Annotated in this window: 56 protein-coding genes and 1 pseudogene (1 of these 57 only partly in view); 41 read left to right on the top strand and 16 right to left on the bottom strand. The window is 69.0% G+C overall.

Features of this window, described 5'->3' with window-relative positions; all coding sequences use genetic code 11:
• Positions 1–672: 672 nt before the first annotated feature.
• Together AC07DS_RS16295 and AC07DS_RS16300 are read right to left on the bottom strand one after the other, a co-directional pair.
• Positions 673–1,584 (bottom strand): SUMF1/EgtB/PvdO family nonheme iron enzyme, encoded by a 912-nt coding sequence (locus AC07DS_RS16295; protein WP_479145839.1) that lies wholly within the window; start codon positions 1,582–1,584, stop codon positions 673–675.
• Positions 1,585–1,593: 9 nt separating this feature from the next.
• Positions 1,594–2,373, bottom strand: a complete 780-nt coding sequence (locus AC07DS_RS16300; RefSeq protein ID WP_479145840.1) for an aminotransferase class IV family protein — start codon at positions 2,371–2,373, stop codon at positions 1,594–1,596.
• A gap of 479 nt (positions 2,374–2,852) precedes the next feature.
• Between AC07DS_RS16300 and AC07DS_RS16305 the strand changes: the two genes are divergently transcribed.
• The 28 genes from AC07DS_RS16305 to AC07DS_RS16440 all read left to right on the top strand — a co-directional run bounded on the left by AC07DS_RS16305 (position 2,853) and on the right by AC07DS_RS16440 (position 27,597).
• A complete protein-coding gene (locus AC07DS_RS16305) occupies positions 2,853–3,365 on the top strand; it encodes an ATP-binding protein (RefSeq protein WP_479145842.1) in 513 nt (170 codons plus the stop codon).
• Complete coding sequence (locus tag AC07DS_RS16310; protein ID WP_479145843.1) at positions 3,362–3,958, top strand: DUF6302 family protein; 597 nt, start codon at positions 3,362–3,364, stop codon at positions 3,956–3,958. The genes AC07DS_RS16305 and AC07DS_RS16310 overlap by 4 nt, the downstream gene beginning before the upstream one ends.
• Before the next feature lie 111 nt (positions 3,959–4,069).
• Positions 4,070–4,522, top strand: coding sequence for a hypothetical protein (locus AC07DS_RS16315; RefSeq protein WP_479145844.1), 453 nt, complete (start codon positions 4,070–4,072; stop codon positions 4,520–4,522).
• Positions 4,523–4,598: 76 nt separating this feature from the next.
• On the top strand, positions 4,599–6,098 hold the full coding sequence (locus AC07DS_RS16320; RefSeq protein WP_479145846.1) for an ATP-binding protein: 1,500 nt from the start codon (positions 4,599–4,601) through the stop codon (positions 6,096–6,098).
• A gap of 7 nt (positions 6,099–6,105) precedes the next feature.
• Entirely contained in the window at positions 6,106–6,564 is a 459-nt protein-coding gene (locus AC07DS_RS16325) for a roadblock/LC7 domain-containing protein (protein WP_479145848.1), read from the top strand.
• Between the two features lie 10 nt (positions 6,565–6,574).
• Positions 6,575–6,937 (top strand): DUF742 domain-containing protein, encoded by a 363-nt coding sequence (locus tag AC07DS_RS16330; protein WP_479145849.1) that lies wholly within the window; start codon positions 6,575–6,577, stop codon positions 6,935–6,937.
• Complete coding sequence (locus tag AC07DS_RS16335) at positions 6,915–7,535, top strand: GTP-binding protein (protein WP_479145851.1); 621 nt, start codon at positions 6,915–6,917, stop codon at positions 7,533–7,535. Before AC07DS_RS16330 ends, AC07DS_RS16335 begins: the two co-directional genes overlap by 23 nt.
• On the top strand, positions 7,532–8,074 hold the full coding sequence (locus AC07DS_RS16340) for a GAF domain-containing protein (protein WP_479145852.1): 543 nt from the start codon (positions 7,532–7,534) through the stop codon (positions 8,072–8,074). Before AC07DS_RS16335 ends, AC07DS_RS16340 begins: the two co-directional genes overlap by 4 nt.
• Positions 8,075–8,132: 58 nt before the next feature.
• Entirely contained in the window at positions 8,133–9,341 is a 1,209-nt protein-coding gene (locus tag AC07DS_RS16345) for an acyl-CoA dehydrogenase family protein (protein WP_479145853.1), read from the top strand.
• Between the two features lie 79 nt (positions 9,342–9,420).
• Positions 9,421–9,654: a hypothetical protein gene (locus tag AC07DS_RS16350; RefSeq protein WP_479145855.1), complete on the top strand. Its 234-nt coding sequence runs from the start codon at positions 9,421–9,423 to the stop codon at positions 9,652–9,654.
• Between the two features lie 25 nt (positions 9,655–9,679).
• Positions 9,680–10,576 (top strand): endonuclease/exonuclease/phosphatase family protein, encoded by an 897-nt coding sequence (locus tag AC07DS_RS16355; RefSeq protein WP_479145857.1) that lies wholly within the window; start codon positions 9,680–9,682, stop codon positions 10,574–10,576.
• Positions 10,577–10,608: 32 nt separating this feature from the next.
• Entirely contained in the window at positions 10,609–11,400 is a 792-nt protein-coding gene (locus AC07DS_RS16360; RefSeq protein WP_479145859.1) for a DUF6302 family protein, read from the top strand.
• 260 nt (positions 11,401–11,660) lie between these two features.
• Positions 11,661–12,275, top strand: coding sequence for a 2-keto-4-pentenoate hydratase (locus AC07DS_RS16365; protein ID WP_479145860.1), 615 nt, complete (start codon positions 11,661–11,663; stop codon positions 12,273–12,275).
• Positions 12,265–13,191 (top strand): acetaldehyde dehydrogenase, encoded by a 927-nt coding sequence (locus tag AC07DS_RS16370; protein WP_479145862.1) that lies wholly within the window; start codon positions 12,265–12,267, stop codon positions 13,189–13,191. The genes AC07DS_RS16365 and AC07DS_RS16370 overlap by 11 nt, the downstream gene beginning before the upstream one ends.
• 7 nt (positions 13,192–13,198) lie before the next feature.
• Positions 13,199–14,206, top strand: coding sequence for a 4-hydroxy-2-oxovalerate aldolase (gene dmpG, locus AC07DS_RS16375; protein WP_479146264.1), 1,008 nt, complete (start codon positions 13,199–13,201; stop codon positions 14,204–14,206).
• Positions 14,203–15,231, top strand: a complete 1,029-nt coding sequence (locus tag AC07DS_RS16380; RefSeq protein ID WP_479145864.1) for a beta-ketoacyl-ACP synthase 3 — start codon at positions 14,203–14,205, stop codon at positions 15,229–15,231. The genes dmpG and AC07DS_RS16380 overlap by 4 nt, the downstream gene beginning before the upstream one ends.
• Positions 15,228–15,464: a phosphopantetheine-binding protein gene (locus tag AC07DS_RS16385; RefSeq protein ID WP_479145865.1), complete on the top strand. Its 237-nt coding sequence runs from the start codon at positions 15,228–15,230 to the stop codon at positions 15,462–15,464. The genes AC07DS_RS16380 and AC07DS_RS16385 overlap by 4 nt, the downstream gene beginning before the upstream one ends.
• On the top strand, positions 15,461–16,336 hold the full coding sequence (locus tag AC07DS_RS16390) for an HpcH/HpaI aldolase/citrate lyase family protein (RefSeq protein WP_479145867.1): 876 nt from the start codon (positions 15,461–15,463) through the stop codon (positions 16,334–16,336). Before AC07DS_RS16385 ends, AC07DS_RS16390 begins: the two co-directional genes overlap by 4 nt.
• Positions 16,333–16,872: a MaoC family dehydratase gene (locus tag AC07DS_RS16395; protein ID WP_479145869.1), complete on the top strand. Its 540-nt coding sequence runs from the start codon at positions 16,333–16,335 to the stop codon at positions 16,870–16,872. Before AC07DS_RS16390 ends, AC07DS_RS16395 begins: the two co-directional genes overlap by 4 nt.
• Positions 16,873–16,886: 14 nt before the next feature.
• The gene (locus tag AC07DS_RS16400) at positions 16,887–18,071 is read left to right on the top strand and encodes a GNAT family N-acetyltransferase (RefSeq protein ID WP_479145870.1); all 1,185 of its coding nucleotides are present in this window, start codon (positions 16,887–16,889) and stop codon (positions 18,069–18,071) included.
• A 116-nt stretch (positions 18,072–18,187) separates the two neighbouring features.
• Positions 18,188–19,582: a sporulation associated protein gene (locus AC07DS_RS16405; protein WP_479145871.1), complete on the top strand. Its 1,395-nt coding sequence runs from the start codon at positions 18,188–18,190 to the stop codon at positions 19,580–19,582.
• A 223-nt stretch (positions 19,583–19,805) separates the two neighbouring features.
• Positions 19,806–20,702: an aminoglycoside phosphotransferase family protein gene (locus tag AC07DS_RS16410; RefSeq protein ID WP_479145872.1), complete on the top strand. Its 897-nt coding sequence runs from the start codon at positions 19,806–19,808 to the stop codon at positions 20,700–20,702.
• A 74-nt stretch (positions 20,703–20,776) separates the two neighbouring features.
• Entirely contained in the window at positions 20,777–21,880 is a 1,104-nt protein-coding gene (locus tag AC07DS_RS16415; RefSeq protein ID WP_479145874.1) for an Ldh family oxidoreductase, read from the top strand.
• Positions 21,881–21,916: 36 nt separating this feature from the next.
• Positions 21,917–23,062, top strand: coding sequence for an LLM class flavin-dependent oxidoreductase (locus AC07DS_RS16420; RefSeq protein WP_479145875.1), 1,146 nt, complete (start codon positions 21,917–21,919; stop codon positions 23,060–23,062).
• A gap of 46 nt (positions 23,063–23,108) precedes the next feature.
• Positions 23,109–24,620 carry a Gfo/Idh/MocA family oxidoreductase gene (locus AC07DS_RS16425; RefSeq protein ID WP_479145877.1) on the top strand — a complete coding sequence of 504 codons (1,512 nt, stop codon included), beginning with the start codon at positions 23,109–23,111 and terminating at the stop codon, positions 24,618–24,620.
• A complete protein-coding gene (locus AC07DS_RS16430) occupies positions 24,617–25,624 on the top strand; it encodes a phosphotransferase (RefSeq protein ID WP_479145878.1) in 1,008 nt (335 codons plus the stop codon). The genes AC07DS_RS16425 and AC07DS_RS16430 overlap by 4 nt, the downstream gene beginning before the upstream one ends.
• Positions 25,621–26,910, top strand: coding sequence for a phosphodiester glycosidase family protein (locus tag AC07DS_RS16435; RefSeq protein WP_479145879.1), 1,290 nt, complete (start codon positions 25,621–25,623; stop codon positions 26,908–26,910). Before AC07DS_RS16430 ends, AC07DS_RS16435 begins: the two co-directional genes overlap by 4 nt.
• 15 nt (positions 26,911–26,925) lie before the next feature.
• Positions 26,926–27,597 carry a PIG-L deacetylase family protein gene (locus AC07DS_RS16440; protein ID WP_479145880.1) on the top strand — a complete coding sequence of 224 codons (672 nt, stop codon included), beginning with the start codon at positions 26,926–26,928 and terminating at the stop codon, positions 27,595–27,597.
• Positions 27,598–27,826: 229 nt separating this feature from the next.
• On the opposite strand, the gene AC07DS_RS16445 is transcribed toward AC07DS_RS16440, so the two are convergent.
• The 3 genes from AC07DS_RS16445 to AC07DS_RS16455 form a co-directional block, all read right to left on the bottom strand.
• The gene (locus AC07DS_RS16445) at positions 27,827–28,267 is read right to left on the bottom strand and encodes a GFA family protein (RefSeq protein WP_479145882.1); all 441 of its coding nucleotides are present in this window, start codon (positions 28,265–28,267) and stop codon (positions 27,827–27,829) included.
• A 74-nt stretch (positions 28,268–28,341) separates the two neighbouring features.
• A complete protein-coding gene (locus AC07DS_RS16450; protein ID WP_479145883.1) occupies positions 28,342–28,800 on the bottom strand; it encodes a GntR family transcriptional regulator in 459 nt (152 codons plus the stop codon).
• A complete protein-coding gene (locus AC07DS_RS16455; RefSeq protein ID WP_479145885.1) occupies positions 28,797–29,207 on the bottom strand; it encodes a hypothetical protein in 411 nt (136 codons plus the stop codon). The genes AC07DS_RS16450 and AC07DS_RS16455 overlap by 4 nt, the downstream gene beginning before the upstream one ends.
• 25 nt (positions 29,208–29,232) lie before the next feature.
• Between AC07DS_RS16455 and AC07DS_RS16460 the strand changes: the two genes are divergently transcribed.
• Complete coding sequence (locus AC07DS_RS16460; protein ID WP_479145886.1) at positions 29,233–29,382, top strand: hypothetical protein; 150 nt, start codon at positions 29,233–29,235, stop codon at positions 29,380–29,382.
• A gap of 650 nt (positions 29,383–30,032) precedes the next feature.
• Here the strand turns inward: AC07DS_RS16460 and AC07DS_RS16465 are convergent.
• Positions 30,033–30,401 carry a nuclear transport factor 2 family protein gene (locus tag AC07DS_RS16465; protein WP_479145888.1) on the bottom strand — a complete coding sequence of 123 codons (369 nt, stop codon included), beginning with the start codon at positions 30,399–30,401 and terminating at the stop codon, positions 30,033–30,035.
• A 287-nt stretch (positions 30,402–30,688) separates the two neighbouring features.
• Here AC07DS_RS16465 and AC07DS_RS16470 point away from each other — a divergent pair, with 287 nt between their 5' ends.
• Genes AC07DS_RS16470 through AC07DS_RS16480 form a run of 3 tightly spaced genes read left to right on the top strand, consistent with a single transcriptional unit; the run spans position 30,689 to position 33,370 of the window.
• Positions 30,689–32,413, top strand: coding sequence for a hypothetical protein (locus tag AC07DS_RS16470; protein WP_479145889.1), 1,725 nt, complete (start codon positions 30,689–30,691; stop codon positions 32,411–32,413).
• A gap of 35 nt (positions 32,414–32,448) precedes the next feature.
• Positions 32,449–32,652 carry a hypothetical protein gene (locus AC07DS_RS16475; RefSeq protein WP_479145891.1) on the top strand — a complete coding sequence of 68 codons (204 nt, stop codon included), beginning with the start codon at positions 32,449–32,451 and terminating at the stop codon, positions 32,650–32,652.
• Between the two features lie 40 nt (positions 32,653–32,692).
• On the top strand, positions 32,693–33,370 hold the full coding sequence (locus AC07DS_RS16480) for a hypothetical protein (RefSeq protein ID WP_479145893.1): 678 nt from the start codon (positions 32,693–32,695) through the stop codon (positions 33,368–33,370).
• Between the two features lie 127 nt (positions 33,371–33,497).
• Here AC07DS_RS16480 and AC07DS_RS16485 read toward each other — a convergent pair whose 3' ends face one another.
• The 3 genes from AC07DS_RS16485 to AC07DS_RS16495 form a co-directional block, all read right to left on the bottom strand.
• Positions 33,498–33,725, bottom strand: coding sequence for a hypothetical protein (locus AC07DS_RS16485; protein WP_479145894.1), 228 nt, complete (start codon positions 33,723–33,725; stop codon positions 33,498–33,500).
• Positions 33,726–34,032: 307 nt separating this feature from the next.
• Positions 34,033–35,535, bottom strand: a complete 1,503-nt coding sequence (locus AC07DS_RS16490; RefSeq protein ID WP_479145896.1) for a DnaB-like helicase N-terminal domain-containing protein — start codon at positions 35,533–35,535, stop codon at positions 34,033–34,035.
• A gap of 152 nt (positions 35,536–35,687) precedes the next feature.
• Positions 35,688–35,966 carry a hypothetical protein gene (locus AC07DS_RS16495; RefSeq protein ID WP_479145898.1) on the bottom strand — a complete coding sequence of 93 codons (279 nt, stop codon included), beginning with the start codon at positions 35,964–35,966 and terminating at the stop codon, positions 35,688–35,690.
• A gap of 451 nt (positions 35,967–36,417) precedes the next feature.
• Between AC07DS_RS16495 and AC07DS_RS16500 the strand changes: the two genes are divergently transcribed.
• Positions 36,418–39,777: a hypothetical protein gene (locus AC07DS_RS16500; RefSeq protein ID WP_479145899.1), complete on the top strand. Its 3,360-nt coding sequence runs from the start codon at positions 36,418–36,420 to the stop codon at positions 39,775–39,777.
• A gap of 1,120 nt (positions 39,778–40,897) precedes the next feature.
• On the opposite strand, the gene AC07DS_RS16505 is transcribed toward AC07DS_RS16500, so the two are convergent.
• Positions 40,898–41,608: a hypothetical protein gene (locus AC07DS_RS16505; RefSeq protein WP_479145900.1), complete on the bottom strand. Its 711-nt coding sequence runs from the start codon at positions 41,606–41,608 to the stop codon at positions 40,898–40,900.
• 342 nt (positions 41,609–41,950) lie between these two features.
• On the opposite strand from AC07DS_RS16505, the gene AC07DS_RS16510 reads away from it, so the two are divergent.
• On the top strand, positions 41,951–42,232 hold the full coding sequence (locus AC07DS_RS16510; protein ID WP_479145902.1) for an HU family DNA-binding protein: 282 nt from the start codon (positions 41,951–41,953) through the stop codon (positions 42,230–42,232).
• A 152-nt stretch (positions 42,233–42,384) separates the two neighbouring features.
• Here AC07DS_RS16510 and AC07DS_RS16515 read toward each other — a convergent pair whose 3' ends face one another.
• Complete coding sequence (locus tag AC07DS_RS16515) at positions 42,385–42,606, bottom strand: hypothetical protein (RefSeq protein ID WP_479145903.1); 222 nt, start codon at positions 42,604–42,606, stop codon at positions 42,385–42,387.
• Positions 42,607–43,452: 846 nt separating this feature from the next.
• On the opposite strand from AC07DS_RS16515, the gene AC07DS_RS16520 reads away from it, so the two are divergent.
• Positions 43,453–44,721, top strand: coding sequence for a hypothetical protein (locus AC07DS_RS16520; protein WP_479145904.1), 1,269 nt, complete (start codon positions 43,453–43,455; stop codon positions 44,719–44,721).
• A gap of 107 nt (positions 44,722–44,828) precedes the next feature.
• Here AC07DS_RS16520 and AC07DS_RS16525 read toward each other — a convergent pair whose 3' ends face one another.
• A complete protein-coding gene (locus tag AC07DS_RS16525; RefSeq protein WP_479145906.1) occupies positions 44,829–45,317 on the bottom strand; it encodes a hypothetical protein in 489 nt (162 codons plus the stop codon).
• Positions 45,318–45,948: 631 nt separating this feature from the next.
• Here AC07DS_RS16525 and AC07DS_RS16530 point away from each other — a divergent pair.
• The 3 genes from AC07DS_RS16530 (at position 45,949) to AC07DS_RS16540 (ending at position 49,616) form a co-directional block, all read left to right on the top strand.
• Positions 45,949–48,069, top strand: coding sequence for a hypothetical protein (locus AC07DS_RS16530; RefSeq protein WP_479145908.1), 2,121 nt, complete (start codon positions 45,949–45,951; stop codon positions 48,067–48,069).
• A 119-nt stretch (positions 48,070–48,188) separates the two neighbouring features.
• The gene (locus AC07DS_RS16535; protein ID WP_479145909.1) at positions 48,189–48,635 is read left to right on the top strand and encodes a hypothetical protein; all 447 of its coding nucleotides are present in this window, start codon (positions 48,189–48,191) and stop codon (positions 48,633–48,635) included.
• Between the two features lie 6 nt (positions 48,636–48,641).
• Positions 48,642–49,616 carry a hypothetical protein gene (locus tag AC07DS_RS16540; protein ID WP_479145910.1) on the top strand — a complete coding sequence of 325 codons (975 nt, stop codon included), beginning with the start codon at positions 48,642–48,644 and terminating at the stop codon, positions 49,614–49,616.
• Positions 49,617–50,227: 611 nt separating this feature from the next.
• On the opposite strand, the pseudogene AC07DS_RS16545 reads toward AC07DS_RS16540, so the two are convergent.
• A pseudogene (locus tag AC07DS_RS16545) lies at positions 50,228–50,671 on the bottom strand (winged helix-turn-helix domain-containing protein); the annotation flags it as partial.
• 248 nt (positions 50,672–50,919) lie between these two features.
• Positions 50,920–52,023 carry a cutinase family protein gene (locus AC07DS_RS16550; RefSeq protein WP_479145911.1) on the bottom strand — a complete coding sequence of 368 codons (1,104 nt, stop codon included), beginning with the start codon at positions 52,021–52,023 and terminating at the stop codon, positions 50,920–50,922.
• 598 nt (positions 52,024–52,621) lie between these two features.
• On the opposite strand from AC07DS_RS16550, the gene AC07DS_RS16555 reads away from it, so the two are divergent.
• Positions 52,622–53,149 carry a hypothetical protein gene (locus tag AC07DS_RS16555; RefSeq protein ID WP_479145913.1) on the top strand — a complete coding sequence of 176 codons (528 nt, stop codon included), beginning with the start codon at positions 52,622–52,624 and terminating at the stop codon, positions 53,147–53,149.
• A 3-nt stretch (positions 53,150–53,152) separates the two neighbouring features.
• On the opposite strand, the gene AC07DS_RS16560 is transcribed toward AC07DS_RS16555, so the two are convergent.
• Complete coding sequence (locus tag AC07DS_RS16560) at positions 53,153–54,034, bottom strand: Kelch repeat-containing protein (protein WP_479145914.1); 882 nt, start codon at positions 54,032–54,034, stop codon at positions 53,153–53,155.
• Between the two features lie 250 nt (positions 54,035–54,284).
• The gene (locus AC07DS_RS16565) at positions 54,285–54,869 is read right to left on the bottom strand and encodes an NPCBM/NEW2 domain-containing protein (protein ID WP_479145916.1); all 585 of its coding nucleotides are present in this window, start codon (positions 54,867–54,869) and stop codon (positions 54,285–54,287) included.
• Positions 54,870–55,051: 182 nt separating this feature from the next.
• Between AC07DS_RS16565 and AC07DS_RS16570 the strand changes: the two genes are divergently transcribed.
• Together AC07DS_RS16570 and AC07DS_RS16575 are read left to right on the top strand one after the other, a co-directional pair.
• Positions 55,052–55,717, top strand: coding sequence for a hypothetical protein (locus AC07DS_RS16570; protein ID WP_479145918.1), 666 nt, complete (start codon positions 55,052–55,054; stop codon positions 55,715–55,717).
• A gap of 723 nt (positions 55,718–56,440) precedes the next feature.
• On the top strand, positions 56,441–56,482 hold the 5' end (the start) of the coding sequence (locus AC07DS_RS16575; protein ID WP_479145920.1) for a hypothetical protein. Its footprint extends 663 nt past the window's final position; 42 of the gene's 705 nt are visible here — the first part of the coding sequence; its start codon is at positions 56,441–56,443; its stop codon lies off the right edge, out of view.

Consider the following 56,482-nt stretch of genomic DNA (forward strand, 5'->3'; position numbering starts at 1 on the left):
CTCCTTTCCCCCCCTTGTGCCCCCTCTGGTCAACAGGTCCCCCCCCCCCTTCCTTTTTTTCCTCCCCCCCCCCCCCCCCCTCCCCCCCCCCCCCTCGCCCCCGCCGACGAAGCCGAGGCCAGCAATGCGCCAGAGCACCACCCGCAGGATCCCGTCCTGGACGGACCGGGAGCGTGCCCTCGAGGCGCGATTACACACTGATCAGGTACGAGTTGAGCCGGACCCATTTGGGCCGCTCGCTGCCCAGCGGCGTGGGCACCTTGAGCGAGTCGTCGCCCAGATCCACGCCAGAGGGCGGATGCCGAAGGTGTGTCTGTACGCGCTCTCCGTCGGAGGGCAGGAACCGCGTCACTCGCTGGAGGCGGCAGCCTCCTTCGCAGCACGTGAGTCCTGGCGGGTGGGGGCGGGTCAGTCCTTCACTGACAACCAGGCGGCAGCCGCCCCACCAACACGCCCAGGTTGGCGCCGTGTCCGACAGCAGATCCGATCCGGGTACGCGGACGGGGTCGTCGTGGTCACCGCCTCCGTCATCAGCTTCCGAATCGACGAATACCGGCAGGAAGTCGACTGGTTCGGGCATCACTCCGGGTTCGTCGCAGTGGTCGTTCCCGAGATTCAGACGGGACCGACATGAGGCCGTCGATCTTCAGCCCAGGACGCATCGGTGCTGCTCTAGGAGGCAGCGACGCAGCGGAATCCCGTGTCGTTGTCCTTCATGGTCGCGTTGGCCGCGTTCTGCAGGGACGGTGCGGCGCGTTCGAATGGGGAGGTGAACGCGCTCCCCTTCAAGTGGTATCGGCCGGGCTCCTCTTCAGTGGAGCACCACTCCCAGGTGTTGCCGCACAGGTCGAAGACGCCGTACGGGCTGACGCCGGACTGATACCGGGAGACGGGGGTCGTGGCGTCGATGCCGGCTTGGGACGTGTTCGCTTTCGCGGCGGTGGGCTCGTTACCCCAGGGGTAGATGCGCCCGCGCGGGCCGCGGGCCGCCTTCTCCCACTGCCGTGTGCTGGGCAGGGTCTTGCCGGTCCAGCGGGCGTACGCGGTCGCTTCGTGCCATGTCACCCACACCACGGGGTGGTTGGCCAGGGTGACGGGGCAATGTCCTCCGGGCCAGTGCTGCGGTGGCCGGTGGCCGGTGGCCAGCACGAAGCGTTCGTAGTCCTCGTTGGTTGTCGGGTAGACGTCGATGAGGAACGACTCAAGCCACACAGAACGGTTGTCGGGGCCGGACAGGTAGATGCCCTCTTCGACGAGAGTCATCACCTTCCTGTCGACTGGGTGCCGGCGGGTGCTCGGGTCCTTGCGCAGCAGCTCTTCTGCGCGCTCGTCATGCTCGACGGCGGCCCGCTCGGTCAACAGAGCGGCGAACAGCTGCTGCACCTCTGGTTTGGCCTGGGCGAGGAGCGTGTCGAGGGCGGCCTGGTTCTCGAGTTCAAGCGTGATGGTCTCGCTGCGCCGCTTCCACCGTGGGATCTGGCGAGGGTTCACGCCGACCAGTTCGGCGAACTCCTTCTGCTTCTTCCGCATGGCCTGGCGCAGCAGCTCTGCCTCACGGCCGGTCCACTTGGTTACCCCCGCCATGGTGTTGTCCTACAGGCTCTCGCCGGGGATGGACAGGTATGCCTCCTGGAGCTGCCTCAGGACAGGGTGCTCCACCGGGAACTCGGCGTCGTCGATCGCAGCCAAGGGACGAACACCAATCGAGGTGTTCGTGGCGAAGGCCGCGGCCATGCCCTTGGCCTGATCCAGGGTGACGGTCGCGACTCGATGTTCGGAGTGCTGTTGGAGCAGTGCCATGGTGACGCCCGGCAGTACAGGCGCCTGCGGCCACACAACCGTGCCCTCCTGGTCGACGAATGCAACGTTCCAGGTGCCGCCTTCGGACACGAGCCCATCCCGACCGACGAACAGGGCGTCGTCGAAGTCGGTCCGCTGGGCCACTCCGCGAGCATGCAGAGCACCGAACAGGCCGATGTGCTTCACCTCAGGCAGGTCCCGTTCGTACACCGTGCTCTTGGCGCGCAGGGGTTGCGGGGGCAGAGCGCCGGCCTTGCGTACCGATACGAGGATGTGCGGGTCGTGGGCCTCCGCGGGGTGCCCCATGTCGACCTTCGGGTCGAAGATCGTGACACGGACGACGCAGGGTGTCTGCTGCCCTTCCAGGGCCTGCCGGACGTAGGAGCGGACACGGTCGGTGTCCAGGTCCGCATTCCAGACGATTTTGCAGTCCCGCGCGAGGCGTTCCATGTGCAGCGTCAGGCCGCGGATGCGGCCGTCCTCCACGCGCATGGACGTGAAGTGACCGACGTTCGTCAGGGCCAGAACGAGCAAGTCGTCTGCAGATACGGGCTTTCCATCAAGAGTTGCCATGCGGTCCAGCATGTCAGGAGCCTTCGTATTGGCGGCACCCCGAACCGGGTTACTGACGAGGCAACGTCATCTAAAAGTCATTCCCAAGTCCTTACCGTCAGGTGTTCGCTGGTCACCGTGCGGACACGCACGGTGACCAGCGGCGCAAGGCGTGTCCACCGAAGCAACACCGTTGCTAGCCAGACGATCCCCCACACCCCCGACCTGGGAGGCCCCCAGATGAGCTCCGCTACCGCCCTCGCATCGGCCGCCGCAAACTCGCTGCTGCCTGCGACGGCGCGTGCCCTGGCCCCCAACCCGGTGTACACCAGCCGACGGCTCCAGAGGGCAGGCGGCGCCATAGGCAGGCACTACCCAGGCGCGATCTGGGTGACTCGTCCCTCTGGCGGCACGGATGCCCACAGCGTCCTCGCAGCGGTTCGGGCAGTGCGGGGGAAGGCAATGCGGGCGGCCCCCGGCCCCGGGGCGGCGGAGCTGTGATGACACTTAACCCTCCTCGTCAGACGGGCAGCTCTACCTCCGCTCTCACGAACGTCGAGACGCTTCCGTCGCGGAGCCCAGGTGTTCGATGCTTCCAATCCGCAGTCGGGTTCCCCGCCGCGCTGGAGGCGATCCCGCCGGCACGGCGCGAACTGCACACCCTGCTGTGCAAGTCGGGTCTGGCTGGTATCGCGGACATCGTTGCCTTGGCCGCTCAGGAATTGATGGCCAACGCTGTGACCCACGGGTGCCATGGTCTCCCGCCGGACACCACCGTCGACATGGCGATTACATGTGACGGCCGGCAGGTGACGGTCAAGGTCGAGGATCCGTCGAGCGACCTGCCGTGCGTGCGGCCGGGAACCAGCGACGAGGAGGGCGGGCGGGGCATGCTCCTCGTCGATGCCTTCGCCGACCGCTGGGGGGTTGAGAAGCCGTACACCGGAGGCGCGGGGAAGGCCGTGTGGATGGAACTGGCATGTTCCCCGGCCGAGGGCGCGGAGGCGTCATGAGCCACTCCAGCCGGGGCCGCCCTGACTCACGCAGCTGCTTGGTGGGCGCGTTATCCACCGAAGACGATGAGGACGAGATCGTCCGACTTCCATCCCCGGGCCCGCAGATTCTGGAAGTTCGGCTTCTCCCTCCGGAGGAAGCACACGACTTCGAACACTGGGCGAGGCGACTCGTTTGCACCGAACTCCTGCGTGGTGCGGTGGCAGTGGTGGTCTACCGAGTCCCCCTTCTTGCCGTTCCAGTTGGTCCAGGCCGTCGTGGTGGGCGCCTCCACATGCTCTATGAAGAGTTCGCCGCAGCCACCGCGCGGGCTCTAGCCAGCCGGCGGGGGTTCGCCCCGCTGTCCATCAGGGGGGCGGTCGTGGAATGGGGCGACCGGCCTCCACCGAAGAGTGACCTAGTCGCCTGCCAGCGGTTCTACGGCCTCCGCCACCCCGCCGAGGAACATGCTGGCGATATGCAGCCTCCTGCCGGACACAGGGGGTACGGCTCGGAATCGGGAGGCTGGCCTCCCGCAGCCGATCAGGCGCCGGGATCGATCTCGCCCGTCCGCGAGACCGTGCCGACCGTCGCAGCGGCAGGGCTCCCCTAGCCGCGCGACGTCACGTCCCCGTCCCGGTGCCGCACCGCCTCCCCTGCGGTGCGGCACCGGGACGGCACCCATAAAGCCCGACGGAACTACACCGTCCTGACCGGAGAGCTGATGACTCCCCTACTGAGCACTCGCCACTCCTGGCGGCTGCACTTCGGCGAGACCCCGCCACCTTCCATCCTGCCGCGCACGATCGACGTCGTCCGCGTCAGCATGGGGCTCGGCATGGCCGCGCTCGACAGGATGATCGACTCGGGATACCAAGTCGGGCCGCTGCTGTGCTGCCTCACTCACCGCATGCTGCTCATCCCAGTCAGGCCCGGCACGGCCGACGTGTGGGCAGCCCCGCATTCCTTCTCCAGCAGCGGCCCGACTCTCCAGTGCGCCGCACAGGGGTACCAGCTGCGCTGCCGAAACCGGTTGTGGATCAACGACCCCGAACCGCTGGCGGCCCCGACCACGGCTCCGGCAGCGCTCCACGACTCGCTCAGCCTCATGCGCACCCGGATCCGGCGCGACTGCGGGCCGCTCGGAACACTCGGGCGCGAGGTCTGCCATGTCTGAACACACCGCGCAGGCTCAAGCCGCCGCTGTCACGAGGGCTCGCCGCCGTCGAGCTCACGCCGACGACAGCCTCCGCATGCCCCCTGCAATCACCACCACCGCGCTGACGGCCGTGACGCTTGGCGGGTCCTGGCTCCTCGACCGCCTCAGCGTGATACCCACCGAAGCCAGCGTCGTCACTGCGGGCACAGCCGCAGGAGGCCTACTGTGGTGGGCCGCTACCCGCTCCCTCAACGCCCGCAGGACTGTTGCACGCGTCGACCAACTCCGCGTCGAGCGCGATGACCTCCACGATGCCCTCACCAGCGTCATCGCCGTCATCGACAAGGGGCGAGAGCACGTGCGCTGGGCGCTCGGTCAGGCCCAGCAAGGATCGGTACGAACTGACTTCCGCGTGTCGGCTGAACCAGCCCGTACCGGGGACGCACGCGCCGATGTCATCCCTGCTCTGGAGCAGGGCATGACCGAAGCGTGGCAGGCCGTAATCACTGCGGCCGCCCACACGCACAACATGCTGAACACCCAGGCAGAGCTGGCGGAGATCTTCAAGTCCGTCGCCCCTCGCCTTCAGAGCCTGGTCAACCGCGGCATCCATGTGATCTCCGAAGTGGAGAACAGCGTGGAGGACCCGGACCTGATGCACGAGATGTTCCGCGTCGACCACCTGCTGACGCAGATTCGGCGCGCCGTGGAAAGCCTGGCGGTCCTGGGCGGAAGCCTGCCGTCCCGCAACAGCGCACCCATCCTCGTTGCGACCGCGATCCGCCGTGCTGTGGCCGAGATCCCGGAGTACGCGCGGGTGCGTGTGACCCTCACTCCAGTGCCAGCAGCGGTCCCGGGGTATGTCAGCCCTAACCTGGTGCACCTTCTGGCGGCGCTTATGGAGAACGCCACGAAGTTCTCCACCGACAAGGTGGAGGTCCACACCCACCAGACCGACAGTGGCGTCGCGATCGAGGTCCTCGACCGCGGCACGGGCATGTCCCCGCAGAAGCGCGATGCCCTGAACCAGCTCCTGGCCAACCCAGAAAGGGAGGACCCGCGTGCTCGCCTGCGCGCCGGTCAGCTTGGCCTCCTGGTGGCCGCACTTCTCGCGAAGCGCCACAAGATCACCATCCGGCTCGGGTCCAACATCGTAGGTGGCACCCAAGCGGTCGTCCTTCTGCCGCACGACCTTCTTGTCGAAGTCAACGACGGGCCCATGCCGTCCACCCGCGCTGCGGAGAAGCCTGCTTCCTCTTCTGCCTCGTCCACTGAGCCTCGCGCCAGCGCCGCGCCTCCAGCCGGGTCCGATGGCAGGCCGGACCCCACTTCGTCCGCGCATGCCGCGACCGCTCAGCCGCACGGTCGGGCGGCCGCTAGCGGCACCAAGCCGCCGCTGCCCAGCCGCGACGTCACCCGGCCGAGGGTGCAGGCCTCCCCGCCACAGCAGCAGGAGCCGACTGGCCGCCCCATCGGCGATTTGATGGCCAAATTCCGGTCTCGTGTGCCCCGTTCGGAGGAGCAGCAGTCACACCCCCGGCCAGCTGATACCCACGGCTTGCCCATCTCCCCCTCCACCACCGACCCGACGTAGGAGTGAAATGATGCAGGCGGAGAACATCCCCACCACCAGCAACACCGCTGCGGTGTCTGCGCGCGCCCAACTGGACGGGCTCCTCACCGACTTCATCAGCCGGATCCCCGGCGCTCAGAAGGCTCTCCTGGCGACCGGTGACGGCCTCAAGCTCGCCTACACCCCACAGGACATGGACGACGCGGACAACACCGCCGCGGTGATCGCCGGGATGTTGGCCCTCGCCCGGCAGCAGTTCAGGAACGCCGAGGGAGGATTGCGCCAGAACGTCTCAGAACACGACGCCGGATTCTTCTTCCTGATGAGCGCCGGCACGACGAGCAAGTCGGCCCTGGGCACCGCTCTGGCCGTAGTGACCACTCGCGAGGCCGATGTGGGCCAGGTCGGTTACGAGATGGGAGTTCTCATCTCGAGCCTCGACGAGCACCTGATCATCGAGGCTCGCCGCAACACGATGTACGGCTAGGGGCTGTGACGTGTCCTCCAGCGGCGGGTGGTCCAACAGCGCGTTAGGGGATGTCCGCCCCTACACGATCACTGGAGGACGCACCCGCCCCACCCACCCGCTGCACCTGACCACCTGCTTGGTCACCAGGCCCGCCACTCGGCCGATGCCGATGACCCTCGAGCACGAGGCACTGCTGATGCACTGCAGCGCCGCCCCGTGCTCCGTCGCCGAGCTCGCCGCCCGGCTCCACCAGCCCGTCCAGGTGGTCAAGGTCTTGCTCGGCGACCTTCTCGACACTGAGGCACTCACGCCGGCCAACCCCAACAGCCCGGCCGACCCCGATGAACACCTGCTGCGGAGACTGCTCGATGCCCTACACACCAACCTCTGACGGTGTCCGGGAGAGACACCCCGGTGCACCCCTGGACGAGCTGAAGATCGTCGTGGCTGGCGGCTTCGGGGTCGGCAAGACCACGATGATCGGGACGGTCAGCGAGATCGAGCCGCTCACCACCGAGGAACACCTCACCGTCGCCAGCGCAGGGATCGACGACCTCGCAGGCATAGCCGACAAGTCCACCACCACTGTGGCCATGGACTTCGGGCGAATCACCTTCGCCGATCACTCCTTGATCCTCTTCCTCTTCGGCACCCCCGGACAGGAGCGGTTCTGGTTCCTGTGGGACGACCTCTCATACGGCGCAGTCGGTGTCGTTGTGCTGGCCGACACACGGCGCTTGGAGGACTCCTTCGCCGCGGTCGACTGGTGCGAGCAGCGGAAGCTGCCCTTCATCGTCGCAGTCAACGAGTTCGACCACGCCTTCCGTTACACCCCCGACGAGGTCCGCCAAGCCCTCAAACTCGGCAGGCACGTCCCCGTCGTGACGTGCGATGTCCGGCAGCACGACTCCGCCATGGACGTGCTGATCAGCTTGGTCGACCGCAGCCTCGAAGTTCGCCGCACCTCAACTCCTGGAGCTCTTGCATGACCTTCCCCACCTCCGACCCCCGTCCGCAGGATCTGGCCACCGGGCAGACAGAGCGCGCCGAAGTACTGCGTTCCCTGGGGCTGGTCGGCCCGGACCCGGAACTCGACGCTTTCGCCTGGCGGCTGGCGCAGGACGCCCGTGTGCCTTACGCCATGATCAACATCTTCGGTGACGAGCAGCAGTTCTTCGGCCTGTGCACGCCCGGTGACGACAGCGAACTGCCCACGGTGGGGCGCAGTATGTCCCTCGGCCACGGCTTCTGCCCCGAGGTCGTGGAAAAGAAGAAGGCTCTGGTGCTGCCGGACGTGTTCGCCCACCCCCGCTTCTCGGGCAACGCGGTGGTGGACCTCATCGGCATCCGTACCTACGCCGGCGCCCCTCTGCTGCATGGCGACACGGTGCTCGGGACCGTCTGCTTCGTCGGCCCTGAGGAAAAGCCCCAGTCCACCGGCCAGGCCTCGCTTGCGCTCATCAAGGAACGCCGCGACGAGGTCATGCACTTCCTCTACCGCCACGTCGGCTACCAGCCGCCGCAGTAGACGACGCCCCTGCTGCCGCGCGTCAACAGCGCTCACACCGGAAGGGGAACCCCCATCGATGTCCGACCCGTATCTCACTGCACAGCACCACCAACTCAGGGAAACGGTACGAGGCTTCGCTGAGTCCCAGGTCGCGCCGCGTGTGGAACAGATGGAGCGGACCGGGGCCGTCGAAGCCGACCTCGCGTATGCGATCGCTCGCCAGGGGTGGATCGGCGTCACCATCGCCGAGACGTATGGCGGTATGGAGGCTGGCCACCTAGCCAAGACGATCCTGATTGAGGAGCTCTCCCGTGTCAGCGCCGCCATGGGCGCCGTGGCGCAGGCCTCACAGCTCGCCGCAGCAAAGATCATCCACTACGGCAACGAATGGCAGAAGCAAACGTGGCTGCCACGGATCGCGGACGGCTCGTGCCTGCCTACCATCGCCGTCACCGAACCCGGTAGCGGCAGTCACGTCCTGGGCATGCAGATGACCGCCCGCCGTGAGGGCCGCCACTACGTCCTCAATGGGCGGAAGGTCTTCATCGGCAACAGCCACATCGGACACCTCCATGGCGTCGTCGCCCGTACCTCAGAAGGGTCAAGGGGGTTGACGGCGTTCCTCGTCGAAGCCGATCGGCCCGGCCTGACCCTGCCACCTCACCCCGAGAAGCTGGGCCTGCACGGTTTCAGCTTCGGTGAACTCCACTTCGACGAGTGCCGCATACCGGTGACCAACCGGCTCGGCGAGGAAGGCGACGGTAGGGACATCGCCTACTCGTCGAGCGTTACGTACGGACGGCCGAACCTGACTGCGGTCGCCCTCGGAATTCACCAGGCGATCCTTGAACAGACCACGGCCTTTGCCAGCGAGCGCGTCCGCTACGGCAGTCCGCTGCACAAGCTGTCCAACATCAAGCTCAAGGTGGGGCAGATTCAGTCGCGTCTGATGACCGCCCGGCTCGCCGCCTATCACGCGGCCCACCTTCTCGACGCCGGTGTTCCATGTGACGCCCAGCTGATGAACGCCAAGCTGATCAACGTAGAGATGGCGCTGGATTCCGCCCGGGCGGCAATGGAGATCCATGCCGCAGCCGGACTGATGGCCGAAGTCCCCATCGGGCGCTACCTGCGCGACGTGCACCACATCTTCGCCCCTGCTGGCACCTCGGACATCCAGCTTCTTCGCCTCGCCGAGGTCGCGCTCGGCCAGAGCAAGGGCGATTGGTCACAACGGCTGTCCACCGTGCTCAACCCCGCCTGCTCCCCCTCCGCCCTCAGCTGATCAACACGTCGGCCCGCCCCGCTACGGCGTGACACCGGCCAGGGACGCCGAACCCCACTTCTTCCCCGGAGACATCGTCATGACCCGACAGCGCGCGATCCAGATCACCCCCCTGACCGCCACGGAGCGTCTGGTTCTCGACCAGACCTCCCCCGGCCACGATCCGGGCACCGGCGCTACCAACCTTTGGAGAAGGGCCTTCGGCTTGGACGTCCTGGCGACCGACGAGGTCCGGAAGGTCTCCGACCATGCCCTGCTCCTCGCGCGCGTCGGCCTTGACGTCCTCCGCCAGGTCCTCACGCCCGCCCGCTGACACATTGACTTCCGGGGAGACCAACGTGTTCATCAACGTAGCGATCTGCAATTTCGAGAACAACGGCAACGGGGACCGCGACTTGTGGCAGCGGATGCACGACCGGCTGGCCTCGCTCGACCTGCATCTGCTGCTGCGGCAGGAGATGTGGGATGCCCAGGACAACGGCCACGCGCTCGCGGACGCGGCCGAGGCCGTACTGGGCATGGCCGGCTTCATCGGCCGCGAGTGCTGCACCGCCGTCTACCACGACCCGGAGCTCTTCACCCCGGCCACCGCGTACCCGAAGACAGGCCCCGTGTGGGCGCTCCCGCCGGCCGTGCTCAGCTTCAAGCTCGCTGGTACAAAACCCGACGCCACCCCGCTGATCGTGGGCTCCTACCACCTCAACTACTTCTCCACCACGTCGCGCCTGGCGGAGGCCGAGTGGCTGACCAAGTGGAACGACAAGTGGGTGAAGAACGGCGACCGGTACGTCCACCACCCCGCGCTGCTCGGCGGCGACAACAACAGCTACCCCGTCGTCGGCACACCCGGGGACCCGGCCCTGCCCGTGCTGGAGGAGATCCGCGACGAACCCCACCGGGCGCACCGCTCCTACATCGGGCCGGACGGCGTGCGCCGGATGGACGACCGGCCGGACGACACCCTGCGCACCGCCGGCCTCCAGGACGTCGCCCGCCACCTCGTCGAGGCCATGGGTGACACCAGCGCGGTCGCGCCCACGGTCGACGCCTGCGACAGCCACGGCTCGGCCTCGCGCATCGACCGGATCTACGCCAGCAAGGAGCTCCTGCCCGCCGTCCGCGAGGTCGAGGTCGTCGACATGAAGGGCCTGTCCGACCATCACACGGTCGTGCTGCGCCTGGACCGGAACACCCTCACCGACATCCTCAACCACCCGCTCACCCGGGCGGCGTGACCGATGCTTACGACGCAAGGCCCGCACCTCCTATGCCCCGCCTCCCCCTCACGGGAATCGCCGCTCCGTTGTGCCGCCCCTCGCCCGAGGAGTGCTCCGAGGACTTCGCCTGGTTCCGGGAACGCCTCGCTGACCCGGACCTCCTCGACCGCGCGGTCGGTGTGAAGGTGGGCAGCGCCGTGCTCCTCGCGGTGCCCGCTGGCAAAAGCCGCAGCGGCGGCTACCTGTCGGTGGGCACCGTGGCCGACGCCGTACGGATCTGGGCGGGCCTGCGGGGCCGGCCTGGATTCCCGCGCGTTCGGCTCGGCCTGTCGATCCACCGCGACACCTACCACACCGTCAACTGGGGGCCACGACAGCCCCAGGACGACGCGGAGCGCGGCAGGTACTTCGGGTACGCGTCGTCCGCCATCGGCACTTTCCTCCGCCGCCTCTCGATCTCTGACCAGCAGGCGGACCTGGCAGAGGACGGACCGGACCCTGCTGTCGGGCGGACCTGGCAGCAGGACCCGCTGCTTTCGACGCTCCGCGACGTCGGCGGCTGCCTCGCCGTAATCCTCATGGGCGTTCTGGTCACCGTACTGGTGTCGGCGGCCCGGGAAGCGTGGCCGCAGATTGGAGCCGCCGCAGGCCATGCCGAGGTGACCGGAGTGCCCACCGATGACACATCCACCGGCTGGAAACGCGGAGGCCGCAGCTGCCGCGAGCCCCTTCGCGAGCCGCAGGCCCCTTCGCGAGCCCTGCCCACCACTGGAGACACGCGGTGGGATGTGGACCCGTCAGTCGCGCATACCCGAACCAGCTCAGGGAGTTGCACGAAATGAGAACCGATAGCGAACCGGGGCTCCTGGGGGTGCTCCTCGCCCCCGCGGACTCCCCTCCGCACACGGGGTCGACCGGCGCTCAGCCCACGGAAGCCCCCGAGTCACCGTGGCGGGACAGCGAAGCCTGGCGCCTGCGCAGTGCGGAGACAACGCGACGGCCGACGTCCTTGCTGAGTCACCGGCGTCCCGATGCCTCGCTGGATGACGCCTACCGGATCCAGTGGCACGGGACTGCGCTTCGCGTTGCCGATGGTGCGCGCGTGGTCGGTCACAAGGTGGGTCTCACCTCGGCGGCCATGCAGGAGCAGTTCGGCATCGACCAGCCCGACTCCGGGCTGCTGCTCGACTCCATGGCGGTCGACGAGGACGGCGAGTTGCACCTCGGCGACCTGGTCGCGCCGCGCGTCGAGGGCGAGCTCGCCTTCCGGATGGGAAGCGACTTGGCCGGCGCCGACGTGAGCGAGGAGGCGATCCGAGACGCGATCGCGTCGACGTTCCTCGCCCTGGAGGTCATCGACAGCCGGTACGGGTTCGAGGGGTTGACGCTCGTCGACAGCGTGGCGGACAACGCGGCCTGCGGGCGGTTCGTCCTCGGCGCACCCGTAGCGGGACTCGTGCCCGAGCTGGAGGGAGAGCATCTGACCTGCACGGTGAACGGTGCTGTGGCGGCCGCCGGATTCGGCCGGGCGATCCTGGGTGACCCGATCCGTTCCGTGGCCTGGCTGGTGCGACAGCTGGCGGCTTTCGGTACGGGACTGCGGGCCGGTGACATCGTGCTGGCCGGGGCCGTGCACGCCAGCCTCCCGCTGAGTGCCGGGCAGACCGTGACGGTCAGCTCTCCCCGCCTTCCGCAGGCGGTGCTCCATGTCGCCTAGCGCCATTGCGCCGGTCGAATCCGCCACCGACTGTGCGGAGGCCGCGCCCCGTCTGAAGGCGGCCGTGATCGGTGCCGGAATGCTCGGCCTCGACCTGGCCGAGCGGCTGAACGCCTCTCCACTGCTGAGCTGCACCCTGGTGGCCAGCCAGCAAAGCAGCGCCAGCGCGCTGCGCCGGGCCGCCCAACTGGGCTGCGAGATTTCCACCGAGGGCATCGCGGCGGTGGTCGGTGCGGACGTCGACGTGGTATTCGACGCGAGTTCGGCCGAGGCACACGCCGCCCACTGGGCCGCCCTCGCCTCGGCCGACGTGCTGCTGGTGGATCTCACGCCGAGCAGCGGCGGCAGCATGGTCACCCCGACGGTCAACGGCGTCCGGGCGGAGTCGGACCGTCACCTGAGCCTGGTGAGCTGCGGCGGCCAGGCCGTCCTCCCAGTGCTGGACGCGATCGCCAGGAACAGCGAGCGGGTCGAGGACGTCGAAGTGGTCACCACCGTCGCCTCGGCCGGCGTCGGCCCGGCTACGCGGGACAACCTCGACGAGTACCTCGCCATCACCGGCTACGCGGTGGAGCGGCTGACCGGCTCGCCGGAGGTGAAGGTGCTGGCCACCATCAGCCCGGCCCTGCCCGCGCCGGCCTTCCGCTCGCAGATCACCGCGTGCGCGTACGGCATCCAGCCCGCTGCGCTGTCCGGCGCGGTCGAGGCGGCGTCCGACGCCGTACGGCAGTACGCCCCCGGCTACGAGGTGAGTGCGCTGTCCGTGGCCGACGACCTGGTGCGGGCGACCGTCACGGTCACCGCCCGGACAGGACGGCTGCCGGCCTACGCCGGAAACGTGGAGATCATCAACGCCGCCGCGGTGACGCTGGCCGAGCGCTACGCGCGCTCCCTGGAGGTGGGACACCATGGGTAGCAGCCACATCTCGCAGGTGAGCGTCCACGATGCGACGCTTCGCGACGGACAGCACGCGGTGCAGCACCAGCTCGACGTGCCGCAGTTGCGGGCGTACGCCATGGCCGCGAGCGCGGCCGGTGTGCCGGTGGTCGAGGTCGGGCACGGCAACGGGCTCGGCGCGTCCTCACGGCAGATCGGGTACGCGCGTCTGGACGACACCACGATGCTGGAGACCGTCCGGCTCGCCCTGACGGCGGGCACGAGCCGGATGGGCGTGTTCATGGTCCCCGGCTGGGGAACCGGCACGGACATCCGCCGGGCCGCCGACTGTGGCGCGGACGTGGTGCGGATCGCCGCGCACTGCACCGAGGCCAACGTGACGCGCCGCCACCTGGGCCTCGTGCGCGAGCTGGGCCTGGAAGCGCAGGCCGTCCTCCTGATGAGCCACATGGCCCCTGCCGAGCGGCTCGCCGAGGAGTGCCGGCGGGCCGTGGAGTACGGGGCGCAGGCGGTAGGGATCATGGATTCGGCCGGGCACTACCTGCCCGTCGACGTGAGTGAGCGCATCGGGGCCATCGTCGCCGCGGTGGACGTGCCGGTGATCTTCCACGGGCACAACAACCTGTCCATGGCCGTGGCCAACTCTCTCGCCGCCGTCGACGTCGGGGCCCGCGTCATCGACGCGTGCGCGCGCGGCTTCGGGGCTGGCGCGGGCAACACGTCCCTCGAGGTCCTGGTCGCCGTGCTGCACCGGTCGGGTCACGAGACCGGCATCGACCTGCCGGCGCTGCTGCGCGCGGCGGACGTCGCCCACGGCCGGCTGATGTCCGGTCCGCCGGTCATCGACTCGGTGACGTTGGCCTCGGGGCTGGCCGGGGTGTTCTCCGGGTTCAAGCCGCGCGTCCTGACGGCCGCGCGGGAGGCGGGCGTGGACCCCCTGGAGGTCTTCGCCGAACTCGGGCGGCGCCAGGTCGTCGCCGGGCAGGAGGACCTGATCGACGAGGTCGTCCACAGCCTCAAGGTGGCGTCGTGACGCCGGCCGCTGTCGACGACGGCCGGCGTCCCCCTGCCGCCGTGCTGTGCGGAGTGGCTACCGCGCGGGGCGACATCGTGGTCTCCAACGCGGAGATCGCCGGGCGCCTCGGTGTCGCCGACGACTGGATCTCCACCCGGACCGGGATCGTCGAGAGGCGGCGCGTGGACGCGGGCACCTCGACGGCCGATCTTGCCGTCCGGGCGGCCCAGGCCGCGCTGACGTCCGCCGGAGTTCACTCGGTCGACGTGGTGATCCTGGCGACCGCGACCCCCGACCACCGGATGCCGGGCACCGCGCCGGAAGTGTCCGCGCGCCTGGGCCTGTGCGGCATCCCCGCCTTCGACATCGCTGCCGCGTGCACCGGCCTGCCCTACGCCCTCCAGGTCGCGAAGGGATTCGTCGCCGACGGCGCGGCGCAGCGGGCACTGGTCATCACGGTCGATCGCCTGTCGCACCTGACCGACCCGGACGACCGCACGACGGCCGCGCTGTTCGGGGACGGAGCTGCCGCGATCGTGATACGGCGCGGGGAGACGGGCGAGCCGGGCGCCGTGGGGCCGGTGATTCTGGGCGCCGACGGCCGACACACGGACGCCCTAGTCGTCCCGCACGGGCAGTTCATGCACATGCGCGGCCGGGAGGTGTTCCAGCACGCCGTCATCCGCATGTCTCAAGCCGCCGAAGAGGCTGCGGCGGCGGCCGGATGGAGTCTCGGCGATGTCGACCGGTTCGTGCCCCACCAGGCCAACTCCCGTATCACCGAGGCCGTCGGCCGCCGGCTCCACCTCGACGGCGGGAGCGTGCTGGACGACATCGCCCGCTTGGGCAACACCAGTGCGGCCTCGATCCTTTTCGCCCTCGCACACGCGGCGGCCGACGGTGCACTGCGCCCCGGGCACCGGGTCCTGTTGGCCGCGTTCGGTGCGGGCCTGACCTGGGGCGCCACCACCCTCACCTGGCCGGACGTGCCCTGCGTGGCCGACGTGCCCGACCGCTCATCCCGACCGGAGGCAGCCCGGTGAACCAGATACTGACGACCATTCTGACCGGCCCGCTGCAGGTGGACGAGGAGTCGCTGCGCCCGGAGGCGAGCCTGGAGGACGCCGGGCTCGACTCGCTGGCGATCGCCGAGCTGGACCTGCTGCTGGCCGAGCAGGGCGTCGCCCTCGGCGAGGACCGGATCGCCTCGGGCACGTCCGTCGGCGCCCTCGACCAGCTGGTCGACGAGCACCTCGCCGGACGGTGGCGGCCATGACCACAGCCCGTACCGCACCCGGCGGAACCTGGCTGATTACGCCGCCCTCGGACGGCCGCCTGGAGGCGGCGCTGCGCGCACAGCCCGACGTCGCCCTGCTGGACCTGGAGGACTCCGTCCCGCCGAATGGCAAGGACACCGCCCGTACGGCGGCGCTGGCTCATCTCGGCGCCGCGCCGGTACACGGCGCGACGGTGCTCGGGCTGCGCGTGAATGGGCCGGGCACCGTGCACGGCCTGAAGGACCTGGTGGCGCTCGCCGGCGCCGGTCTGCGCGAGACCGTCGTGCTCGTGCCGAAGGTGGAGTCCGCCCGCGAGCTGGAGCTGGTGGCCCAGGCACTGCAGGAGACGGCGACGGGCGTACGCATCTGCGCCCTGATCGAGACGCCCCGCGCGCTGCTCCGCCTCGACGACATCTTCGCCTCGCCGGTGCTGGGCGGTGTTGTCTTCGGGGCGGCCGACTACGCCGCCGCCACCGGATGCCGCCGCACCAGCAGTTCCCTTCTGTGGGCGCGCTCGGCCATCGTCGCGGCCGCCGCCGCCCACGGCATCCCGTCGATCGACTCGCCCTACTTCGACCTCGGGAACCCGCAGGGCCTGCGGAGCGACGCGCAGGAGGCTCGCGATCTGGGCTTCACCGGCAAAGGCGCCGTACACCCCGACCAACTCCCCATCATCCGCGTCGCGTTCAGACCCACCGAGGAAGAGGTGGCCCAGGCCCACGTCATCGTGAGCGCCGCGGACCGGGCCGGCGGCCAGATGGTGCGGGCCAGCGGCCAGATGGTGGGGCCCCCGCTCGTCGCGGCGGCCCGCGCGGTACTCGACCGGGCCCAGAGCGTCACCGTCCCCAGCGCCCGCGGAGGCACCCAGTGACAGAGACACCCGTGGTGCAGGGCTACCGGACCGTCGGCGAAGGCCGGCTGCGCGAGGTCGTCGGCTGCGGCCTGGAGGAGTTCGGCGCCCTGGTCGGCCTGACCATCGAGCACCGGCCGGCGAGGACCATCACCGACACCGACCACGCCATGACCCTTGCGCTGACCGGCAACGTGGCTCCCGTCCACTCCGACGCGCAGTTCTGCGAACGGATGGGCAGACAGCAGCTCTTGGTGTGCGGAGTCGTCACGCTGGGACTGGTCATCGGCGCGAGCGTCCGCTCCACCAGCGGCTTGACCACCGCCAACCTCGCCCTAAACGACGTGCGCTTCGAGCAGCCCGTGCACGTCGGGGACACCCTGCGGGCCGAGACCGAGATCCTCTCCGCACGCTCGTCGGCCAGCCGCCCCGACCAGGGTGTCGTCACCGTCCGCACCACCGCCTTCAACCAAGCCGACCGGCGCGTCATCACCCTCACCCGCACCTTCCTTGTCCCTGCCGACGCGACCGCGGTCCGTACGGCGACCGCCTACTGAAGAAGGGAGTACCGATGCCGGGCAGCACGCCGATGGTCGTCCTCGAAGCCGACGACGCCCTGTGGCAGGAGTACCAGGACCTGACCGTACGCGCCTACGGGCACCAGGTGGAGGACGTCGCCCGGCTGCGCGCGCACGCCGACGCCCGGGTCGCCGTGCGCGACGGCCGCGTCATCGGCGGCGGCCTGGCCCTCGCGGTCCCCCAGTTCTTCGGCGGCCGGACGGTGCCGGGCGCCTGCCTGGCCGGCGGCTGCATCGCCCCCGAAGCCCGGGGCGCCCGGCTGTGGTCGACGCTGCTCGAAGAGCGGCTGCGGCCCCTGAAGGAGCAGGGCGCCGTTCTGGCGACCGCGTGGACCGCTTCGACCGGGTACGGGCACCGCATGGGCTGGGCCGCGCCGACCCAGGTCTACTCCTGGACGGTGCCCACCGACGAACTGCGCGGCATCGCCGACGGCTCCCGCTTCGACATCGTCCACGGCGCCGACGATCAGGTCCGTAAGCAGCAGCAGGTGCTGGCCGGTGACTGGAACGGGCCGTGGCAGCGGCCCTCCTGGTGGCCGGCTTGGCAGCGGGCCGAACACACCGGCATGACGCACTACCGCTTCGCCCTGCCCGGCCGCACCCCGGACGGCCTGCTCGCGATCGCCTTCGACCGGGACCGCGACGGCGGCCGCCGCCTGGTCGTCCACGACTTTTGGGCGGCGAGTGCCGAGGCGGCCACGGCCATGCTCGGCTTCCTCGGCAGCCACCACAGCCGGATCCCGACCGTCCTGTTCCAGCGCACCGCCCTGCCGCCCGTCTCGCTGCTGCAGAACCATCTGCGCCGCGCCGGCGCCGCCAGCGCCACGTCCTGGCACCCCTGGATGCTGCGCATCCTCGATCCGGCCGGGGCAGTACGCCGCCGCGGCTGGCCCGAGGATCTCGACCTCACTCTCCCCCTCGCTCTGCACGGCGACGACAACAGCCCTCCCACACCCTTCCTCCTGCGGGTCGTCGCCGGCACCGCAGAGCTGACGCCCGATCCCGGCGCACGGCACGAACTTGTCCTCACGTCACGCCAGTTCGCCCACTGGTACGCGGGCGGGTACCGCACGCTTGCCGCAGCCCTCCTCGACGGCGTGCACGGCGAGGCCCGCGCGGTGGCCCAGTTCATCCGCGCCACGGCAGACCGCGAACCGTGGATGCCCGAGTACTTCTGACCCGCGCACTACCCCGACCTGACCGCCCCGCCGCACCGAGGGGCCGGAGCCGGCCTTGCCGACCCGGCCCCGGAGCAGTCGCGGCACCCCCCAAGATCTTCGACCCGGGAGGCTCGATGACCGGCCGTCGGCCCAGAACGCCGAACGCGGCGCTCGCCGTGCTCATCAACGGGCACGGCATGAGTCACAAGGGCCTCGCGTTCCGCGTCAACCAGTTGGCCGAGCGGGACGGAGCCGCCACGAAGTACAAACACACCAGTGTCGCCCGCTGGCTCGCCGGAGCAACGCCCAAGGACCCCGTGCCCCAGTACATCGCCACCGCGTTGAGCGAGCGGATCGGCAGGACGGTCACGGTGGAGGAGATCGGCATGGGCGCAGCTCCCGACGAAGCGCCACGCGGCTGGGACTTCCCGCGCGACCGCGAAGAGGCCATCGAGGGCGCGCGCGCTCACTGGAGCGCCGCCGACGGACCGGGCGGTGCGTTCGCCGCGTCCGGCTATGTCCTGCCCGTCACCCGCTGGCTCGCCGTCCCCGCCGACGCCGCCGACCCGGCGCCCGCGCCTGCTCCTGCGGACTCCGCCGAGTACGCGAGCAGCGGTCCCGGACGGTTGATCGGCGCGGAGGACCTGAAGGAGCTGACGGACGCGGCCGAGCAGGCCCGTGTGTGGGATGCCCAGTTCGGGGGCGCCAACTGGCGGCTGAGCTCGATCCGGCGCTGCCTGAATGAGCGGGCCCTCCCGCTGCTCGACGCCCGGCTCGGCGAGGCCACGGCCCGCGAGTTGTTCTCCATCACCGCGGAACTCTCCCGCGTCGCGGCCTGGGCGGCGTTCGACGCCGGGTACAGCGCGGCCGCCCAGCAGCACTTCGTGCAGGCTCTGCGTCTGGCCCGCGCCGGAGGCGACATCGAGATGGGCACCTACGTCCTGACCACCATGGCCCTGCACACCATCCTGGAGGGCGCGCCGGACCAGGCCCTCGACATGGCCCAGGGCGCATTCCACCGCGGCCGTCGGCACGCGTCCCGCCGGGTCCTGGCCTTCGCCAAACTCGCCGAGGCCCGCGCGCTGGCCCGGATGGGGGACACGACCGGGGCGAGCACTGCCCTGAGCCGGGCGGAATCCTGGCTCGACAAGATCAACCCCGGCGTCCGAGACGCCCCGCGGCTCTCCTACGTCACCCCCGGCCGGCTGGCCGCGGACGCCACCGAGATCTTCCGCGACCTGCGCAAGCCCAAGGCCGCCCTCGGCTGGAGCCGCCAAGCGGGAGACCTGTCCGACGTCCACCAGACGCGCGCCGTGGGCCTTCGTATGGCCGTCGCTGCCACGGCTGCCTGCCAGATGCGCGACCTCGACCAGGCACTTGACCACGGCGACCGGGCACTGGCGCTCCTGCAGCGGGTGGAGTCGGCCCGTGCCCGGACCTATCTCGAGGACCTGGCCACAGCGCTCGAGCCCTGGGCGGCCGAACCTCAAGCGAACGCCTTCCTGCAACGCCTGAAGGAGAACGCCTGAAGGAGCGCGAGTTGACCGCCGAGGCGGGAGCGGCACGATGAACGCAACCCCGCGCACCGAACCGTCCGGCCAGCGCGCGGATACGGCCCGAGGCCCGCCGCCGGCGCCGGACGGGCAGGACGGCCCCCGCGCCGCCCGGCCCATAGATTCGACGTCTGCCCGAAGGAACGCCGCCTTGCGCGGCGTCACGCCCTCCTCGTACCTCGTGAAAGAGCCAGCCCCTATGCCGCACGCCACCTCCCTGCCCCCGGACCTGCGCCAGTGGGTCACCCGTCACGTCGCCGGCATGGACACCGCCGACGTGACGGACGCCTCCTGGCCGCGCGGAGACTCCCGCGTCTGGCGCGTTCGCACGGACGACGGCGAGGTCTTCGTCAAGCTGTACCCCTCCACCGAGAAGTACGTGCGCGAGGTGAAGGGGTGCGAGCACGCGGCGCGGGCGCTCACTGACACCGAGGCGCCGCACCTGCTGGCCAGCGATCCTCAGCGGCCGGCGGTCGTGCTCTCCGCGCTCTCGGGCCGCGTCGTACGCGGACTGCCCCTGGAACAGGCCGAAGAGCAGCGGGTGCACCGCCTCGCCGGGGACCTGCTGCGCCGCTGGCACGACGCCGACGAGCCGATCAGCGACCGCGAGCACCAGCGCATCATGGAGTCGGTGACCGCGCAGGCCGACGAGGCCGCCGTGATCCTGGAACGCCTCGGCGACCAGCTCTCCTTCGCCGAGCAAGACCTCGTCCGCGACACGGCCCGTGACCTGCCCGACCTCGCACGCGCCCTTCCGCTGGCCTACCGGCACGGCGACTACTCCCCCCGCAACTGGCTCTGGGACGAGGCAGCGGGACATCATGGCCTGATCGACTTCGAGGAGTCCGCGCCCGGTCTCGCGATCGAGGACCTGGTCTGGTTGTGCGGCGCCGCATGGCCCACCCGCCCCGACCTGCGTGACGCCTTCCTCACCGGGTACGGCCGGCTGCTCTCACCGACCGAGCAGCGCGCGCTCGTACTGCTCACCGCCCGCCTGGGTGTCTCCTACCTCAGCACCGGCCTGACCAAGACCGACACCGTCCTCATCGACCGCGGCCGCACCGTCCTTGAGCACATGGTCCGCGCCCCCCGCTGACACACCCACCCCGGGCGCCGCACCGCCGCCCGGGCCCGCCGCCTGCCCGCCCACCACCACGTCCGGAGACGCGCGTGATACCTGCCCACGAGACCGGCCCCCATCAGCCCTTACCTGCCGGCGCCAGACCCTCCGAGCAGGACAGCCCTTCCTCGATCGGGCCGGGCCCGGCGACGGCCGTGCGCCTGGACGTCGGGATCGACGACGTCCGCGCGCTCATGACGACCGCCTGCACCCGGGCTGGCGTTCCCGGCCCGGGGATCGACCGCGTCGTCGAGCACTACCTCGACGGCGAACTGCGAGGGAAGCCGTCGCACGGCCTGGCCAAGTTCGCCTTCGAGTCGCAGTTCTTCTCCCACCGCATCGGGCCGCCCCGCATCAAGCACGAGCGCGGCGCCATGGCGGTCGTGGACGGCCGCCGCGAAGTCGGGCCGCTCAGCGCCGACTTCGCCGTCCGTCTCGCCGCCCGCAAGGCGCGCCGGCTCGGCGTGGGCGTCGTCGGCATGGTCAACTGCCAGCGCTACGGCATCCTCGCGTCGTGGAGTGAGCAGATCGCCGAGCGGGGCCTGGTCGGCCTGGTGGCGAACACCTCCCGCCCGGAGGCCACGGTGCACGGCGCCCGAACCCCCTTCCTCGGCGTCAACCCGGTCAGCTTCGCCTTCCCGACCAGCGACGGCACGGCCAGCGCGGACATGTCGACCACGCTGGCCCCCATGGGCGTGCTCTGGGAGGCGCGGCGCACGGGCTCCCCGCTGCCTACGGACTGCTTCGTCGACGAGGACGGCGCGTTCACCGACGACCCCGACGCCGCCCGCGCAGCGATGGTCTTCGGCGAGCATCGCGGCTTCGCCCTCTCCCTGCTCATCCAGATCCTCACCGGCTCGCTCTTCGGCTTCCCCATGGGCGATGGCGTGGACTCCACCTGGTCAACCGGCTATATGTTCATCGCCCTTGACCCGACCTTCGCCGGACAGGGCGACGGTCACCTGGCGGCCAACGACGAGCTCGTCGGAGCGATCCGGCAGGCCGCGACGCGCGAGGGCGGGTCCGTACGCCTGCCCGGCCAGGAGGGAAAAGACCGCGCGGCGCGCGCCCGGAAGACCGGGCGCCTCGCACTCGACGAAGCCCTTTACCAGCGGCTGCAGGCCCGCGCGGCCGGCGACTTCACCTCCGACTGATCATCCCCGCGATCCTCTCGACGTCTGGAGTGCGCGATGCGCTTTCACTGGTTCCTGCCCACCGCCAGCGACGGCCGGTCCCTGACCGTCGGCACCCGCGGTACCCACGGCCCGGAGGCCGCCGGTGACGATGACGCCCTCGTCACTGCGGACCGGTTCCGGGCCCCGACGATCGGCTACCTGACGCAGATCGCCCAGGCCGCCGAGGCGAACGGCTTCGAGGCCGTCCTCACCCCCACCGGAACGTGGTGCGAGGACGCCTGGCTCACCTGCGCCGCGCTCGCGCAGGAGACCGAACGGCTGAAGTTCCTGGTCGCCTTCCGCCCCGGCTTGATCACTCCCACCCTGGCGGCGCAGCAGGCCAGCACCCTCCAGCGCATGTCCGCTGGCAGGCTGCTGCTCAACGTCGTCACCGGGGGCGAACGCGACGAGCAGGCCCGCTTTGGCGACCACCTGGTCAAGGCCGACCGCTACGCGCGCACCGACGAGTTCCTCACCGTGCTGCGCGGCGCTTGGGGCGGCGATCCCTTCACCTTCAAGGGCGAGCACTACGACGTCGTCGGCGCGACGGTCCTCGCCCCGCCCGACCCGCTGCCGCGCCTGTACTTTGGCGGGTCCTCGCCGGAGGCAGGGCCGGTCGCGGCCCGCCACACGGACACCTACCTCACCTGGGGCGAACCGCCCGACCAGGTCTCCCAGAAGCTGTCCTGGGTCCGCGAACTCGCCCGTCAGCAGGGGCGGCAGGTGCGGTTCGGGATCCGCTTCCACGTCGTGACCCGCGATACCAGCGCGGAAGCCTGGGCCACGGCCGAGCGCCTCCTCGTCGGTCTCGACCCCTCCCACGTCGAGCGGGTCCAGAACCTGCTGGCGGCCAGCGAGTCGACCGGCCAGGCACGGATGAGCGCCCTGCACGAACGGTTCCGCCACGGCTCGTGGAGGCCGTCCGACCTGGAGATCTACCCCAACGTCTGGGCCGGGGTGGGGCTGCTGCGCGGCGGCGCCGGAACGGCCTTGGTCGGCAGTCACACCGAGGTCGCCGACCGGATCGCCGAGTACGCGGCCCTGGGCATCGACGAGTTCATCCTGTCCGGCTTCCCGCACCTGGAGGAGGCGTACATGGTCGGCGAAGGCGTCCTGCCCGAGCTGCGCCGCCGCCACCTCGCGCCGGAGATGCGCCGATGAGGCCCGCGCCCCACCACCTCGGTACGCCGACGCGGAAGGAGAGGACATGAAGAACGTGCTGGTGATCGGCGTCGGTCCGCACGCCCGCCGCTCCCATCTGCCCCCCTTGGCCGCCGGACAGCGTGACGGCCTGGTCGGCACGGTCTGCGGGGTAGACGTCCTCGGCGCCGCTAGCGTCCTGACTGTCTTCGACGGCGACGACGGACCGCGCGACCTGCCGGTGACCCCCATCGTGCCGTTCCCCGCCGGGGATCAGACGCTGCCGGACGCCGTGCGCCGGACCCTGGACGGCCTCGTGGCCCGTCGCGGCATCGACGCGGTGGTCGTGGCCACCGAGCCCGCCTTCCACATGGTCTACGCCCGCTGGGCGCTCGAGCGGGGCCTGAGCGTCCTGCTGGACAAGCCGCTGGGCGTGCGCGCCAACGCCTCCACCGACCCGGCGCAGGCCAGCGCGATCCTCACCGACGTCGACGACCTCCTCGCCCGCTACGACCGCGCGCGCCGGCACCACCCGGAGGTCATGGTGAGCGTGCAGTCCCAGCGCCGCTACCACCCGGCGTTCTGGCAGCTGCGCGCCCTCATCACCGAGGTCGCCGAGGCGACCGGCTGCCCGGTCACCTCCGTGCAGTCCTTCCACAGCGACGGCCAGTGGCGCCTGCCCGACGAACTGCTCGACCTCGGCTACCACGGCTACGAGCGTGGCTACGGCAAGTGCGCCCACAGCGGCTACCACTTCTTCGACATCATCCCGTGGCTGCTGGGCGCGGGTGACGCCAGCGGCAAGATTGCCGACGCGGTGCGCGTCCATGCCGAGGTCACCCGGCCCGCCGACCTCCTGGCGCAGCTGAACGTCGACGACTACGAGCGGCTCTTCGACGGCTTCGCCGCCCGCAACCCGTACACCGAGGCCGAGCTGCGCGCCGGCCTTCACGGCTTCGGCGAGGTGGACGCGGGCATCTCGATGGCGTTCACCAGCGCCGGACGCACGCTCACCCTCGCCACCCTCAACCTGTTCCACAACGGGTTCTCCCAGCGGGGGAATCTCGCCCCCGCCGCCTCGCTCTACAAGGGCAACGGTCGCGTACGGCAGGAGACGCACATCATCCAGCAGGGCCCCTTCCAGGCCCTGCACCTGCACTCCCTGCAGACCCTGGAGGACGACTCCGCCGCCGACCGCTACGCGGTCGGCGGGGACCGGCACATCGAGGTGCACGTCTTCCGCAACAACCGCTTCCGGCCCGGCTGGAAGCCGTACACCCGCCTCGGCCACGACGACCTCACCACCACCGCGGACGGCCAACTCGCGGCGCCGACCCAGCAGTCCTCACGACGGCGCAGCATGCACGAGTTCCTCCTCTACCTCAACGGGCGCCGTGTGCGCCACCAGATGCGCTCGGACCTCACCACCCACCGCACGGCTGCCGCCTTGATGGCCGGCACCTACCTGTCGATGGCCCACCGGTTCAGCGGTTCCTCTTCCGAGGCCACGCTGAGTCTGACGCCGACGCTCGCCGCGGTCCCCACGCCGGTGAGGGGCCGGGAGGTGATCGTGCGGTGACCGCCTCCACCACGCTGCCTCTGCCGTCCCCGGCCGACCTGCTCGGCGAGGAGCTGCCCCGTATGCTCGCCGACTGCCGCCCTCACACAGGCGTTCCCTTCGCGATCGAGCGGGTCAGTGGCGGCAACGTCGCCCACGTCTTCTCCGTACGCGGCCCCGACGGCCGCGTGATCATCAAGGTCCGCCGGGAGCAGTTCGCCCGCGTCCCGTCCCTGCGTGCCGACCCGGCGCTCATCGGCGACGAACGCCGGCTGCTGGAGCTCTACCACTCCGCCGCGCCCGACGTCTTCCCTCGTGTTCTCGCCTTCCACGACGACACACACACGATGGTGCTCAGCGACGTGTTCCCCGACGGCCGCACCTACCACCGGCACCTGAGCGAGCGATCCGCCACCGCGGGTGAGATGGCCCGCCTGGGCCGCACGCTGCGCCATGTCCACCAGGCCACCCGCGACGCACGCCCACCCAAGCGGCAGAAACCCGACCCACGATTCCCCGCCTACCAGCGGGACTTCGCCCTGCGCTCCCTGAGGCACCCCGCGCTGGACGCGGCCTGCGCGGAGATGGCTGGCCGCGCCGAGCGCCAGCTCGTCCTGGGGGACTTGGCGCCGAAGAACATCAGCATCACCGACGCGCGGATCGGCCTGTGCGACCTCGACAACGCCCATTACGGCTGGCCGCTCTACGACCTCGGCTACTTTGCCGGACACCTCCTGATCCACCACCTCGCCCGGCCGCACGAACTTCCCGCGCTGGTCACAGCGCTACTCATGGGCTACGAGGGCAAGCAGGCCCTCACAGGGCCGGATGCCGTGCTGACTGCCACGGTGGCTGCCGGCGTCGTCCTCTACCGCCTCGGCGGTGGCATCGTCCCCTACGCGCTCGGTCAACCGGCCGAGCTCGCCGACCGCTTCCGCGAGCGGACGCTCACCCTGCTCGACCACGGGCCACTCACCCTCCAGGACCTCGTCCGCGCCGCCCAACCCGGGACGGTCCCCGTATGACGACGCCCACCGCGCCTGCCCGCAGCGATGAAGACCGGGAAGCGGCCCAGGTGCTTCGCGCCCACGGCTACGACGTCCCGGACGTCCAGGCCCTCGCCGTGGACCAGCGCGCCTTCGCGATCCGTGCCACCGACCGGGACCTCCCGCTCGCGCCCGGCGCCCACCTACGCAGCCGGTACGTGGACCTGGGCGCGGGGAACTTCACCAACGTCCACACGCTCACCCTCGACCTCGCAGCCGTCCGGGCCGAGGTGCACTCCCGACCCGACACCTTCCACCTGCCCGAGCTCGTGTCCGGCAGCGCCCTGGCGGCCATGAGCGGCTCATTCGCGTTCATCTCCGACGATCCCACCTACCAGCCTGCCGAACCGTGCCTGGACTTCTGCTGCCGCAACGGCACCGTGATCAGCGCGCCGACCGTCGACAAGCCCGCGCTTCTCGTGCGCGACGGCCAGCCCGTCATCGCGCCCCTCCCGGCGCGCGGGACGCTTACCCTCGACGGCCGCCCCTACCGGTGGGTCGGCTCCAAGGCACCCGCCACGCCTGCGGGTCCGGCCGCGCCCCTGTTCGTGTACGGCGCCGCGAACTGCGAGATCCGCTACCGCGACCACCCTCGTACCGGTTTCCTGCGCCATGTCGACCGGTCGTCCAACGTCACCCCCCTGTCCGATTCCGTGGTCGACTACGTGATGGCCGGCAGTCCGGAGCGCGGGTTGCGGGTGAGCCAGATCCGACCGGGGGGCGGCAGCGACCTCTTCACTGGCAGCTTCATCCTGCGCGCGGACCGGCCCGTGACGGATGTGGCCCTCGGCGCACCCGTGGAGATCACCGAGATCGCCGGCCACGAAGCGAGCGTGCTCGAATCGGGAATCTCCCTGGGACCGAGCGTCGCTGACGCCGCGAACGGGCACACCGCCGCCTACGACGCCTCCCTGGGCAAATCCCCGTTCCAAGACGCCCGGCACGCCCGAACGTTGATCGCCCTGCACGACGGCCGGCTGGTGCTGCAGATCCTCGACGGCGCTCCCCACACGGACACCTTCCGCGGCGCCACCCCGCGCGAGACCGCCGAACTCTGCGCGGCCGGCGGCCTCGACCCCCACCACGTCTACCACCTCGACGGCGGCGCCTCCTCGAAGATCGCCTACCGGCACGCAGGGTGTACCGGCGTGGTCGGCAGCATGCACTACTTGCGATGGCCAGCCGACACCACGGAACCGTTCCGCTGGCAGGGAGTGCAGGGCCGAGCCCTGCACAGCGCCCTCATCCTCAAGCCCCGCTCCTGAAAGGCCGGCCCACCCGTGACCGACGTCCTGATCGTCGTCGCCCACCCCGACGACGCCGAAATCGCAATGGGCATGCGCATACGCGACCACGCCCTCACCGGCGACCACGTACGGGTCCACTGCCTCAGCCCCGGCGCACCCACCCTGGAGGGCGCCGAACAGCGCCGCTCCGAGTGCCTGGCCGCCGGCGCGCTCCTCGGAGTCGCGCAGTACACCTTCTCCCGAATCCCCGACAACGAGTTCGTGGAACGCCGCGTGGAGATCAACCGGGAGCTCTTCCACGTCTTCGGCGAGCGACGCCCCGGCATCGTTTACACCCACTTCCCCGGTGACCAGCACCTCGACCACCGCATCACGGCAGACGAGGTCACCACCGTGGCACTGCGCGAAGCCGACAACCTGTGCTACTTCCGCTCCCCCTACAGCCATACCTTCGAACCCACCGAGGTCTTCGTCGGCACCCCGGCGCTCTTGAAGAACAAGGTCGAAGCTCTCCAGTGCTTCGCGTCGCAGAAGCAGCTCGACATGGACACCTTCATGACGCTGGCCACCGTGACGCACCGCCAGCACGTCCACCACCGCGTGGTCGAGCGGTTTCCCGCGGGGCACACCTGTGCGGAGCTGTTCCGCACGGCGCGCACGATCCGGTTCGCGGCGCACGCCGAGCAGGAGAACTCGATCTCGTGAGCGTCCTCGGGATCCCCGCGCCGGCTGTCGCGTCCCTCCGCGGGCCACGCACCTCGTGGGAAGACCTTCCGCTCCAGACGCGACGCGGAGTGGAGGGTTTGGTGGGCCGGGTGCACAGCGCCAGGACGATTTCCGTGGGCAGGAACGCCCATCTGGCCTGTGTACTGTGCACCTCGCAGGGCGCCCTATTCGCCAAAGGGGTTCCGAGTAACCACAGAGGCGTGGGCGGTCAACCGGCTGAGCTGTGCTCGCTCTGCGGCCCCCGGGGGAGCCAGTGCACGGTGTTGTCGTGGAAGGAAGCGTGGATCGGCACGAGGTCTGAGCCACTGGTGTCATCGAGGGCCGTGACGTTGATACCGGTCTCCGGGATGTCGCTGTCGATCGCCGCGATTCGGCTGCCGCAGGCCGGGCAGAAGCCGCGCTTCGCCTCGCCCGGGAAGGTCTCGTACCAGGTCAGCTTGCATTCCCCGGTCCAGGTGACCGTTTTGAAGCCCACCCACCACATCACAGGGGTCCCGCCGAGTTTCTGGCAGTGTTCGCATTCACATGTGCGGGGGGGGAAGACGGCCGGACCTTGAGCGATGAAGCGGACACGGCCGCACAGACAGCCGCCGGTACGCTCCTGTGCCTCTCCAGCTCCTTGGACCTCGGCGGTGGGGGTGGCGTTCATCAGGTGATCTCCCGATCTTGGTTCTGGGGGTCAGTAGTCGCCGCCGCTGGCCAGGCGTCTGACCTGCGGGTCTGTCACGTGGTGTGCGCAGTGAGCTGCCGAGCGAGGCTGCCGGCCTGCTCGAGGAGACGCAACAAGTCGTTTTGGACGGTGACAAGTTCGTCGATGCGGCGGCTCAGCTCGGTGTACTCGGCGGTCGGCATGCAGGCTGGCACATCCGTCTGGCCCGGGGCGCCAGCTACAGCAGGCAGGGGGTTGGCGACGAAGGATCCCCGGCCGTGTTCGGTGTGGACGAGACCTTCGTCCCGCAGGACCCTCACCGCCGACCGCGCGGTCATGTTGGCGATGCCGTAGTGCTTCTCCAGAACCCGCGAGGGTGGAACCCGGTCGCCGGGTTTGAGCCTGCCGGAGAGGAGCTGTCGCCGCAGGTCGGCGGCCGCCAGCTGGTAGGGGGGCGCGAAGGACTGCTGTGGCAGGCGGCGTGGCGTGTCGTTCCATACGGGGCTGTCAGCCGCGGGCAGGTCACTCGTCATGACGGGTCCTCGCCGCAGGCGGTCCGTCGGGGACGGTGGATCTGGCTCTGCACCAGCCGAATCTCCTTCTCGCCGTAGGCGGTGCGTGCGCCTGACTTTGAGGTGTAGCCAGCGGCCCGGGCGAGTTCGTCGAGGGGGTAGCGGCGGGCAGGCTGGAATTCCCGGGCGTATGCGAGGAGTCGGCGGATGCGTTTGTCGGCGGCCTCCTTCTGTGCCCGTGCCTGTTCGAGGGCGAGGATGAGGGGATCGCCCTCGCCGCCGAGGGCAGCGGCTTCCAGGCTGTCGGCGTATTCCTTGCGCTGACGCTCGGCCTCCTCTTGGGCGTCACTGAGGCAGTCGTCGGGGGTCACGCTCCCCGGCTCGGGCATCGGGTGCAGTACGGCGGCGAGTTCCAGGATCGGATGCATGATGCGACTATCGCACGATCGTACGATGAGCGCACGTCTTAGTTTCGGTGGTGTTCGCTCACGCGTGGTCACTCGGGTGGCCCTGCTGGCCTGGCTGGGGAACGGGCAGCAGCCAGTAGGCGGTGTCCCTCTTGCCCTCCAGCGCGGCGAGCAGGACGTCCTCGGACAGTTGTAGGGCGGGGGCGCAGCGCAGGAGCTGGGAAGGGGTGACGGGAGCGCCGTCGAGCCAGGCGGCGATGAGGGATTCGGGCAGGATCGCCTGCTCGGCGAGCTGACCGGGGGTGATGCCGAGGCGTCGGATGCGGTGGCGCAGGAAGCCAGCGGTGGTGAGGTCCCGTACGAGTTCCTGCAGGCGGGCGGGCAGGACGTCGTAGAGCCCGCGATCCAGGGGCGGCGAGGTAGGGGCGCCCCTCAGCCTCAGCGAGCTGGTGCTGGTCGACGTCCTCCGGGACGCAGACGAGCGGCTGGCAGCCCGCTAGCCAGTCCGGCCGCAGCCGGGCTCCGGCGCAGGCGCGGTGGCGTGCGGCGGGCCCGCGAGCAGGGCTGCCCGCCTCAACTCCCCCGTGGCGGGCAGCTCGTGCCTTCGATGTGCAGAGTTCAGGGTCGGCGGCGGCGCACTGTAGGCGTCCTGGGCCGCTGGACGACACCGGCTGGCGCCGGCGGCGGGATTCGAACCCGCGTTACCCGCTTGAGAGGCGAAGTAGCCGCAGCCTGCGCACCTGCACAGCATGGACACTAACGGGCATCACGGCCGCGAGGCACGCGAGTTTTCCGGGCGCCGGGCTTGCCCCGGCTTGCCGAGGCCGGGGCGTGGGCCTGCGGGGGTCAGGAATCCGGGAGCCGGTCGAGGAAGCCGAGGACGGAGGTGATCCGGCCGTCGCCGGTCAGGGTGACCACGTCCGAGCCGGCGACCGGCGCGGAGCCGTCGGTGGTGGACACCAGCTCCCAGCTGAAGCGGGCGATGTGATGGTTGCCGTCCACGTCACCGGCCAGCCTGAACTCGAAGCCGGGGAACTGCTCGTGTGCCGCCTGGATGACTGCGGTGATCTGTTCGTGGCCGCGCACGTCGGCCAGCGGGTCGGTGTAGCTGCCGTCCTCGGACCAGGCGGCGGCGACCGCCTTGGCGAGCGTGTCGGCGTCGGTGGCGTTCCACGCCTCGAAGTAGCGGGCGACGGCGGCAGCGTAGATCGACATGGCGGGACTCCCGTTCACGGTGACGTGGCTTGTCAGTCAGGTCAGTTGGGCCGGTTTTCGAGCCGGAGTGCGCCGGCCCGAAACCGATGGCTTCACCATGCCGCGTCCCGCCCGGCCCCGCGATTACCGCACAGGTAATGAGGCCCTGGCCTCCCTGAAGCGGTGTTCGCTAGCACCAGCGTGTCAGCGGTGCGGGTGACGTCTCCTTGTAATCGGGCATGCCGGTCGGGGGGTGTGCCAGAGTGATCGCTGGGAGCAGGCAGGCGGCGGGGAGGGCGGCGGCAGTCGTGCGGCGTGATGAAGAACTTCCGGTGCTGTGGGAGAAGGAGCTGGTGCGCGCCGGTGTGGACGTCGCTGCGCTGCGGCAGATCACCGTGGTGCTGGGGCGTGTGGGCGGCGGCAAGTGGCATGTTCCCGCGACCGGTTCGGGGTGGCGCAGCCATTGCCGGTACGCGGAGCGTCTGACGGGCAGTGCGCTCGTGCTCCTGGACGTGGTGGGGCAGGTGTGCCGGCACTGCGGGCCGCTGGTGGGCGTTGAGCCAGGCGAGGAGGCGCTGTGGTGGGCGGCGGCCGAGGTGGTCGCGGCCGACAAGCGGGTGCGCCGCCTGGAGGAGCAGGAGGCGGGTCCGCGGTCCTGGGACGGCTATGCCCGGGTGCTGTGGGAAGCTGCCCGGCACCGTGATGCCGAGGTGTCCGGGCTGCTGGAACCGTGGACGGCGGACCGCGCGTGCGGTGCGGGTGCGCGGCAGACGTTGCAGGCGTGGGCCGGGGTGCTTGAGCGGTCGGAGGCGGCGCTGGCCCACTGGCGTGCGGCGGCCCCCGCGGCCCGTGAGGCGACGTCGGTCAGCGGCGCGTGCGATGCGGTGGCCGCTGACGGGCAGGTCCAGCGGCAGGGTCTGCAGCTGGCGGCCGCGGTGGTGGATCGCTCCCGGTGGGCGCAGCAGCCGTTCGATGCGTGGGCGGCCGTTCGGCGGGCCTGGAGTGGGGCTCGAGACCAGGGCGCGGGTGAGGCAGAGGCGCGCGCGGCGGCCCTGCGGGCGGTGGAGGCCCGCTGGGGCGGGGCGAGGGTGCGTGATGTGACGGTGCTGCCGGAGCCAGCCACGGTGCCGGCCGGCGGGTTCTCTTCGCTCGCACGGTGGGCGGATGCCGAGTTCCGGCATCGGTGGCAGCAGTACGTGGCGGAGTGCTGCGACAGGCTCGAAGAGGCACTGAAAACGGCTGCCAGGGGCGGGCAGGCGGCGGGTCGGCAGCTGCTGCTGGTGACCGGCTGGCCGCTGGTGAGGCAGCGGGATGCGGAACTGGCTTACCTGGCCCAGTACGAGCAGCACGGGCCCGCCGTGCCGTTCGGCGGACGCCGCACCGGCTACGGGTGGGAGCCCGATCACGCCGTGGTGCTGGCAGTGCCCCGCTTCGCCGCCCGGCACGCCGCCGAACACACCCGCGAACAGCGTGGACGGATCACGGTCGGGCCGGACCTTCCCCCGGGTGCCGGCGTCCCCCAGGAGCAGGACGTGCTGGCGCTGCTGCGCGGCGCCTACCCCTATGTGTCGGCGGATGCCGAGCGCGACGGTGCGGGCGCGCGCCCCACGCCCCTGGTGACGAAAACGCGGGCGGCACGGCGCGATGCGGGGCAGCGGGGGCGGTCCGGACGTGGCGGGCTCGAATCGATCGAGCGGTACAACGACCTGGTCGTCGGCGCGTACACCTGGGTCCCGGACGACGAGCACCCTGGCCCCGCTGCAGCGGAACTGGCTGAACTGCCCATCCACTGGCTGAAGGACTGGACGCTGTGGCTGGAGGTCGAGTGCGGGATGCGGCCCGACACCGTGCTGCACCGCCTGTATGGCACCGTGACCTTCTTCGAACCCGACACCGGGCTCGTGGGGTTCTCCCCCACCGGCGGCCACCCGGTCATCGAGGTGCCGGTCCACCGGATCGTCGCGCTCTCCGGCGACCGCCAGCGGCGCGGGCACGGGGAGGTGCCCGCCCACGAACCGGTGGACGAGTACTGAGGAAGCTGGCCCGTCGATGGAACCACCGGCTCAGCGTGCGCCTCCACCAGGTTCGGCGGACTCCGCACCGGGCGTGCGCGGCGTTCGCGGTGCGGTCGAGGCAGTCCGACAATCTGCGCGAGCGGATGGCCGACGAGCAGTCCTTCCCGGCTCTGGTGGCCGGGCAGAAGGTGAGCCGGGTGCCGTGGGCGGAGTACGGGCGGTACCACGCGCTGCTCGTTCGGATGGCTATCCAGTGAAACGGCTTCGCGCACCCGTGCGCACTGCGAGGATGCTCGGGTGAGCAGCACACGTCGCCCGCATCACGGGCCTACCGTCCCGGAGTCCAGCATCCAGCGCCGCTTCGGACTGGCCGATGAAATGTGGGAGAAGCTGGCGCCGCTACTGGCCGAGGACGGCATCACTGAGGATGGGCCCCCGGTCCCCCTCGCCGATCTGCAGGCGGCGCTCGATCGTGCAGTCGCGCGCCACAACATGCAGCAGTTCACGGCCGTTGCGGACGAGCGAGAGGCCGCTGCCGAGGTGTTGCGCAAAGCAACGCTGGCCATCGCAGCCAACCACCCCGCGGTGCTCCGGAGTCTGCTGAGTGCCGTGGAGGCGGAGGTGAGCGAGCAGTCGCCTGCGTCCGTGGCCGGGTGCACCGGGATGGCCCTGGGACTGCTGGACGAGTGGCTGACCGAGCGTGACCCACAGGTGCCGAAGGGCCTGGCCGTGCGCGCCCCGCGGATCGTCCCTGCGCGCTGGCCGGGGGCGCTGCCGGCCGGGGATGTACTCCCACTCGCCCGAAAGGGCCGGGCGTTCAGCTCAGTGGTGACGCTCATCAAGCGGCATCAGGGCGGCTTCAACGTCTTCAACGTCTTCAACGGCAGCGTGCTGGCCCTCGGCGTCATCTGCGAGTTCTGGGCGACGCACGCGGACGAGGACCTGGACGCGCTCACCGCCCGCATCATCCGCTAAGGGGCGAACGAGGGCCTCGGCCTTCCCTGCCGGGTGGTGATTGCCAGCGAGTGATGGGGGTGCCTGTCCGGACGAACGACTCCCGGAGCCTCTTCAACGCGTTGCGGCTGGGTCACCTGCCTCCAGTTCAAACGCCCCGCGGCTTGCGACCCGCCGCCTTCTTGACCGGCGGCTTCTTCGCGGCCGCCTTCTCCTTCGACTTCGGTATTTCGTCGGCCTCACCTCGGGAGACCTTCGCCTGCTCGACGCTCGCGTTCAGCGCGGCCATCAGGTCGACCACCGTGGCCGGCTGCTTGGGCTCCGGCGCTTGCGGTAGTGGCATGGCCTGGCGCTCCGCCTCGATGATCTTCGCCATTGCTGCTGGGCGAGATTTACGCGCTGGCCCATGACCGCTGAGCGCCACGGCCATCGAGTGTCCTTGCGGGGCCGCGCAAGTCGGCGCGGCCCCATGTCTCCCCCGCCGCGTCCACCGTCGACGGCTCGTCAGGGGCCTGTTGAGTGATGCGGTGGTGGTGGCATCGCTGGGGAAATGCTCTTGTGCGCGTGCCCTGGTCGTACGCCCCAGCTCATTACCGGGCGCCTACAAGGACGAACGCCGGGACGATGAGCGAGAGCAGAGTGGTCATGCGGGGAGGTCTCTCCTGCCTGGCTGACGCTTGGGTTCACACGCCTGCGAACTGGCCCTGCGACTGGCCGGTCTGGCGAGGCGCGTGGCCGGGAGTCGGGTTGTAGCGGAGCGCAGACTGGGCCGCCTGCGTGTACTGCTGTGCTGCGATGCCGAGCATGGCGTCAGTCGACATGTGGGGAGTGTGAGCCGCCTTGGTGACCACGGTATTGGCCTCCTCGGTCGACCGCCGCAAAGTGACCGTGACCAATTGCCGCGCCATCACCCGGGGATCCTGCGGGCCTCCGTCCGTCGGTGGGGCGGTCTGGCGCGCGTCAGAGTAGGCGGCGGAAGCGATCTGGACCATCAGGTCGCCGTTCAGGGCCTGCGCGTTGCTGCTCGTCAGGTGCGCCTCCTGAACCAGGAGGAGTGGGTACCAGGGGGTGGGGTGACGCTGCATGGCTTCGAAGAGGGCTCGGTGTTCCGGGACTGTGAAATCTTCACCGCGCAGCGCCAGGTACTGCTCAGTGCGCATGAAGTCCGGGTTCTGGAGTGCAGCGTCGATGATCGCGCGCTCGCGTGCAGGGGTGGCATAGGCCGTCTCCCGCTGGGTGGCTCGAACTCGTGTGGTCTGAGGAGAGGTTGGCGTGGCCGCGTTGTTCACGCGCTCCCGCAGCCGCTGAAGCGCGGCCACGGAGCGAGCCAGGGTAGCGAGGAGTCCTTGACTTACGGGGCCCGCGGAGCGGATCTCGGCGCTGGTCTGTTCACCGAGCTGGGCGACGTAGTTTCGGATGTGGGGGTCAAGGACAAGTTCCCGTGCGTGCCGACCGATCTGGTCGGGAGGGAGGTGTGCCAGGGAGGCGTTCTGGTCTTTGAGGAGGAGGAGCTCGGCGTGCTCCCAGAAGGTGCGATCGCTCAGAGCTTGTGCTGCGGCAGGGTCGGTAGTCGCTCGCTGCGCGAGGATGGCCTGCATGTTGTCGACCGTCATGCGGGTGAGAGTGATGACCCTTGCATCGCCGACGAGGTATGGATCGTGTGCGGCCGCAGACTTGATGACGGCGTTGGGGCCGGTAACGAGGGCCTGCCAGGCTACGTTGAGGAACTCGTCGTCGAAGTCCTCGCCCTGAAGCCAGTAAGGGGAGGCTGCTGGATCCTGGGGCTGGTAGCGGAAGGCCTCGGCGTTGCGCGGGTCGTGGAGTACGGCGCCCACGATCGACAGGGCACCCCATGCCTTGATGTCGGCTTGGACGTCTCCCGGGAAGGGCGGGGCCTGGGTCAGCGGCTCCTGGCGGGGGCTCGCCTTCCAGACCTCGATTGCGTGCTCGTAGGCGGTGGAGGGGTGACCGTGTTGTGGACCTTGGAGGTAGTTGATGTACTCCCACAGCCCACCTTTTCCCTCCCAGGCGTTCCGGTCCGCGATGAGCCTTTGGGCGGCTGGGTCGCCTTGCGCTGCCCGCGCCTGGTAGAGGTTCCAGAGTCCGTGGTAGAGCTCTATTGCCGGGGGCTTGGCGAGGTCTCCGTCGGGAGCTTGCAGCGCTGCGTTGCGGAGGACCTCGTACATGTCTCCGAGCAAGGGGGTCCGGAAGTCTGCTGGCTGTAGCCAGGGCTCCCCCGGAGCTGCAGGGTTGGTCAATCCCCAGTGCACGAAGCTGGGGTCCTGCAGAATCCCGTTGATCGTTAGAGCTTCATGCCGTGAGACGTCTGAGGCGTTCATCACGACTCTCCGGCTGCTTGGTCCGTAGTGGCGTTCAGGACCGTGCTGGGTTCGCTGTGGATCGTCGGCACCACTGTGGCGTGCGCGGCGCGCCAGCGGTCGACCTGGGCGTCGACGAGTGCGCTGCCAGCCTCGTCCAGGGCGTACCACTGTCCCTCGTCGGGCCGCCACCAGCGATCCGCGTACCGGATGGGGGCGCCGGTGAAGTCAGCCAGGACGTGCGCCTTGCCCTTCTCGATCAGTTCCTGCATGGCGACCTGGGGGATGGGGGCAGCCACGATGCGCTGCAGGGCGGCTGCTTGGAGACGCTGTGCTGGTGTTGGCGGATTTGCAGTGTGGTCGGACACCATGCCCCCTGGCGATCGCGGTGTGGCTGTGAGCCACGCTGGGCGCGTAGGGAGCACTGAGACAAGGGCTATCCGGATCGAGGGTCTGCGCTTCCCGTGAGGCGGGCTGGGTCTTGCTGCCTGTCCCGTGGAGCGGGCACCCCAGCGGCTCTGGAGGTGCCGGTGTGGCCGCTGCTCTCAGCCTCTCAGCCACCGTGTGATCGGTCGGTCTAGGAGATGCTTCCCGTGTGGCGGGCGGCTCTTCTCGATGACGTTGCGCCTGGCGGGAGCGGCGGACCCTTTATCCAGACGGGGGAAGACAACTCCGTTCGAGGTTCTCAGGCTGGGAGACGTGCCGTGTGATCGGTGCGTGCCGTGCGATGTCCCAAGGAGTGCAGACCTGATGAGCCAGCCCGATGCCACCCGCGTCTCCCCGCCGCCGGACTACGCGGTGCTGGGGCTCTCCACCACTGATGAGGTGGAGGCGCAGTGGGTGACCCCGGATGTCGCAGATGCCCTGGCACGGGTGCTGGTCTGTGAGCGCGCCGGTCTTCGAGGGCTCGTGCTGGAGTTGGACGAGGATGGCGCCGTGCCCCTTGAGTCCCGCGAGGTCGCGGCGCGAGCGTTGGCAGGGTGGCCAAGTGGTGGTCCCCGACATGAGGCAACGGATGTGCCGGATCCTCATGCGGAGGCTGGGAGGTGGCTGGCAGGCGTCTTGGGTACAACGGCAGCGCCAGCTTTGGAAGCCGCGTCTGCCTCGTGGGATACGGCCGCGGCAAAATGGGCCGCCTACTTCCCGAATTTGCCGTCCGCTGAGGCGAGGGCTCTCGCAGGGCTCACCGATGAGGCTGTCTGGGAGAGGTTCTGCACCGGAGGAGTGGAGCTCATCGACCTCCTGCGGCACATGGACTCCTTCGGCTCGGATTCCAGGACGAGTCCGGCGGGCGGAGTGCGCCCGCTGTCGTACTACGTACACGGGTTTCAGCGTCTCAGCGCGGCCTGCGACGCGGTTCCTGAGCTGAGGCAGGCCGCTGAATTCTTCCTGTTGCAGGCAGTGCGCAGCAGTCAGGAGGCTGCGGAAGTCGGCGGCTTCGTCGGGGCCGGGAGCGCGGACATGCATGCCTGGGCTCGAGATCGGTTTGGCGACGATACGGTGGCGGTGGCGGCGGCTCAGGCACGTGCAGCTCTGTGGCGAGCCGGTCGGCAGTTGAGCGCGGCCGACCAGCGCCGGGCGGCCAAGTGGCAGGCCCACCACCCGAGCGCTCGGCGAGAGCGGCACCTGCTCGACACCTGGTGTGCGCAGCACGGTCTCGGGGTCTCTGTGGGCTGTGAGCGCCACGCAGCAGGGCGGGTGGAGCGAGAGAGTGCGGAGGCGCAGCGTCAGGCCCAATATGCGTTGTGGGGGTACCTTGCTGAGCACGAGGCCGAACTGACTGCCCCCGACCCGATACGCCGTGGCCGGGGCAGAGACCAGTGGCTCCGGCACCGTCAGGAGGCAGGCCGGCTTGCCCTTGCGGCCTACCTGTCCGTGGAGCATGCGGCCGCTGATCTCGAGGGTGTCTTGAACCGGGTGGGGGCGGCTCTGGAGTCAGGCGAGGAAGAGTTCGCTGAATTCGCCAGCGAGTGGAAGGCCCTGCAGCAGGCGTCGGAGGCTTTGCGCGGTCTGCGGCCCGGAGAGTCGTCTGAGTCGGCCCGGCCGGGCCGTGGCTGGGGGATGTGGGCGCGGCCAGTTCCGAGGCTGTATCGCCTCACCGCCGATCGCGGCGAGCCGGAGGACGGCGTGACCAGTGAGCCCTTGGCCGCCGCGCTCTGGTGGCTGCGCAGGGATCGGTCAGGAAGTCGGGTCACGTTGTCGTGCTCGGACGCACTCGGCCACTGGCAGAGACTTACTACTCGCCAGCTGCTGCAGAGCATTCGGTACGCGGCGCTGAGCACCCAGGAGCGCTCCGAGTTGGATGCCGCGCTCGCTGTCTGGCTCCTGGAAGAAGGAGAGAGTTCCGGGGACAGAACCGACTGGCACCGCATGGGTCGCCGGTGGGCCGAAGTGTTGTCCGACGCCCCGCCGCGCGTGTCCGTCCTCACTCGGGTTCGGGCTCTTGGCCACGGCAAGGCGCGGGACGTGGCTGCCCTCCAGCAGGGTGCATCCCTGCCGGGCGATGGCGAAGGCGGCCTGTCCCATTCCGACGAGAGTGCGTTTGTGGACGGCGGGACGAGGGCCTTCCCTGATCGGCCTTCCGGGGGCTCCCAGACAATTCTGTTGGAGTCCGCGCAGGCTGGTGATGGGTGGTACCTCCATGCCGCCCTGGGCAGGAGTGGTCGCACCGTCGTCGCCGCGATCCGCCCCTCCGGCGAAGGTGTGATACTCGCGGAGAGCAACACCGTGGACACCTCTCGGCTCTTTGCTGCGGTGGTGGGGCGTGTGTCGGGAAGTCCCGAGGCTCAGCGAACCCAGGTGGAGCGGCAGGTGGTGGCCGACGAGACCGCAGCGTTTGCGTTGCGGTCGGGGCGGGCGGAGCAGGCCCCGTGGGTGTCCTACCTTCGCGACATCGAGGAGGAATTCCTGAGCGGCCAGGCCACCCTGGCTCAGTACACCGAGGCGGCCGAGCAGGCGTGGCACCAGCTCGCTCAGTTGATTTCGAGGGGGCAGCAGCCTGACGCGCGTGGTGCGCTGGACCGCTGGTATGAGGTGGGCGTGTCCGCGGATCCCTCCGGTCCAGGAGAGGTCTACCTCGACCTGGCTGGTGCACTGTGTGCTTGGGCCCAGCGGGACCGCCCTGACGAGCGCTTCGTGATTATGACGGGTGTGATTGCCGTTCCTGGCCGCAGTGTCCTGCACCTGCCGGATGTCTGGTTGGCCGATCTCATCGGCCCCGGCCAGCAGGTCACCGGTGCCCGTGGCCCTCAGGTGGCCGCGGCATTGGCGTCCTGGGTTCATCACCAGGCGCGGTCGACTGCACTCGGGAGGCTGGGAGGGAAGGATTCGATCGCCTGGATGCGGGCCGGGTGGGCGTGGGGCCTGGTGTTCGGCGTACCGATCCCCGAGAGAGTGGCTGATGAGCTCAAGGGCCTCGGGCTCCCTGGCGAGATGGTGCAAGCGGCGGCGCGGTCGGTTGCCACAGCTGTCGCGCAGCTGCGGCTGGAGCCCGCGGCGGCGGATAGCCGCAGCGGCTGGCTTCTCCTGACGGCCGCAGCGGCAACGTGGGACGAAGCGGTAGGCCCCTCCCGGGCCTACCTGGACAGGCTGCTACCCACGGGCCCGATCGCTTCGGAGGCCGACAGCTCTGCCCAGAGCGACCCCTTCTTGATCGCCGCACGGCGCATCGGATTTATCGCGCAGCACTCGGGGGCGCCGGCCCTTGGCGCCGCATATCGAGCAGCAGCCCGATTCGGGGGACGAGGCACGGACCTGACGGAACTGCCCGCGATGCCCTCCCGGACGCTGGCGCGGGCCATCGAAGTTCAGAGGCGAACGCCTCGCGAAGCCGACCGTGCCTTCCAGGCTGCCGAGGCTCTTTCTCAGGCCGCGGCACTGCTGACGCTGTACGTCGAGGGGGGATACTCCGAGCAGGCCGTAGCCGATCTGCGGCAGTCTGTCCGTGAAGCCCGGGGCTATCTCTCGGCCGTATGCCGACAGCAGGCGGCCAGCCTCGTTGACGATCGTCACCCGCTCGGGTCCGTGTCTACGGGGGCGTCGCAGACCCCCGGGGAAGACGGGAACGACTCTGCAGGCGAGCCACCGGCTGCCAGGACCCGGGCGGGGTAGCAATCGCGCAACAAGAAGGGCACCAGAGTCGGACGATGAGGTCGGGAAGCCGGTGAGCGCTGCCCGAGGGGGCGTCTTCGGTCACTTCGATGTGCAGTGACTCCTGGCACTCGGTGCACCGTACCCAGTTCGGGTCCTGCTGCATCGCCTTCGCCACTCGTGCACCCAGCTCAGCTCCACTCCCCCCGCCCATGCTCTGACATTACGCGCTGCTCAGGGCGGTCACATTTTTCTTTCTCGGACGGCCAGAGGCTCTTGTCGCTGCAACCAGGTTCGCTCGTTGAAGAGGGGTGCTGACGCCTCGGGGCGTACCCGAGTGCGGCTACGAGATGCGCTCGTCGTCCTGACCGGCGGATCCGCTGCCGTCTCAGGTACCTGGCAACACACGAGGGCGGCATGACGGCGTTGCGTCAGGCAGGTGTGACCGTCACCGACGGCACCATTCGCCGCTGGTTCAGTCGCACCCAGCGGCCCGGCACGGCTAACCGAGAGCTCGTGGACACCGCCTACTGGCCCCTGCGCGCCCACAGCATGCTGCGGAACTTGATGAGTTGGTTGAAGAGGTACTTGGACAACAAGGGGCGTGGGAACACCCTGGAGATTTACACCGTCGATCAGACCACGGTGCGGGGAAAGTACCGACGGGACCTCAACGTCCAACAGCCAAGAAGGCCCACCGAGAGTGGCCGGCCTTCTTCGACGCGTTCCAGGAAGGCAACGAAACTAAGCTCCGAGTCGCTGGGAATCCTTCATTCGCGATATCGACTCCGGCTGGGCGGCATACACCTACGTATCACACGTCGGTCTCATCGGTGCCTGATCTGCAGGCTTCCGACGACGTCTTGCCGCCGCAGCGGGCGTCCGGAAAGCGCCTGTCCCAGCCAGCAACTGGCCCGAAGCGGACCCGTCGGCGGCGGGTTCTCAACTTCCACCCCCACGACAGAACCGTACTCGCTACCGTTAGGGCACTGGTGCGGCGCGCCCCCCGTCGCGCCGCACCGACCTCTCCACTAGCTCAAGGCTGCCGCGACAGGTTATGCCGAGGGCTCTGCGACTCACAACACAACGACAGACCGTGCGAGTGGTGAAGGGTTGCCCCCTGCGATGCCAAACACTGGGGTCACGACGTCTGCTCTTCCTTCCCATCGGCCGCGTCGCCTTCGCCACCTTCGCTGGTGAGCGCGACAGGACCGTAGTAGACGCTTCGCCCCTGAGTCGTGCGCTCCAGCTTGCCCCGCGCGACGTGCGCTTCGAGCGCCTCCCGGGTGGCCGCAACACTTGAGGTGAAGTCCGTGTGGCGCTGGGCGAGTTCCTTCGTGACCTCTGCGCTCGAGCGCGGCTGGCCGACCTCCGCGAAGTAGTCCAGGATCAGCTGTCGCCGGCTCGGCCCCGGCTCGGCCTGCTCCACAGTGGTCTCCTTGGCCGTCTTCTTCGCGGTGGTCTTCTTCGCGGTGGTCTTCTTGGCTGCCGCCTTCTTCCCGGTGACCTTCTTCGCCGCGGCCTTGCGGGCGGGCACCCGGACCGGGCTTTCCTCGCTCACAGTGGCTGCGGAAGCACCTCCGGACTCACCGGCCGTCGCCGCCCGGACCCCCAGCTGTTGCGAGTCCTGCGCACCTGCCTCCCGCGGAACCTTCGCACCAGGCTTGGACGACGAGCCCTCCTCATCCGAGGAAATCACCGCCTTCATCTTCCTCAGCAGGTCGAGCTCGCGTTCCACCAGCGCGAGGCGCGCGACCAGCTCCGCATGCTCCTTCTCGCGAGCTGCCAGGTCTTCTTCGACCTTGGACGTGTACTCCGTGTAGAGGCTGGCGCTCTCCGCGGGATCAGACACTTGCTATCTCCATTCGTCCAAATGGTGTTGATCCGGGATGCTACTCACCGCAGTCACCCGCGCACCGTGTACTGCGACAATCCCACACGCACGAGGTCCAGGAAGTCTGCACAATGGCACGGCGATTGGAGTTCACCGCCGGCCACTGCGAACGAGGTCCAGAGAGATCCGGAGAGCACCATCATGGGCCTGTGGTCGCCGTCGCCACTCCCTATGACCGCTGCCTTGCTTCGCCCTGTCGAGGACGCCCCGCACGCCGTTGTCGGTGCCAGGTGGCAGGATCTGGTGTGATTCAGTCGGTACGCCGCACAGCAGTAGATCAGGGAAAACGGAGAGCACGAAATGAATCGCACTGAGTTGGTGGCCGCGCTGGCCGAGCGCGCCGAGGTGACCCGTAAGGACGCCGACGCCGTTCTGACCGCGCTCGCCGAGACCGTCGGCGATGTTGTCGCCAAGGGGGACGAGAAGGTCACCATCCCCGGCTTCCTCTCCTTCGAGCGTACCCATCGGGCCGCCCGCACCGCCCGCAATCCGCAGACGGGTGATCCGATCGATATCCCGGCTGGCCACACCGTCAAGGTCACCGCAGGTTCGAAGCTCAAGGATGCGGCCAAGGGGAAGTAGGGCAAGCCAGTTTGGCGCTGAGGCTCGTCGGTAGGTTCCGGCCCCGCCGGCCGGGACCTGCCGCACCTACCGCCTGTGCCCTCTGCACCAGCCGCTCGTATAGGGAGCGAATTCCGTCCCGGGATGGCGAGGGATGCGCATCGGGTCCGAAGTCACCGGGGTGCCGAGGAAGTGCCGAAGTAGGCGGCCGGGTCCGCTTGCTTGAGCACGACCTGTGCGGCATGGCGGGCGTCAGCGGATACGTCCCCCAGTTCGCGGACGAGCCCCGCAAAGATGGGTGCGTCGAGTTCGTCGGTTTCGCCCTTGCCAGCCGGCTGCATCTGGTCGTCCGTTCTTCCCCATGGGGTTTGGAAGAGGCGAGTTTCCGGCTTCACCGTGGCTCCTTGCGGTGGGCGGTGCGGGTTGATGGCCGGTCAGATATGGGTACGCAGGGCGGCGTGGGTCTTGGCGACCCACGCTGTGGAGCCTGCCGGTAGACCTGATGCTGAACGGCTGCGCAGCCGGAGTTCGACCCAGTTCGTGGTCTCGCTGAGTTGGGTTCCGCTGTCGAGGTAGTGCAGTTGTCCGACGGCGGGGCTCATCGTTCCCGGGCCGGAACGGACGGTGACGCAGTCGCGGATGACGTACCAGGTGTCACTCGTGGGTCGAGCCGGATTGGGACTCGAGGCGGTGGATGCGGAGGCAGTAGCCGCTATGCGTACGAGGCGAAGGTGGGACACGAGCAACCTCCAAGATGGCGGACCGGAGCCGGAGCGGGGGAACCAAGGGGGATCCAGGCTCGCGTTCTATCCGCGTCGTCGTCACCGGTGCGCCCGCGTGACGGGCCGCGCGCTCGTCGTATCCCGCTCGGAGGCATGCCGAGGGGAGTGGCGAGCCCGCAGCGTCGGAAGCCGTCGGGTGTGGATTCCGCAGCTGCAGCGCGAAGTCAAGGAGCTCGTCGCGACGTATGAAATGCGTTACGTGGTTGCCAAATCGCAGCGCTCGCAACGAGGTTGGCGATGCTGAGGCATGGGGGCGCCAGGGGCTGCTGTTAGTCTCCAGGGCGCTGGAGATCGCAGAGACGTGCGGGTCGACAGGGGGCGCAGATGGTATGGCGTAGGCATGGCATTGCGGGGGCTGTCGTCGGAGCGGTGCTGGCCGCGTGTTTGCTGTCCGCATGCAGTGATGCGGGGGAGTCGAGCGGGAAGCCCGGGCATCCGGAGCGGTCCAAGCAGCCCGGTTTGGCCAAGCTGACTCTTCCGTCGGGCTACGACGCCAGCCGCGGATGGGATGCGGTGCTCCCCTGGCTTCCGCAGAAGGTGGGCTCGATTCCGGTCACTCCCGTCGGGTCTGATGGCGTGGGCCTTCTCCAGGCGGCATCCGGCGGGTATTCGGTCCGTGTTCACGAAGCGTTCACCGGCGCCATCCGTTGGTCAGGCAAGGCCTGGACTCCGCCTGCCGAGGTTTCCGGGGCGGAGGGTGATGGCACTGAAGCTGCCGAGATCCCGGAAGTGATCGCTGTGTCGGCTGGAGGCCGCGAGTACGTCGTGGCTTGGGCGCACGGCAGGCGGGGCAAAGACCGGCTTCATAACGGCCGTGAGGTCGTCGACTTGGTGGTGTACCCGGCAGACAGCAAGGGCCAGGAGGTCGCGCCAGCACGCGAGATCTCTGTTCCCGTCAACGCTCGTCCCGGGCAGGTGCATGTGAGCGGAGGGGATGGATCTCTCCTCGTCTCGTGGGGCGGCGACGGCCTCTACGGCACCTCGGCTTCCAAAGTAGATGTCTCCACGGGGACGGTCACGTTCTTCGGGAAGGCCGACGCGCTGCTCCCACAGTGTGCCGACACCACGGGCTGCTCTGGCAGCATGGTGTTGTCGGCGACCTCGCGGGGCCCGGTGGTCGCTTTGGGCAGCGGCGGGTTCGGGGTTCCTGGTGGCTGGCTGAGCAGCAGTGTGAAGCCGGATGGAGTCGCCGCTAAGTCGGGGTTCCTGGGGGAGTTGAACGGACGGGCCTATGGTGTGTCAGGTACCAACCTTCTTGCCTCATGGCGCACCGGCAAGTACGGGGACGCCACCCCGATATGGGCGGTGCACGACACTGCGAGCGGACGAATCAAGGGGCAGATGGCTTGTGCCGCGAAGGAGTCGTCAGGCTCCTCCGGCGGCTCCTACGCGGTGGTGTCCTCCCCCAACGGGCGCTATCTAGCGGCTGGTCCGGTTGCCTTCGACTTGGAGACGAAGAAGGGCGTGTGCCTGCAGGGCGACGGCAAGCGCAAGACGATCAATGTGGCTTCGGTCAGCGATGCTGGCGTTGCATACGGGGCCGTCGAAGCGGCGGATACCTCGGATTCGTCTGGACCCGTTGTCGCCGAGGTCGTGCTGAAGACCGGCGCCTCCTCAGTTCTCAAGGCGGGTACCGAGGTTCCGATCGCCCATGTGGGAGACAACGGCCTGATTGTCCGCCGAGACGGGGCGGACCAGGTGCAGGTGTGCCTGCGCCGCGTGCGTTAGTTCTCTTCGGTCTCGACGATCACATGGAGTGGTCGAGTGGATCAAGGGGCCCCGGGCGTCGGACTCACGCCCGGGGCCCAGTGTCTTCACAGTGGCTGTCCGCCTGCCTACGCCCCTTCGCGGAGGGCTTTGCGCAGGTGGGATCCGTAGAGATGGCCGCGCTGGTCCAGAAGATCTGCGTAGTGCAGTAGAAGTGACCAGTGGTGGTCAAGGAGTTCCTGGGCCCAGGCTGCTGCCCGCTCGGTCTCGTCTGCGCTGGCGGCTGTCGCCTGGACGGCGGCTCTGCTGTTGCGTGCCGCGACTTGGGTGGCGAGGTCCCGTCGCGGAGTCCACAGTCCTTGCTCTCGCAGCCACCGTTTCTGGGCCATCGCCCCGGCCTGGAGCAGAGTGAGGTAGGCGTGCCGGGTATGCCAGCGCACCTCGGTGAAAGCGTCGAAGCGGGTGCCGTCGGAGGCCGTTCCCGGCTCGAGGGCACACTCGATGACGTGTGCCTGTCCCGTGGCCACTGCCGTGAGTGCGTGGCCGATTTCGCGAATGGCGGTGTAGCGGCGGAAGAGCGCATCGGGGAGGTCGACGACCTGGGCAAGAGTGGTCATCGCAGGCCTCGCTTGGCGGAGGGAAGCCGACGACTCCAGGGGCGTCTTGTAGAGCGCCGCGCCCGGTCGGCGCGGCGCTTGTGGCGGGCTGTGGCTCCCAGGCGGGCCGCTAGCCGGTCGCGCTGGGCACGGCGCAGGCGCTCGGAGTGGTCTGCCCGGATGAGCTCCTCCGGGAGGACATGCATGGACAAGGTTTCCTCGGATTCTTGGTCCGGCGTCGGGGGTCCTGTGCGCAATGCCAGTCTGTGGAGCGCGGGTTGTGAATGCGGGCGATGGCTCTTGTGGCGGGACGGTTGGGGCGGACTGGCCCGTGTGGCGGGCAGATCCGCTGATGCAGCTCCCGCTGTGCGGGCCCTGCTGTGACCTCCGGGGTCGTGTACTGGCGCTGCGAGGGCGTCCGAGACGAAGGGGGTGTGCCCGAGGGGCGGGCTTCTGTTGGCTTTCGGTTGCCCGTCAGACCGGATCGGTGTGGGTGTCGGCCCGTGGTGCGGGAGGCGGGCATCGGCGGACTTCGGTGATCAGCACCCTGGGCAGAAGCGACGCCCGATGCAAGGGCAGGGCGCGAGGCTAAGCAGGAGACGTGATGCATCACCGAGTCGCTCTGGAGCGTGTCCTGCGTGTCCAAGCCGCCATGGACGCTGTGTCCGTCCCCAACACCTTCAGCTTCGACCTGGTCTATCTGGACGCTTTGGTACGCCGTTTTGCCGCCGAGCAGGGGTATCCGCCCGCGCTCTGGAAGGAGCACGAGAGCCGTTCCCTTGCCGACTGGGAAGGGCAGCGGGAAGTCCTGGTGCCTCTCCTGGAGGAGTTGATGGCGGGGCTGCGGCATTGGGCCGATCATGTTCCGGGGGAGGCTACTAGTGGGCGTGGGTGGGCTGAGCGACTGCAAGGTGGCCTGGCGCTGCTCAGCATCCACGCTCCCAGAGCCGTTCCCGACCCGGCGGCCTTTCTGGAGTCGGCCATCGAGCACTACCGCGGGGAGGTCAGTGCATGGCAGGTCCAGCCCGACCCTCCAGACGAAGACCGCGCGTTGATCTCGCTGAGCCGCAGCGGGGCCCCCGATGAGCCTGTGCGCGCCGAGGTGTACTCCGACCCTGTGACTGCGCTCCTGGAGTTTCTGCATCGGGACCGCCCCGGCCACCGTGTGCAGGTACAGCTTCACGAACCCGGAAGGCCGACCCAGTCCCTGCCCGTGGCCGGCCTGTGGCAGCGAGCTGTTCGGTCGTCCACGCTGGGCGCCTGGTACCTCGTGGACAGCTACCGACTGCAGTGGCTTCGACATCGACTTGTCGGATCGGCGCCCGCGGCTCATTACGGCGAGGGCAGTACGGTCCGCGACCGCTGGGCTGCGGCAGCGGTGGACTGGGCCTTGACGTTCGGGACCTCGTTGCCGGAAGCAGATGGCCTGGCTGCCCTGGATCAGGACGCCAGTCCTCGCGACGATCCCGCGTGGCAGGTGCTCGACGAGTATCGCCCCGTTCGTGCCGGTGAGTTGTCTGCACCTGGGCCTATCGAGCGGCCAGTGCCGGCCGACTGGCGCCGACTCACCGAGGAGTGGTCCGCGCGAGCGTTGAATGCGCTCGCCGTAGGCGAGGAGCCCATCGAGCGGGATACTTCCGAGCTGGCTTCCGCCTTCGCGGCCCTGGAGCCGATGCGAGGGCATCCGGACGGGGTGGCCGGCCAGGTCGCTGACGATGTGCTGTCCGAGCTGACGTGGCGGTTCCCTCAGGCTCAGCAGCTACGGGTGCTGCTGGGGCCCGAGGAGAGCGATGTCGAGGAGGCGGTAGAGCTCGCCGACAATCCCTATCTCGCGCCCGCTGTGCTCGACCCCGACAGACAGCGCATGCGTGACGAGGCTGACCATCAGGCTCGGCAGCTGACCGCCGAGCACTACACGCTCACGTCCGACAGTGCGGTCGTGTCGGAGGCTGAGTTGATGGTGCAGACGATGCTGCGTCCGCCTGACGATGTGCTGAGCGCTGTGGCCTCCGCCAGTGCGAGGCGTGAGGTGGATGGCACCGAGCCACACCGACTCCGCCAGGATCCGTACGGTGTGCTTTGGCGTGCCGAGCACCCGCGTAGTGCGGCAGCGCTGACGAGCCGATCGATGGAGGCGGCGCGGGCCTCCATCGGTACTGCGGCAGGGCGAACTGCCGCCCGCGGGGCGTACGCACGAGCCAGGACCAGCCGCCTGGAAGCACTACACGCCATGCTGGGCCGGCTGCAGGCCCACCGACACGATTCTGTAGCGCGCGGCTCCTGGACAGAGCCTTGGAGCACCTCGACACGTGCCTCGGAGGTGGAGCAGATGCAGGACCGCGCCGCAGTTCTCGCCGTCTTCCCGACCTTCCGGTTGGCCCACCTTCATATGGAGGGCGTGATCGCCACCCTGCATCAGCAGATCACTCAGACCGTAGAGAATCTCGCCCAGGCATCCCAGTCACTGAACAGCGGCGGGGAACCGAGCCAGGACCTCAGCGCGCAGCTGTACGCGAGTCGCCAATTGCGAGACAAGGCAGTGGAGTTGCGGTCGCTGATCGATGCCTGCGTCCGACTGGATGAGATCTCCCCTGACACAGTCCCAACCCCCCGCCTCAGCCACCAGCGACTGTACGCCGATGCCGAGAAGATCATGCTCGGTGAGGCTCAGCCGGCCGCGCCGTCGGCGCGGCGCGAGCTTCCGCAGCATCACGGGACTGGCCAAGAGGTCGTACATCACCAGGAGCAGAGATTCACCGGGCGGCAGCGATGAGCCTCAGCACGCGGCTGGAGGGCCAGGAGGCGTCGGTTACTGGAGCCGGACCTCGTAAGGTCGGCAGCAACCGTGCTTGGACAGCGGCGCACAGGCCGTTGACTCAGAAGGGATTCACCATGGCAGAGCATGACGCCGCCATCCACCTCGACATCGACTTCGATGGGGCCGCTGCCACCCGCGGCGAGATCCTTCAGAGCCTTCAGGGCCAGCTTGATGCCGATGTCCTCCAAGCCCTGCAGCAGCCGGGGGTGCCCGACTGGCTGCTCGCCCAGCCGTTTCAGGTCGTGGAACGCCTGGAGGAACTTCAGGGCCCGGCAGATGGTTCCGGTCACGGCATGTCCCCTCGGTGGAGTACTCCCCCTCTCGGCCATGCCGGTACGCAGGAGGACGTGGTCGACCTGTACCGGCAGGTCCTGATGCACGGTTCCACGGACGACCAGCGATCCGTGCTCGCGGCCGGCCAGCTTGTCGCTCTGTGGGGGGCAGTCCGCTCTGGCGTACCAGCAGCGATCGCGCACGTCTGGGAACAGCGTTTCCCTGAACTCGACCCGATGCGGCGGTGAGGCAGTGTGATCTGGGACCTCGAGCGCGCGGCACGCGATGCCGACATAGCCCTGGCGGCGCTTGACCAAACCGATGTCCCGTTTCAGGTTGGTGGCGACGTGGCTCTGGCCCGGCACCTGGCTCTCCAGCGCCAGGCCAGAGAGATCTCGCTGACTACCCCAGTGACGCATGACACGGACCGGTCCCGGGATGTAGTGCAAGGTGCTCTCGCGCATCTGGGGTACAGAGTCCATATCGAGCAACGCCTCGGGCAGCAGGGCCTTGCTCGGGACATGACCTATCTCCCACCCGAAGGAATACCGGATACAGCCGATGCAGCTGATGCGCTTGCGGTCCGCCTCACCATCTCAGTGATGCCGCAGTACAACGCTCCGGCTGAAGTCGGCGGCCTACGTGTCAGCTCGATGACAACCTTGTCCATCCAGACGCTGCAAGCGGTCCAATCCCGGCTGGACCCCAGGGACTTCATCGACCTCACCGCGCAGGAGAAGCACTGGGGACAAGAGGCCTTCGCCAGGCTGACCGAAAAGGTGCTACAGCAAGCAGTGCAGGACCAACCGCCGGGCATGGACCCTGTTGGGCCCTATCTGCGACTTTGCGGGTCCCTCCTGCACATCCGGAACATCCCCAACATCCGGTTCTCCGGGCTGGGAGTGCCCTTGGAACAAGCAGAACAGGTACGGTCGGCGATCAGGGCCATGGCGCAGCGCGTCTATGCCAGCCGGCCGCGCCCCAAGCCACAGGATGTCGATGCGGCACTTGAGCGGCTCAGGAACCTATCTCCCCAGCAGAAGGCCGAATTGCCGACTCGGATGGCCGAGCCGCAGGCACGGGCGGCACTCGCAGGCCGGCACCCTACGGCGGTTCCTCCTCCGCCACTCCTTCCGCCGACCATGCAGCCGGTACGGCCAGCCGCGGCCGACAGCCAGCGTGTGCATCAACAGGACACACCGCCGCAGCACCCCCGCCAGACCCGATGACCACGCGGAGTTCGCCTCGTTGTCAGTGGCGTGCACTACGTTGATCACGTCAGCCGGAGAGGGTGTTCCTATGCTGTCCGGTTGCAGGTACCAGCTCGAGCTGACGGTCGGACAGGTCGCGCTGTGCGAGGAGTTCGCCAATGTGTGCTGGGCGGTGTGGAACACCGGCTTGGTGCTCCACGAGGCGCCATCAATATCCGTGCAGGGGTGGAAGACCCCTGCCGTTTGCCTGTCGCAGCAGGTGGGCGAAGCTGAGGGCACTCTAACCGCGGAGACGCGCGGAAGTATGGGAGCAGCCCTGACAATGCCGGGACGTGCTGGCACTGCCCGACGGTGCGGGTCCGGCTAGCAAGACGAGAAGCCGTACGAGAGGAACCAGTGCTCGATGCCCCGTAATTGTTCCACCGGCTCCAAATCTGGCGGATGCGGGCCGGGCGCAGTGCACGCTGCCGCACGTTGCGGTAGCGACTCCGAAGCCGGATAGGGCCGCCGGTGGGGAGGCCATGCCGAATGTCTGCGGTGTAGGTGTGGCGATGCTGCCGGGGTACAGCTGGGCGGCTCACTCGACAAACGGTTGGTGGTGAACGTGGGAAGCGCTCTGGTGTCGCCCCGACCGAGGTGTCGTCACGCTCGACGGCCCTCCGGGCAGGCTGCTGCCACGACCAGCCGTGCCGCTTGAGCAGCAGCCATGTGCCCTCGACCGTGCACGAGACGTAGAACAGGCGACCGATCAGTGTCTTAATCCGAGCCAGGGTCCACCGCTGGTCCGCCCAGCCGTGGAGTAGCGGTCCGCGCTCCAACTCCCTTTCCAGCCTGGCGATCTGCATATCACTGAGCCTCGGTCGTCCTGGAGATCCCTTCGACAGGACCCCGGCCTCGCCTTGCTCGCGCCACTGGCGACGGCACCGCTCCACGGACCGCTCGCTGACCCGCAGCGCGGCACCGATGTCCCGGTTCTTCTGCCCGCCCTCGAAGCGTTCCACGGCCTGCAGCCGAACCCGCTCCCGCGCGGCCCTCCCGGCGTCGGTCAGCCTGCCGCCCTGCGCGTATCTCACAGTCCAGGGCTACCGGAACGGCCCTACCACCATCAGGCGAACGGCTCCGACATCACCCAATCAAGTTCAGCAGCCACGGTTCGAGTCATAGCCCCACCGAGCCCGGCCGTCCTTGCCCATGAAGCATTGGCGGGGCCTTCGTCCTCGGCGATACCGAGAGCACCGGCAGGGGAGCAGGCGCAGGCGAATTACGCGACCGTCGACACCTTCATCAGACGCAGCTTCTGAGTCGGGTGCCCGGGCCCACTTTAGTCCCGCCGCAGCGTGGCCAGGCCGCCTTCATGGAGTTCGAACGCGTACTGCAGTGTCCCGCCGGCCGACGGTGTGAGGGTGATGGACACATCGACGCAGTTGGGCTTGCCTTCGGTGATCTGCTCCTTCACTGTAATCCCTTGGTCGGTCTGCGACGTGAGCACCCAGATGCCGCTGCACTTCAGTGTTGGATACTCGACCGTGGCCACGGATTCCCCGATTGCGCCACCCTTGTAGTTGACCTTGACGGGATAGGTTTTACTCTTGCCTTGCTTCACCGTGCCCCGCCAGGTGCCCTCGTAGCGGAAAGAGGTCTGAGCTGCCAGGAACTCACCACCTTTCACCGTCACTCCAGGCACGTATTGGAAGTGCGTGCAAGCGGGGGTGGTGAGACAAGCAACAACGAGTGCCGGACGGTTGTCCGATGCTCCTACTTGGGTGCCAGCGCCCCCACATACGGGGTCGGCGGAAAGGCAGAAGCTCTTGACCCGGTCAGAGCCAAGTAGGGCAGCCGGGAGAGGGGCGACCCTGGTTTTGAGCCCCCATGGCCCCACCCGGGCAATGCCCTTCGCGGCAGTGTTGCTTTCCTGGGGATCGCCGTAGAGCACAACCCCGTCCACTCTATTCAGGATGTTTGGACCTACACCCGGACTCGCCAAGTATTTGTCGATGATCCATGCACCCACGGAGTATCCAGCGAACACGAAGCGCGTGGCGTCTCTGCACGCCGTGTAGTAGTCGTTGACCGCGCGGCCAACTTCAATGACACCATCGGTGAGTTTGGCGTACAACTTGGCAGGATCAAGGTAATCTTCTGGTACGATCTTTCCGTAATCAATGTTCGCCTTTTCCGCCTCCCCTGCGAGGACATCAAACGTTTCGTTAATCACATGCGAGCTGCCCTTGATTTCCGAGCCGCCCTCGATTTCATTGGTTCCATACACGCCGATGAAGGCAACATTGGGGCAGTCTTGCTGCGTTTGTGAGGGACTTTCGGGCGCGGCGATGGCGCTGACGCTGGGCACCACTGCCATCGCCAGCGCACTGCAGAGGGTGATCAGGAACCTTCGGGTACCCAAAGGGGTATGGATGCGCCTCACGACGCCTTCTACCCCATGGACATGTCGGCGGCCGGGCCTAGCAAATCGGCACATGCGCTCCTCCCCAAGAGGCTGTCCCGTATAACGCTGGCCTCGGGTGAGATGACCGGAGTTCCGCTGGATACCGCGTACTGGCGCACCCGAAGGGGAAGATCTACCGATTCACTTGAGTTTGCCTGTCGGGGACCCAGCTTGACGCACGAGGCCGGTAGGTAGATCCCTCATGGTGCGGCGGCATGCTCCTCCAACCAGCATGCGCCTCAGTCACAAGCGACGCACCTGGAACCTCCGTCATCTGGGGCGAGAGACGGTGTGGTGTGACGTCATACGGGAGGGGTTCGTTGATCGCCTGAGTCTCGTTCTTGGGGGGTGTGGCTCTGTGGCGGGTTGTTGTATCGGCCATTACGTCAGTGGAGTTGCGCATGCGGGGGTTCCCTGTGGATCTGCCTTCGGGCACGCGGTACTGGACAGTCCTGAACGACGAGTTTCGGGTGGTTCCTGTTGCTGATCAGTGGCTGCGGCTTCTTCGCTTCGGGCGGAGCCGGGCGGAATTGACGACGCGGTCCTACGCCGGTGGGGCGGCGTTCTACTTCAGCTGGTGACCGGGCGGGAGCGGCCGGAGGCGGCCCGGGACATGGGGCTGTTCATGGTGTGGTTGCGCTACACGCCGTCGCGCCTGGATGACGAGCCGGGACCGATGGCCTGTGGCCCGGGGATGCGGCCGGTGCGGGGTGAGCGGCCGGTCAATGGAGTGGTGGCCGATGTGTGGGGGCTGTTGTCGTACGCGGTGTCGGCGGATGCGGCGCCCCGGTCGGTGCTGGGGCAGATCTACGAGCTCGCGGACAGCCGGGACCTTCCGGAGGAGGCCAAGGGCGAGGACACCGGCCTGTATTACCGGCTGCAGGCACGGCATCGGCTGCAGGAGCCGCAGGCGGATGTCGACCGGGCCTCGGACGAGGAACTCGTGGCGATGTTCCTGCCTGCCGCAGCGTGCGATCGGCTAGAGTCCGCCGGACTCGTCGGTGCTCGCGGCCCGAGCCCGAGCCGTATCTGCGGGCCGGAAACGTGGTGCAGCTGGACATCGAGGGGCTGGGCCGTCAGCGGCAGGAAAATGAAGGACGCCTGAGCGTCACGGCGAGTAAACCTCCACCACGTCCGTCGTCCCCGACATCTCCTGCGTGGAGCCCGTGTCCCCGCCGATCACATACATTCTGCCGTCCGCACCGACGGCCGCGGTATGCGAGGAGCGTGCGGTGGGCATGTCGGCGCCAGCGCCCCATGAGTTGGTCCGGGGGGTGTAGATGTACACAGCGGCACTCTGGCTCGCGAAGTCCGGACTGCCGCCGAGCACGTATATCCTTCCGTCGGAGCCAGCAACACCCGCGGTCTGCCCCAAGGGGCTCGGCATGGCGGGCAGGTCGCTCCATTGCTTGGTGGCGGGGTCATAGCTCTGAGCGGTGGTCACGGGCCCGGCGTTCGTCGTCGCGTCGAAGCCGCCCATCAGGTAGATCTTGCCATCCGCTCCGGTCGCCATGACTCCTCGGCTGCGGGGCTTCGGCGCGGGCGGGGCCGTCTGCCAGGTGTTGCTGGACGGGTCGAGCACTTCCAGGACGCCGGCGCCCGAGACGTAGATCTTGCCGTCTGCGCCCAGTGTCGCGCTACAGTCGCCCAGCGGTATCGGCGGGGAAACACCCTGGCTCCACGTGCCCGCGCCTGGGTCGTAGACCTCGACGGTCGACCACCCGTGGGACTCGTCCGCCTCGTTCGTCGATCCGCCGATGGTGTAGATCGTGCCGTCACCGGCTGTTGCGGCGCACAGACCCGCCCGCGGCACGCGCATGGGCGTGAGGGATGACCAGGTCTGTGCGGTCGGGTCGTACACCTCGGCGTCGCCCGTCACCTCGGTGTTCGAAGGGCCGGTGGCGGAAGTGCTTCGCTCCTCCTCACCGCCGAACGTGTAGATCCGTCCGTCGCAGCCGGTCGTCGCCGCCAGCAGATAGCGCTTCGTCATGGTGGGGGTGGCCTGGGTCCATGTGTCGTGCGTGTCGGAGGGTGCTGGCTCCTCATGGAGACAGGCCAGGGCGGGCGGCGTGGAACTGGTCGGGGTTGCGTGAGTGGTGCAGCCGACGGGGAGCACGAGCAGGGTGAACGCCAGAGCTAGGGGCCCGAGGGCACACCGCGTCGGGCGCCGGTCCGGGTGTCTGGTGCGCCTCCCGCGCCGGGCGGGGTTTGCGTGCACGGTCCGGTTCATAGTGCGTCCGTCACTGCGTTGTTGCCTGCGCGACAAGGTGTGCGTCACCCCAGACGGCGTAGCAGTAGCTGCTCACGTCCGCCGTCGCCACGTATGTGACCACGAGCTTCAGGCGAAGCACGTGTGCGACGCCCAGTCGGAGGTCCCGGGACTCGCCCAGGTGAAGCGTGGTGCTGCTGGCCGACTTCCCGTCGGCGAGAACCTCGAACGTCACCCGGCACTCGGCTGGGGAGTCGTCCCGCAGACCGATCGCGGCGTCCAGGGTCTGCCAGTGCCGACCGAGGTTGTACTCGGCGTCGCTCTCGGGCACCGCGGATCTGTCCAGGGCAAGGAACACGCTGCGCGCGTAGGTTTTCCCATCTACCTCGGCCGATCCGGTCTGCACCCCGCTCGACGAGGCGACCGGTGTCAGATCTTGCAAGTACTGCGGCGACGGCTCGTTCGCGCCCGGCGCGTCCGTGGAGGCCACGACCGTTCGTCCCGCGTCGCCTCCGGGCCCGCACCCGGCGGCGAACAGGACAGCGACCAGTACCGCTGCGCACGGTTCGGTGAGCCGACCCCCGTACTTCCGCAACCGTCCGACATGTGCTGCCATTGCATCAGTCCTTCTGCGTGGCTCGCACTCCTCGCCCATTCCAGGGCTATCACAGGGCCGACAGGCGTGCATCCCGGCAGAACGGTCCGGACGGCGTGCGTGGAGATGCAGGACAGCGCCGTCTGTGATGGCCTGGAGTTGCGGCCTGATGGGCTGCCGTACGAGCCGAGGGTCCGGGGCAGGTGATCGAGATGTGCGCTCAAGTGAACCGGCCTGGCTACGCCGCGGGGGGAGGCTCCCTGACCCGGCACCTGCCGTTCCGGGTGAACGTCGCCCGTGACTGGCCGTTGCTCGCCACCGCCGTCGCTGGGTTTCTGAGCTTCATCATGCTCTTCACACCCTGGGTCTCCGGGGAGTACTTGGAGTCGGACGCGTTCGGTACGGGTATGCAGGTAGCCGCTCCCGCCCTCATCATCGTGTCGGTGCTAGCCCTGTTCGGTCTGGTGGCCGCCGCCCTGGCCTTTGAGCCCGGGAAGCGTGCGCTGCTCAGCCTCCTGACGCTGGTTCCGGCCGTCGTCATCCTGGTCCTGTACGTCGTGAAGGCTGGAGACGTGCAGGACTTGATCGACGTTAACGAACAGATGGGTGGGGGGAGCGTCAGCACCGACGTCGGGCTTTGGCTGGGACTCGTCTTCGCCCTCGCCACTGTTGCTTTCGCCGTCACTGCGGGCGTGCTGGAGAACCGCCGAAGCGGCAAGGCGGCTGCCAGCGGACCGGGGCCCACAGCCCGGTACGGAGCCGGGGCCCGGCCGGAGGCCGGACCTCATCCCGGCCCGGAGCCCGGCCGAGACTCCGACCCGGAGTACGGCGCCGGTTCAGGGTCCGAGCCTGGCCCTACCATGCCGTGAACGCGGCTACGAACCACACGGGATGTCGCACACCGGGCGGCACTCGTGCAGGTATCGCCCGAACCAGCGATGGCGCCACACTTGTTGCGTTCGTTATCGTCTTCTCCCCCAGAGAACCCATGTCGGCAGCGTGCACGCGGTGAAGACGCGGCCGCACCTCCTCGATGCCCGTGTAGAGCCTCACCAGCACGCTCACCAGCCCGCGGGTGGTATGCCCGGACCACAGCACGCTCATGAGCCGATCCTGTACGCCGCGCACACGGGCCGCACGGCGACTACTCCACCGGGCGGAGCTCCGACGGAACGTCTTTGCGGCCTAAAAGCTGGACATCAACACGCTGGCGAGGCGGCGTCCGGCACGGGGCCCAGGGCCGGATGTGTGCGCGCACGGCCGGGCATCGCCCCGATGTGCATGCGGGCCGGACTCCGGAAGGGCAGTGGCTCTGCCGGGCGGGGGATGCGGACGCAAGGCGCAGCGCCGTTCGCCGAGGTGCTGGTACACCTTCGGTGATCGTGCTTGTCTCTGCGCCGGCCCACGCGGTACACGTCAGTAGGTCCCAGGCCCGGCCCGCTGGGGTCAGTCTCGTGTGCGGGATGACCTTCTGCGGTCGTCAACGGGGACGGATGGCGGTGAATACCGTTGCCGGCATCTGGTCTGCCGGGCCGTCCACCTGCCAGGATGGCACCTGGTGACGGAGCGGACGGCTGGTGTGAAGGAGCACGATGGTCGCACCCTTAGCGGTACGCAGGGCAAGTCGCTGGCAG

The organism is Streptomyces sp. NPDC044064, from assembly GCF_056434245.1.

Coding starts and splice junctions, on each gene's coding strand:
- AC07DS_RS16295 (WP_479145839.1), bottom strand. CDS start 1,584: ATGGCGGGGGTAACCAAGTGGACCGGCCGTGAGGCAGAGCTGCTGCGC.
- AC07DS_RS16300 (WP_479145840.1), bottom strand. CDS start 2,373: ATGGCAACTCTTGATGGAAAGCCCGTATCTGCAGACGACTTGCTCGTT.
- AC07DS_RS16305 (WP_479145842.1), top strand. CDS start 2,853: ATGACACTTAACCCTCCTCGTCAGACGGGCAGCTCTACCTCCGCTCTC.
- AC07DS_RS16310 (WP_479145843.1), top strand. CDS start 3,362: ATGAGCCACTCCAGCCGGGGCCGCCCTGACTCACGCAGCTGCTTGGTG.
- AC07DS_RS16315 (WP_479145844.1), top strand. CDS start 4,070: ATGACTCCCCTACTGAGCACTCGCCACTCCTGGCGGCTGCACTTCGGC.
- AC07DS_RS16320 (WP_479145846.1), top strand. CDS start 4,599: ATGCCCCCTGCAATCACCACCACCGCGCTGACGGCCGTGACGCTTGGC.
- AC07DS_RS16325 (WP_479145848.1), top strand. CDS start 6,106: ATGATGCAGGCGGAGAACATCCCCACCACCAGCAACACCGCTGCGGTG.
- AC07DS_RS16335 (WP_479145851.1), top strand. CDS start 6,915: ATGCCCTACACACCAACCTCTGACGGTGTCCGGGAGAGACACCCCGGT.
- AC07DS_RS16340 (WP_479145852.1), top strand. CDS start 7,532: ATGACCTTCCCCACCTCCGACCCCCGTCCGCAGGATCTGGCCACCGGG.
- AC07DS_RS16345 (WP_479145853.1), top strand. CDS start 8,133: ATGTCCGACCCGTATCTCACTGCACAGCACCACCAACTCAGGGAAACG.
- AC07DS_RS16350 (WP_479145855.1), top strand. CDS start 9,421: ATGACCCGACAGCGCGCGATCCAGATCACCCCCCTGACCGCCACGGAG.
- AC07DS_RS16360 (WP_479145859.1), top strand. CDS start 10,609: ATGCCCCGCCTCCCCCTCACGGGAATCGCCGCTCCGTTGTGCCGCCCC.
- AC07DS_RS16370 (WP_479145862.1), top strand. CDS start 12,265: ATGTCGCCTAGCGCCATTGCGCCGGTCGAATCCGCCACCGACTGTGCG.
- AC07DS_RS16390 (WP_479145867.1), top strand. CDS start 15,461: ATGACCACAGCCCGTACCGCACCCGGCGGAACCTGGCTGATTACGCCG.
- AC07DS_RS16400 (WP_479145870.1), top strand. CDS start 16,887: ATGCCGGGCAGCACGCCGATGGTCGTCCTCGAAGCCGACGACGCCCTG.
- AC07DS_RS16405 (WP_479145871.1), top strand. CDS start 18,188: ATGACCGGCCGTCGGCCCAGAACGCCGAACGCGGCGCTCGCCGTGCTC.
- AC07DS_RS16410 (WP_479145872.1), top strand. CDS start 19,806: ATGCCGCACGCCACCTCCCTGCCCCCGGACCTGCGCCAGTGGGTCACC.
- AC07DS_RS16420 (WP_479145875.1), top strand. CDS start 21,917: ATGCGCTTTCACTGGTTCCTGCCCACCGCCAGCGACGGCCGGTCCCTG.
- AC07DS_RS16425 (WP_479145877.1), top strand. CDS start 23,109: ATGAAGAACGTGCTGGTGATCGGCGTCGGTCCGCACGCCCGCCGCTCC.
- AC07DS_RS16435 (WP_479145879.1), top strand. CDS start 25,621: ATGACGACGCCCACCGCGCCTGCCCGCAGCGATGAAGACCGGGAAGCG.
- AC07DS_RS16445 (WP_479145882.1), bottom strand. CDS start 28,267: ATGAACGCCACCCCCACCGCCGAGGTCCAAGGAGCTGGAGAGGCACAG.
- AC07DS_RS16450 (WP_479145883.1), bottom strand. CDS start 28,800: ATGACGAGTGACCTGCCCGCGGCTGACAGCCCCGTATGGAACGACACG.
- AC07DS_RS16455 (WP_479145885.1), bottom strand. CDS start 29,207: ATGCATCCGATCCTGGAACTCGCCGCCGTACTGCACCCGATGCCCGAG.
- AC07DS_RS16460 (WP_479145886.1), top strand. CDS start 29,233: ATGAGCGCACGTCTTAGTTTCGGTGGTGTTCGCTCACGCGTGGTCACT.
- AC07DS_RS16465 (WP_479145888.1), bottom strand. CDS start 30,401: ATGTCGATCTACGCTGCCGCCGTCGCCCGCTACTTCGAGGCGTGGAAC.
- AC07DS_RS16485 (WP_479145894.1), bottom strand. CDS start 33,725: ATGGCGAAGATCATCGAGGCGGAGCGCCAGGCCATGCCACTACCGCAA.
- AC07DS_RS16490 (WP_479145896.1), bottom strand. CDS start 35,535: ATGTACGAGGTCCTCCGCAACGCAGCGCTGCAAGCTCCCGACGGAGAC.
- AC07DS_RS16500 (WP_479145899.1), top strand. CDS start 36,418: ATGAGCCAGCCCGATGCCACCCGCGTCTCCCCGCCGCCGGACTACGCG.
- AC07DS_RS16510 (WP_479145902.1), top strand. CDS start 41,951: ATGAATCGCACTGAGTTGGTGGCCGCGCTGGCCGAGCGCGCCGAGGTG.
- AC07DS_RS16525 (WP_479145906.1), bottom strand. CDS start 45,317: ATGACCACTCTTGCCCAGGTCGTCGACCTCCCCGATGCGCTCTTCCGC.
- AC07DS_RS16530 (WP_479145908.1), top strand. CDS start 45,949: ATGGACGCTGTGTCCGTCCCCAACACCTTCAGCTTCGACCTGGTCTAT.
- AC07DS_RS16535 (WP_479145909.1), top strand. CDS start 48,189: ATGGCAGAGCATGACGCCGCCATCCACCTCGACATCGACTTCGATGGG.
- AC07DS_RS16560 (WP_479145914.1), bottom strand. CDS start 54,034: ATGACGAAGCGCTATCTGCTGGCGGCGACGACCGGCTGCGACGGACGG.
- AC07DS_RS16565 (WP_479145916.1), bottom strand. CDS start 54,869: ATGGCAGCACATGTCGGACGGTTGCGGAAGTACGGGGGTCGGCTCACC.